The organism is Lagierella sp., assembly GCF_029983815.1.
In the GTDB taxonomy this organism is placed as follows: domain Bacteria; phylum Bacillota; class Clostridia; order Tissierellales; family Peptoniphilaceae; genus Mediannikoviicoccus.
In genome coordinates this window covers 57,672-115,342 of sequence record NZ_JASBYU010000004.1, presented here as the reverse complement: position 1 = coordinate 115,342, position 57,671 = coordinate 57,672, and the positions used below count along the sequence as shown (strand labels likewise).

At 34.1% G+C, this 57,671-nt stretch carries 55 protein-coding genes and 2 pseudogenes (2 of these 57 cut by a window edge); 34 read left to right on the top strand and 23 right to left on the bottom strand.

Going from position 1 to position 57,671, the window contains the following annotated elements:
• The 8 genes and pseudogenes from Q1K37_RS03360 to Q1K37_RS03325 all read right to left on the bottom strand — a co-directional run.
• On the bottom strand, positions 1–749 hold the 5' portion of the coding sequence (locus Q1K37_RS03360) for a BCCT family transporter (protein WP_300409355.1). The gene continues 727 nt to the left of window position 1, outside the view; 749 of the gene's 1,476 nt are visible here — the first part of the coding sequence; its start codon is at positions 747–749; its stop codon lies beyond the left edge, outside the window.
• 59 nt (positions 750–808) lie between these two features.
• On the bottom strand, positions 809–2,116 hold the full coding sequence (locus Q1K37_RS03355; protein WP_300409353.1) for a glycine/betaine/sarcosine/D-proline family reductase selenoprotein B: 1,308 nt from the start codon (positions 2,114–2,116) through the stop codon (positions 809–811).
• 8 nt (positions 2,117–2,124) lie between these two features.
• Positions 2,125–3,453 carry a glycine/sarcosine/betaine reductase component B subunit gene (locus tag Q1K37_RS03350; protein ID WP_300409351.1) on the bottom strand — a complete coding sequence of 443 codons (1,329 nt, stop codon included), beginning with the start codon at positions 3,451–3,453 and terminating at the stop codon, positions 2,125–2,127.
• Between the two features lie 1,146 nt (positions 3,454–4,599).
• Positions 4,600–5,447: pseudogene (locus Q1K37_RS03345) on the bottom strand (nucleotidyl transferase AbiEii/AbiGii toxin family protein).
• Complete coding sequence (locus Q1K37_RS03340; RefSeq protein WP_300409349.1) at positions 5,448–6,032, bottom strand: type IV toxin-antitoxin system AbiEi family antitoxin domain-containing protein; 585 nt, start codon at positions 6,030–6,032, stop codon at positions 5,448–5,450.
• A 455-nt stretch (positions 6,033–6,487) separates the two neighbouring features.
• Positions 6,488–7,165 carry a TetR/AcrR family transcriptional regulator gene (locus tag Q1K37_RS03335; RefSeq protein WP_300409347.1) on the bottom strand — a complete coding sequence of 226 codons (678 nt, stop codon included), beginning with the start codon at positions 7,163–7,165 and terminating at the stop codon, positions 6,488–6,490.
• Positions 7,166–7,266: 101 nt separating this feature from the next.
• Positions 7,267–7,782 carry a GNAT family N-acetyltransferase gene (locus Q1K37_RS03330; RefSeq protein WP_300409346.1) on the bottom strand — a complete coding sequence of 172 codons (516 nt, stop codon included), beginning with the start codon at positions 7,780–7,782 and terminating at the stop codon, positions 7,267–7,269.
• 137 nt (positions 7,783–7,919) lie between these two features.
• Positions 7,920–8,288, bottom strand: coding sequence for a hypothetical protein (locus Q1K37_RS03325; protein ID WP_300409344.1), 369 nt, complete (start codon positions 8,286–8,288; stop codon positions 7,920–7,922).
• 237 nt (positions 8,289–8,525) lie between these two features.
• On the opposite strand from Q1K37_RS03325, the gene Q1K37_RS03320 reads away from it, so the two are divergent.
• The 5 genes from Q1K37_RS03320 to Q1K37_RS03300 all read left to right on the top strand — a co-directional run bounded on the left by Q1K37_RS03320 (position 8,526) and on the right by Q1K37_RS03300 (position 12,942).
• Positions 8,526–9,002, top strand: coding sequence for a DUF2975 domain-containing protein (locus tag Q1K37_RS03320; protein ID WP_300409342.1), 477 nt, complete (start codon positions 8,526–8,528; stop codon positions 9,000–9,002).
• A gap of 32 nt (positions 9,003–9,034) precedes the next feature.
• Complete coding sequence (locus Q1K37_RS03315) at positions 9,035–9,214, top strand: helix-turn-helix transcriptional regulator (protein WP_366524084.1); 180 nt, start codon at positions 9,035–9,037, stop codon at positions 9,212–9,214.
• A gap of 1 nt (position 9,215) precedes the next feature.
• Positions 9,216–10,865 (top strand): DUF4153 domain-containing protein, encoded by a 1,650-nt coding sequence (locus tag Q1K37_RS03310; RefSeq protein WP_300409339.1) that lies wholly within the window; start codon positions 9,216–9,218, stop codon positions 10,863–10,865.
• Positions 10,866–10,928: 63 nt separating this feature from the next.
• A complete protein-coding gene (locus Q1K37_RS03305; RefSeq protein WP_300409337.1) occupies positions 10,929–12,407 on the top strand; it encodes a DUF1846 domain-containing protein in 1,479 nt (492 codons plus the stop codon).
• A 52-nt stretch (positions 12,408–12,459) separates the two neighbouring features.
• Positions 12,460–12,942 carry an LURP-one-related family protein gene (locus tag Q1K37_RS03300; protein ID WP_300409335.1) on the top strand — a complete coding sequence of 161 codons (483 nt, stop codon included), beginning with the start codon at positions 12,460–12,462 and terminating at the stop codon, positions 12,940–12,942.
• A gap of 69 nt (positions 12,943–13,011) precedes the next feature.
• On the opposite strand, the gene Q1K37_RS03295 is transcribed toward Q1K37_RS03300, so the two are convergent.
• The 3 genes from Q1K37_RS03295 to glpK form a co-directional block, all read right to left on the bottom strand.
• A complete protein-coding gene (locus Q1K37_RS03295; protein ID WP_300409333.1) occupies positions 13,012–13,197 on the bottom strand; it encodes a hypothetical protein in 186 nt (61 codons plus the stop codon).
• A 139-nt stretch (positions 13,198–13,336) separates the two neighbouring features.
• Positions 13,337–13,879 carry a hypothetical protein gene (locus Q1K37_RS03290; protein WP_300409331.1) on the bottom strand — a complete coding sequence of 181 codons (543 nt, stop codon included), beginning with the start codon at positions 13,877–13,879 and terminating at the stop codon, positions 13,337–13,339.
• Between the two features lie 58 nt (positions 13,880–13,937).
• Positions 13,938–15,431, bottom strand: coding sequence for a glycerol kinase GlpK (gene glpK, locus Q1K37_RS03285; RefSeq protein WP_300409329.1), 1,494 nt, complete (start codon positions 15,429–15,431; stop codon positions 13,938–13,940).
• A 187-nt stretch (positions 15,432–15,618) separates the two neighbouring features.
• On the opposite strand from glpK, the gene Q1K37_RS03280 reads away from it, so the two are divergent.
• The 8 genes from Q1K37_RS03280 to Q1K37_RS03245 all read left to right on the top strand — a co-directional run bounded on the left by Q1K37_RS03280 (position 15,619) and on the right by Q1K37_RS03245 (position 25,657).
• Positions 15,619–16,125: an NAD(P)H-dependent oxidoreductase subunit E gene (locus Q1K37_RS03280; RefSeq protein WP_300409327.1), complete on the top strand. Its 507-nt coding sequence runs from the start codon at positions 15,619–15,621 to the stop codon at positions 16,123–16,125.
• 86 nt (positions 16,126–16,211) lie between these two features.
• On the top strand, positions 16,212–17,996 hold the full coding sequence (nuoF, locus tag Q1K37_RS03275; RefSeq protein WP_366524082.1) for an NADH-quinone oxidoreductase subunit NuoF: 1,785 nt from the start codon (positions 16,212–16,214) through the stop codon (positions 17,994–17,996).
• A gap of 8 nt (positions 17,997–18,004) precedes the next feature.
• On the top strand, positions 18,005–18,973 hold the full coding sequence (locus tag Q1K37_RS03270; RefSeq protein WP_300409324.1) for a 2Fe-2S iron-sulfur cluster-binding protein: 969 nt from the start codon (positions 18,005–18,007) through the stop codon (positions 18,971–18,973).
• A complete protein-coding gene (locus Q1K37_RS03265; protein ID WP_300409322.1) occupies positions 18,966–19,421 on the top strand; it encodes a ferritin family protein in 456 nt (151 codons plus the stop codon). Before Q1K37_RS03270 ends, Q1K37_RS03265 begins: the two co-directional genes overlap by 8 nt.
• 9 nt (positions 19,422–19,430) lie before the next feature.
• The gene (gene fdhF / locus Q1K37_RS03260; protein ID WP_300409320.1) at positions 19,431–22,172 is read left to right on the top strand and encodes a formate dehydrogenase subunit alpha; all 2,742 of its coding nucleotides are present in this window, start codon (positions 19,431–19,433) and stop codon (positions 22,170–22,172) included.
• Positions 22,173–22,338: 166 nt separating this feature from the next.
• Positions 22,339–23,163 carry a hypothetical protein gene (locus Q1K37_RS03255; RefSeq protein WP_300409318.1) on the top strand — a complete coding sequence of 275 codons (825 nt, stop codon included), beginning with the start codon at positions 22,339–22,341 and terminating at the stop codon, positions 23,161–23,163.
• A 66-nt stretch (positions 23,164–23,229) separates the two neighbouring features.
• Complete coding sequence (locus Q1K37_RS03250) at positions 23,230–24,828, top strand: hypothetical protein (protein WP_300409316.1); 1,599 nt, start codon at positions 23,230–23,232, stop codon at positions 24,826–24,828.
• Entirely contained in the window at positions 24,821–25,657 is an 837-nt protein-coding gene (locus Q1K37_RS03245; protein WP_300409314.1) for an ABC transporter ATP-binding protein, read from the top strand. Before Q1K37_RS03250 ends, Q1K37_RS03245 begins: the two co-directional genes overlap by 8 nt.
• A 51-nt stretch (positions 25,658–25,708) precedes the next feature.
• On the opposite strand, the gene Q1K37_RS03240 is transcribed toward Q1K37_RS03245, so the two are convergent.
• The 4 genes from Q1K37_RS03240 to Q1K37_RS03225 all read right to left on the bottom strand — a co-directional run bounded on the left by Q1K37_RS03240 (position 25,709) and on the right by Q1K37_RS03225 (position 29,262).
• Positions 25,709–26,914 carry an FprA family A-type flavoprotein gene (locus tag Q1K37_RS03240; RefSeq protein WP_300409313.1) on the bottom strand — a complete coding sequence of 402 codons (1,206 nt, stop codon included), beginning with the start codon at positions 26,912–26,914 and terminating at the stop codon, positions 25,709–25,711.
• Positions 26,915–26,924: 10 nt separating this feature from the next.
• The gene (locus tag Q1K37_RS03235; RefSeq protein ID WP_300409361.1) at positions 26,925–27,752 is read right to left on the bottom strand and encodes an ATP-binding protein; all 828 of its coding nucleotides are present in this window, start codon (positions 27,750–27,752) and stop codon (positions 26,925–26,927) included.
• 241 nt (positions 27,753–27,993) lie between these two features.
• A complete protein-coding gene (gene rlmH, locus Q1K37_RS03230; RefSeq protein ID WP_300409312.1) occupies positions 27,994–28,470 on the bottom strand; it encodes a 23S rRNA (pseudouridine(1915)-N(3))-methyltransferase RlmH in 477 nt (158 codons plus the stop codon).
• Between the two features lie 3 nt (positions 28,471–28,473).
• Positions 28,474–29,262, bottom strand: a complete 789-nt coding sequence (locus Q1K37_RS03225; RefSeq protein ID WP_300409310.1) for an MBL fold metallo-hydrolase — start codon at positions 29,260–29,262, stop codon at positions 28,474–28,476.
• Positions 29,263–29,435: 173 nt separating this feature from the next.
• On the opposite strand from Q1K37_RS03225, the gene Q1K37_RS03220 reads away from it, so the two are divergent.
• Both Q1K37_RS03220 and Q1K37_RS03215 read left to right on the top strand, forming a co-directional pair.
• The gene (locus Q1K37_RS03220; protein WP_300409308.1) at positions 29,436–30,017 is read left to right on the top strand and encodes a CinA family protein; all 582 of its coding nucleotides are present in this window, start codon (positions 29,436–29,438) and stop codon (positions 30,015–30,017) included.
• Between the two features lie 584 nt (positions 30,018–30,601).
• Positions 30,602–31,702, top strand: coding sequence for a hypothetical protein (locus Q1K37_RS03215; RefSeq protein ID WP_300409306.1), 1,101 nt, complete (start codon positions 30,602–30,604; stop codon positions 31,700–31,702).
• Positions 31,703–31,777: 75 nt separating this feature from the next.
• Here Q1K37_RS03215 and rsmG read toward each other — a convergent pair whose 3' ends face one another.
• The 8 genes and pseudogenes from rsmG to rpmH all read right to left on the bottom strand — a co-directional run bounded on the left by rsmG (position 31,778) and on the right by rpmH (position 38,176).
• The gene (rsmG, locus tag Q1K37_RS03210; protein ID WP_300409305.1) at positions 31,778–32,485 is read right to left on the bottom strand and encodes a 16S rRNA (guanine(527)-N(7))-methyltransferase RsmG; all 708 of its coding nucleotides are present in this window, start codon (positions 32,483–32,485) and stop codon (positions 31,778–31,780) included.
• A complete protein-coding gene (gene mnmG / locus Q1K37_RS03205; protein WP_300409303.1) occupies positions 32,478–34,376 on the bottom strand; it encodes a tRNA uridine-5-carboxymethylaminomethyl(34) synthesis enzyme MnmG in 1,899 nt (632 codons plus the stop codon). The genes rsmG and mnmG overlap by 8 nt, the downstream gene beginning before the upstream one ends.
• A gap of 5 nt (positions 34,377–34,381) precedes the next feature.
• Positions 34,382–35,746: a tRNA uridine-5-carboxymethylaminomethyl(34) synthesis GTPase MnmE gene (gene mnmE / locus Q1K37_RS03200; protein ID WP_300409301.1), complete on the bottom strand. Its 1,365-nt coding sequence runs from the start codon at positions 35,744–35,746 to the stop codon at positions 34,382–34,384.
• Positions 35,747–35,852: 106 nt separating this feature from the next.
• Positions 35,853–36,695, bottom strand: a complete 843-nt coding sequence (jag, locus tag Q1K37_RS03195; protein WP_300409299.1) for an RNA-binding cell elongation regulator Jag/EloR — start codon at positions 36,693–36,695, stop codon at positions 35,853–35,855.
• Between the two features lie 12 nt (positions 36,696–36,707).
• A complete protein-coding gene (locus Q1K37_RS03190; protein WP_300409297.1) occupies positions 36,708–37,445 on the bottom strand; it encodes a YidC/Oxa1 family membrane protein insertase in 738 nt (245 codons plus the stop codon).
• A 14-nt stretch (positions 37,446–37,459) separates the two neighbouring features.
• Positions 37,460–37,672, bottom strand: a pseudogene (gene yidD / locus Q1K37_RS03185) (membrane protein insertion efficiency factor YidD).
• A 2-nt stretch (positions 37,673–37,674) separates the two neighbouring features.
• Positions 37,675–38,010 carry a ribonuclease P protein component gene (gene rnpA / locus Q1K37_RS03180; RefSeq protein ID WP_300409295.1) on the bottom strand — a complete coding sequence of 112 codons (336 nt, stop codon included), beginning with the start codon at positions 38,008–38,010 and terminating at the stop codon, positions 37,675–37,677.
• A 31-nt stretch (positions 38,011–38,041) separates the two neighbouring features.
• On the bottom strand, positions 38,042–38,176 hold the full coding sequence (gene rpmH / locus Q1K37_RS03175) for a 50S ribosomal protein L34 (protein WP_300409293.1): 135 nt from the start codon (positions 38,174–38,176) through the stop codon (positions 38,042–38,044).
• Between the two features lie 479 nt (positions 38,177–38,655).
• Between rpmH and dnaA the strand changes: the two genes are divergently transcribed.
• From dnaA to Q1K37_RS03085, 19 genes are all read left to right on the top strand, one after another.
• On the top strand, positions 38,656–40,047 hold the full coding sequence (dnaA, locus tag Q1K37_RS03170) for a chromosomal replication initiator protein DnaA (protein ID WP_300409291.1): 1,392 nt from the start codon (positions 38,656–38,658) through the stop codon (positions 40,045–40,047).
• Positions 40,048–40,280: 233 nt separating this feature from the next.
• The gene (gene dnaN, locus Q1K37_RS03165; RefSeq protein ID WP_300409289.1) at positions 40,281–41,381 is read left to right on the top strand and encodes a DNA polymerase III subunit beta; all 1,101 of its coding nucleotides are present in this window, start codon (positions 40,281–40,283) and stop codon (positions 41,379–41,381) included.
• The gene (gene yaaA / locus Q1K37_RS03160) at positions 41,381–41,587 is read left to right on the top strand and encodes a S4 domain-containing protein YaaA (RefSeq protein WP_300409287.1); all 207 of its coding nucleotides are present in this window, start codon (positions 41,381–41,383) and stop codon (positions 41,585–41,587) included. The genes dnaN and yaaA overlap by 1 nt, the downstream gene beginning before the upstream one ends.
• Before the next feature lie 9 nt (positions 41,588–41,596).
• Positions 41,597–42,712, top strand: coding sequence for a DNA replication/repair protein RecF (recF, locus tag Q1K37_RS03155; RefSeq protein WP_300409285.1), 1,116 nt, complete (start codon positions 41,597–41,599; stop codon positions 42,710–42,712).
• 11 nt (positions 42,713–42,723) lie between these two features.
• Positions 42,724–44,637, top strand: coding sequence for a DNA topoisomerase (ATP-hydrolyzing) subunit B (gyrB, locus tag Q1K37_RS03150; protein WP_300409283.1), 1,914 nt, complete (start codon positions 42,724–42,726; stop codon positions 44,635–44,637).
• Between the two features lie 11 nt (positions 44,638–44,648).
• Positions 44,649–47,084, top strand: coding sequence for a DNA gyrase subunit A (gene gyrA, locus Q1K37_RS03145; protein ID WP_300409282.1), 2,436 nt, complete (start codon positions 44,649–44,651; stop codon positions 47,082–47,084).
• 9 nt (positions 47,085–47,093) lie between these two features.
• A complete protein-coding gene (locus Q1K37_RS03140) occupies positions 47,094–47,402 on the top strand; it encodes an STAS domain-containing protein (protein WP_300409280.1) in 309 nt (102 codons plus the stop codon).
• Positions 47,403–47,407: 5 nt separating this feature from the next.
• Positions 47,408–47,755 carry an anti-sigma regulatory factor gene (locus tag Q1K37_RS03135; protein ID WP_300409278.1) on the top strand — a complete coding sequence of 116 codons (348 nt, stop codon included), beginning with the start codon at positions 47,408–47,410 and terminating at the stop codon, positions 47,753–47,755.
• Positions 47,756–47,760: 5 nt separating this feature from the next.
• Entirely contained in the window at positions 47,761–48,543 is a 783-nt protein-coding gene (locus tag Q1K37_RS03130) for a SigB/SigF/SigG family RNA polymerase sigma factor (protein WP_300409276.1), read from the top strand.
• Positions 48,533–49,564: a cell wall-binding repeat-containing protein gene (locus Q1K37_RS03125; protein WP_300409274.1), complete on the top strand. Its 1,032-nt coding sequence runs from the start codon at positions 48,533–48,535 to the stop codon at positions 49,562–49,564. Before Q1K37_RS03130 ends, Q1K37_RS03125 begins: the two co-directional genes overlap by 11 nt.
• A gap of 45 nt (positions 49,565–49,609) precedes the next feature.
• Positions 49,610–50,995: an aminopeptidase gene (locus Q1K37_RS03120; protein WP_300409272.1), complete on the top strand. Its 1,386-nt coding sequence runs from the start codon at positions 49,610–49,612 to the stop codon at positions 50,993–50,995.
• 188 nt (positions 50,996–51,183) lie between these two features.
• Positions 51,184–51,939: an acyl-CoA dehydratase activase gene (locus tag Q1K37_RS03115; protein ID WP_300409270.1), complete on the top strand. Its 756-nt coding sequence runs from the start codon at positions 51,184–51,186 to the stop codon at positions 51,937–51,939.
• Complete coding sequence (locus Q1K37_RS03110; RefSeq protein ID WP_300409268.1) at positions 51,939–52,733, top strand: 2-hydroxyacyl-CoA dehydratase; 795 nt, start codon at positions 51,939–51,941, stop codon at positions 52,731–52,733. The genes Q1K37_RS03115 and Q1K37_RS03110 overlap by 1 nt, the downstream gene beginning before the upstream one ends.
• An 11-nt stretch (positions 52,734–52,744) precedes the next feature.
• Positions 52,745–54,028 carry a double-cubane-cluster-containing anaerobic reductase gene (locus tag Q1K37_RS03105; RefSeq protein ID WP_300409266.1) on the top strand — a complete coding sequence of 428 codons (1,284 nt, stop codon included), beginning with the start codon at positions 52,745–52,747 and terminating at the stop codon, positions 54,026–54,028.
• Position 54,029: 1 nt separating this feature from the next.
• Entirely contained in the window at positions 54,030–54,281 is a 252-nt protein-coding gene (locus tag Q1K37_RS03100; RefSeq protein ID WP_300409264.1) for a DUF3343 domain-containing protein, read from the top strand.
• A gap of 857 nt (positions 54,282–55,138) precedes the next feature.
• A complete protein-coding gene (locus Q1K37_RS03095; RefSeq protein ID WP_300409263.1) occupies positions 55,139–55,957 on the top strand; it encodes a radical SAM protein in 819 nt (272 codons plus the stop codon).
• 105 nt (positions 55,958–56,062) lie between these two features.
• The gene (locus tag Q1K37_RS08315; RefSeq protein ID WP_366524079.1) at positions 56,063–56,449 is read left to right on the top strand and encodes an SPASM domain-containing protein; all 387 of its coding nucleotides are present in this window, start codon (positions 56,063–56,065) and stop codon (positions 56,447–56,449) included.
• A 1-nt stretch (position 56,450) separates the two neighbouring features.
• A complete protein-coding gene (locus tag Q1K37_RS03090; RefSeq protein ID WP_300409261.1) occupies positions 56,451–56,906 on the top strand; it encodes a hypothetical protein in 456 nt (151 codons plus the stop codon).
• Positions 56,887–57,671, top strand: partial view of an ABC transporter ATP-binding protein gene (locus tag Q1K37_RS03085; protein WP_300409259.1) — the 5' end (the start) only. It continues 850 nt past the right edge of the window; only the first 785 of its 1,635 coding nucleotides appear in the window; the start codon lies at positions 56,887–56,889; its stop codon lies off the right edge, out of view. Before Q1K37_RS03090 ends, Q1K37_RS03085 begins: the two co-directional genes overlap by 20 nt.

Here is a 57,671-nt window from a genome sequence, read left to right as displayed (position 1 = left end):
ATTCCCTTTTCAATACCTGCAACAGCTGTCCAAACAAAAATAACTGTAAGGATGACTATGGTCACAAGGGCAAAGATTTCATTGTTGGGAACTCCAAAGAGAAAATTAATTCCTGAATTTATTTGTAAAACTCCAAGTCCCAGTGAAGTTGCAACGCCTGCTACAGTAGCAAAAATTGCAAGGATGTCTACGACTTTCCCAATAGGACCCTTAGCCTTTTCTTCCCCTACTAAGGGAATAAGCAAAGATGAAATCAATCCAGGTTTATCTTTTCTAAACTGCATGTAGGCTAAAGGTAGCGCTATAATCGTATAACTTGCCCAAGGGTGAATTCCCCAATGCATAAAGGAGGAGAAAAGTGCAAAGTTTGCTGCTTCTGGACTACCTGGAACAATGCCCATATCCGGTTTCATAAAATGTGATATCGGTTCTGAAACGCCATAGAATACAAGTCCTATTCCCATTCCTGCCGAAAATAGCATTGCAAACCATGTTAAATTTGAGTATTCAGGCTTATCCGTGTCCTTTCCCAAAACTATCTTGCCATATTTACTAAAGGCCAAGGTAAACACAAATATTACAAAGGCAAACATAGCAAGTAAGTAAAACCAACCAAATTTTGTGGTTAAGAAGTTTAATACTGCAGAACCAACTTCTCCAAAGCCCTTGGGGAATACGATTCCAAAGAATGCTATAAGGGCTACTATTACCAAGGATATATAAAATACCATATTTTTATTCTTTTTCATTTTTATCCCACTTTCCTTGTTTAAATATGAGGCTAAGGTGCTTTAAAGCACCTATACCCCTATACTGAAAATACTGTTTGTTCATTTACATCTTCAGTTAAAGCATCTAAAGCGCGTTTAACCAATCTGTAACGTAATTTATATTGATCCTCTTTTGAAGTAGAAGGATCTCCAAAAGGATATGGTATTGAAATTGTTGGAACGATTTTATTAGCTCCAACAGTCTTTGCAACTGGAACCAAGTTGCACAACATCACCACAGGAAAACCAGCTTTTTCAAATTCTTTTACCATTGTTGCACCGCAACGTGTACAGGTTCCTCAGGTTGATACCATTAGAATTGCATCTACTTTGTCTTCCTGTAGTAGAGGTATCATCTCTTTTGCCATTCTACTAGCTTCTCCCTCAGTTGTTCCCGTACCTACTGTAGAGTAGAAATATGGATGTAAAGAACCATAAACTCCTTGCTTAAGCATATCTTTCATAACGTCAACAGGCATAATTACATCAGGATCTGCATCTGCTGCAGCTGGGTCAAATCCTGCGTGAGTTGTTTTAAACACGCCAGCTTTTAAATCATCAATTTCAGAAATATCATATCGTCCCCATCTTGTGGCAGATGCGGATTGAATCCTGTCGGGATTGTCTACTGGAATTATACCTCCTGTTGTAGTAAGGGCAATCCTCGCTTTAGTAAGATCCTTAATAGGCTTTGCAATTGGAACTCTCTCCTTCATCTCGATAGGAAGTTCTGTTTGGAAAGGCTTTCCATTTAGTTTACTTACTAACATTTCAACTCCCCTAACCGCAGCAGTAACAGGTTCTTCAAGCCAAATTTGATGTCTTACCCTATGTCTGAAGAATCCCTCTTCTTCATATCCGCCAAGCTTTTCTCCTCTAAGCAGTTTATTTGCATAATCAGTCATTGCCTTTACATCCTGTTTCATCTTACCAGCGGAGTTTCCCCCTGGAAATATTACTAGATGATTTCTAAACATTTCGACTCCAGGATTTTCTTCATGCATAGATGTTATAGTAGGTTTATGAAGTTGTTCTTCAACAGCCTTACAAACTCCTCCACAAGCAAATCCATATCTTCCAGCTTGAAATGCTGGTCCAGCTATAAGCAAATCAAAGTCTAGATTTTTTATTAAATCTATTATCTCGTTAAAGGCTTTTTCCTTATTTTCAGCTACATAGTTGTCCCCACAAATAATTGTATAAGAAACTTCTGCATCTTCTAAATTTTTATTTATGGCTAATCCTGGGCCTACTGCCCCTTCCACCAACTGAGGAGCTACTGATGCCGTATCTTCGCCACCAAGTCCACCAAAAAATTGATTGATATAGTGAATTACCTTTTTCATTTCCTCACCTAAAATCCTTTCATGGTCTTAGTTGACCAACCTGCAATTTGATCACCACAGAACATTGCATTGTTTTCCATAATTACTGAACCATCTTCTCTAACAGAAGGTCCAAGCTTTTCATCATCTGCCCAACCTCCAGAAAGACCATCTCTTCCCAGTGCTTCAAGCTCACCATATACCTCATCTGCAGGTTCTAACTCAATAAGTTCAGACACATTACCTGTTGATACAAGGGCATCTGCCTTTTCATCAAGTACCACAAGAGGCTGAGAAGCTCCATCCCTACCTGTTGCTTCATTGGATATGCCCACTGTTTTAACTCCAACATCTTCAAGACCAGCAATTACCCTTACATAGTCAGTGTCTGGGTTTCCATAACCTTCTTCTGTTACAATTGCCCCTTCAACACCTAAAGCTTGAGCTAGATTTGCAACAAAAATTGCAGATCTTTCCTTTTGCTCCAAGGAGACATTTAGATTTGACATGATTACCCCTAAGAAATTTATCGTTTTCCCGTGCTCTTTATAAAGTTCTTTTATAATTGGGAAATTTTGCATATCATAGGTCGCCCATTTAGATGAAGAAGGCATAAAGGATCCAGATATTATGGCTCCATCCAACACTTCATTTGGATTCATAAAAGTTGGAACAAAATGATTTAAATCCCATCCATATAGTAGATCATTGTATCCCATGGCTTCCATTTGGGATTGAGGCTGCATTACCAGGGCTACCCTTGGCAACTTATTGGTCTTTTCGTCCCTTTCAAAAACACCTTCAAAACAGTAGGTTTCAACATCCTCTGGTTTTTGCTCCAATACTGTTTTTCCAAGATATTCAGCAAATCTATGGGTCGCCCATCTAATTGCCCTATTCTTTTTTTGCTGTTCAAACCTTTCAAAGTCTTCATTGGTATCAGCTATGATACAGATATTAATCAACTCACCGAAAAGAGTATACTTTTGACCTTTGCCAAACATGTCCACAAGACCATCACCAAAGCTTCCCATATGCATGCCTACGCCTAGGACAGAGACACCCTTTAACGCATGCAATGTTCCTTCACCTGCATTCTTTACTTCACCAGTGACACCAGGGAAAACAGAGCGCCCATCTAGTCTTACCCTTGGTTCGCATGCCTCTTTAATTGGCACAATCCTAATTCTCTCTCCAGGTCGTGCAATCTTTAACTCAACTTCAGTTATGTTTTCATCTTCTCTAATAAAATTTTCCGCTTCCTCTTTATTAATTGAGAGGATACCGTTTTCAAATTTTGTAATATCTCCGAATACAACATCCTTAACATGGAAGTTGCCTATTTCAAGCTTTTTCACTAGAAACCTCCTATTTCGATTTACCACTCCGCCATCAGCGATTATTATATAATCATGATTATATTCTTACTATACCACCATTCTAATCAAAATGCAATACCGATTATATAATAATCATGATTATTGTTTAGCTAGATAAATTGCTAAAGGAGAAAATAAGTTAAAGATTACAAAAAGTCTTTGACAGTTGCAATTAGTAATATTTTTATTAAACGTTAGAAACAAGCCATTTAATTCGTTAAATTACTAGTTTAAAATTGCGTATTGTCCTGCGGAAATATTACTTTTATTATTTATATATTTATCCCCCTATCTGTATTGAATTCTAATTTTTTCATCACAATAAAAAAGCTCTAAAAAAACTTAGCATATGGAATAAATAGATTGAAATTCAAATCGAAGTAAACCGCAAGAAAATCACACTGTTTGAGCCTTGGCGAGTTTGTGATTTTCAGGTTTACAAGATTATGAATTTCACTATTTATGGAGTCAGGTAAGTTTTTTGAGCTTTATTCTGTTTTTCGAATGACCTGTAATAATCTCTATTTTCTATAAATTCTTATGTATTTTAGAAATTTCAATAAAGTTTACTGTAAAAGTCTTTGACAGTTGGCATGTTCCTAACCTCTATTAAATGTTGTAATCAAGCCTTTTTATCCATTAGATTTCCTATTCGAATTTGCGTATTGTTCTGCGGAAATATTACTTTTATGATTTATATATTTATTCCCCCTATCTGTATTGAATTCTAATTTCTCATCACAATAAAAAAGCTCTAAAAAAACTTAGCATATGGTATCAGCTAAGTTTTTTGAGCTTTGTTCTGTTTTTAGACTAAACTGTAATAATCTCTTTTTTTACAATTCGTGTTTATACCATAAATTTCAATAAAATTTCCTACAATAGTCTTTGACAGTTGGTATGGTCTTAACCTTTAATAAATGTTGGAAACAAGCCTTTTTATCCATTAGATTTTCCGTTTATTTTTGCGTACTATTCCGCTTAAATATCACTTGATTTTATATATATATTTCTTGTTCTTACCTTTTCCCAATTGTTCTTATTAGTTTAATTCTAAAATATTCTAAATTAATATTTCTCCTATGTAATAGAATTCATATACATATGCACTAATTGGGGGAATTTTCATATTTCCTCGATTGTTATTTGTTCAGAAATTACTTCAATAACTTTTACAACGTCAAAATAATCAAGGTTTTCGATATAAGAATTGTCTTGTAGATAAACTTTCCATAATTCTTGCAAATAAGAGTCTTCTCTAATATCTTTTATGATTTCTTTAGCTTCATTCAATAAAGATATACTTTTTCTTTTTTCTCCAGTTGAGATAACTGCCTGTTTCAAAATAGAAAAATCAATCTCATCTTTTCTAAAACAATATAGGCTATATAAGTCATAGAAATCTCTCATTCTTGTTGTAGCTATATTCCTTCTTATAATGGTCTCGTATTTTCAGAAAGTATAGTTTCGATTGGGTATGCCATTACTTTAATCCCTTTTTCATTAAACATACAAGGGTAGATATATTCTATTTCCTTTGGCGTAATTATATCTCCAGTTGTAATGTCTATTTTCATTACATTTCTTATCTTTCCAAAGATAGCAATTAAATGTACCCTAAAATTTTCATACTCATCATTTTCTCTAATATGAGTTATATCGGTAATTTCATATATTATTCCATCATCTACTTTTATTTCTCCAATCTCAGAAATAATTTTACTAATAATTTCTTCTCTTAAAGGAATCCCTTTCACAGTGGTATCCATATCCATTGTAGTCCTATTATCTATCCCTATTATTGAAGATATTAAGAGTCCTCCTTTAATAATAAAATTATTTTTGTATTTTGAGAGAGATAGCCTCTCTAAAAATCGTTCAAAGAAAAACATCTGTAAAACTTCTTGTGAACTAAGATTATTGTTTTTAGATATATTTCTTATCTTTCCTTTTAAACTTTCTGGGCCTATCATTTACAATACCTCTATATATTTTCTGATTTCATTTTCAATTCCTAGTTTTCTACTATATTTAATAAGATTTCTCAAGTTTTTCTCTTTATTATTAAAGTATCTGGTAATAGCATCCGTAAAGACTTGTTTATCTATGGTATCTCTTTCCAAAACAATATCACAGATACTTCTTTCCATATCATAGCATTGTACTTCATTTCCTATAGGAGTTATTACTAGAGTAACACCTATATCAAAATTTTCAATTTTTATATAGTGCACCCTGATCTTTTTCTTAAGCTTTTTTAGATGACTTACATTATACCCTTGAGGAACACTGATATGAAAAACATTTGGACTTCTATCGCTAAGCCCTAACAGAAATAAAGCTGTATGAAAGGAAAAGATAACTTTCTCATTATTAAGTGATATTAATGCAAAATCATCATTTATATCACCTTTTTTCTTATATACTCCATTTTTTACCCTTTCGAGTTTTCCTTTCTTAGTAAGCTGAGCAAGCTTACTCCTATTAATACCAATTTTTTCTGCTTGTTTATTTGTAATCAAACTTTGATTTTTGAAATATTCATTTAAGCATTCCATTACTGTCACCTCTAACATTTACTCTTTTATTATAAGATATTAACGAGTATTTGTAAACATCTAGAAAAAAGAAGAAAAAAATCAAGATGTTTTACAGTCAAAAAATAATATGTCTTTAGCTTTAAATGCAGGTCTATTTCCTTTCAAAAATATTTTAATTCCTTTAGTTTTACTGTTTAATCTCTTTGAGAAAACTACTGTAAATTTCTTTGACAGTTGTCATATTCTTAACCTCTAACAAATGTTGTATCAAGCCATTTATCATATTAAATTTCCTATTCGAATTTGCGTATTGTTCTGCAGAAATATTACTTTTATGATTTATATATTTATTCCCCCTATCTGTATTGAATTCTAATTTCTCATCACAATAAAAAAGCTCTAAAAAACTTAGCATATGGTATCAGCTAAGTTTTTTGAGCTTCGTTTTACTTTTTTTCATAAAATATTTATTTTTAATTTTCTAACATTTCATCTGGTATTAACATATCCAGGTAGGTTTTAAATTCTTTTATATATTTATCCTTTAATGATGGATTTTGTTCCACTTCATCTAGTAGACTTTTAAATAGACGTATCACCATTGAATCTATTATTTCTCCTTCTTCTTGAGATATAAATTCTTTTTTTATTATCTCCTCCATAAGTACCATAGACCTTGATGAAATGTCTCCTTTTCTTAACATATCTTCAATAACATCTTTTGAAATATTGATTTCTCCTGGAATAGACTCAGGAAAGAGTTCATAGTACTGTTGTAGTACAGGTTCAATATCGTCATAAATTTGCTTAAAGAAAATAATTTTAAAATACGTTGGATATTTGAAGGCTTGTGCTGCAAAGACCTCCCAAACATATTTATACTTACTAATGGGATCTTTAAACTCCTCATGTGTGTAGGATAGGGCTTCTAGATACTTTTGCATGTAGGACATAACACTAAAGAATTTTAATTCGTCTAGGTTTTTAAAGTAATTGTAGATAGTTGCACTATTGTACCCTGCTCTGTCAGCAACTTTTCTAATTGTAACGCTATCAATTCCCTCTTGGTCAATGATATCTGTAGTTGCGTCTATAAAAATCTGATACATCCGTCTCTTTTGTATCATACGATTGCTAAGTTTTCTATTCAATCCATCACGTCCTTATCTTTCTCATTATATCATTAATTTAATAAATGAAAAACTTAAGGATTATTTTATTTTTATGCTTTATCTTGTGAAATAAGATATTGTTATAGATATAGTGCCATTAAAATGGCGTCCTCATAGCTGCCATCCCCGTCTTTAAAATAGTCCCTATACCCTCCTATGGTTTCAAAACCAAATCTTTCGTAAAGACCAATGGCGGCATAGTTGTCTGCCCTAACGTCTAAGTCGACTATTTCAATGTAGGGGTTTCCTACGCAGTAGTCTAAAAGTGCCGTTATCATCTGACGGCCAATGCCCATGTTCCAATAGTCTTTTAGGACAAATACTCCTAAAGTCACCCTATGACCTGCCTTTGATTCAAGAGAATTACCTTGCAGTGTTCCAAGGGATACAATCTTTTCATCTACTATACCTACCAACATCAGTCCTGTTTTTGATTTTCTATATCCATCAATTAAAAATTTTTCTTCAGTTACAGTATAGTTTTTAAGATTTTCAGTTGTTACTATAAGGTTGTTACTTTCTTCAGCCGCTTGTCTTATACATTTTAAGACTTCTTCTGCTTGAGATACCCTTGCCTTTTCTATTATCAGTTCCATATCATCACCTATGTAAAAGAATACCATAATTTTGGGCTTTAATCTAAGACAATTTTTGAAATAAAAAAACTGTAAAGGTCCGTTTCCCTAAACAGTTATGTCACATCATTTCAATTAACAAAAAGATTCCACTATTTTTAAATTGGGAATCCTTCTGCCTGAAATCTTATTTTGTATAAAAAGGAAAGTAGATTATTTCCTTTGTTGAACTGATGTTGGGCATTTTTCAAATCCTTTAAATCTAGTCTTTCGTCTAGTAATGCCATTGCTATTTTTACAGGGCTATTGGAGTAAAGCGCATCAGTTACATCTAGATTTTCTATTTCTTTTAAATCCTCCAACAAATCCTCTCTCTTATAATCCTTTTTTACCTTCCTACACTCCTGTAATAGTTCGTGAAAATAGAGCTCTTCGCCATCAACGGTAATAAATACTTCCTTTTTATCCCTTGGGCCATAGTAGACTCTACCTCTAAGACTATTACATAAAAAGTCCGTGTTTTCCATTATTTAACTCCTTAATAAAATATTTCTAAAATTAAGTCCAACATTATCAAGTAGACCATAATTTTAGATGTTAGAATGAATGTTTTCATTTAGTCTTCCTCCTTGTATTAATTATGGTATAGGAATGTAAAGGTTTGCTAAAATCCTTGTTAATTTTGGGATTTATCCTATTGCAATAACTGTTTATTGACTTTCGATAAATTATTGTTATAATTTAATAAAAGGGAGTGGTGCGAAATGGAAAAAACTTATTCCAGAATTCTACAGTTAATATCAATTTTACTTATGATGGGGATTTTATTTCTTTTATTTAAATATTTGCCCTATCAAGGACAGATGATTTTACAAATTCATCCAGATTATAGGGAATTTTATTTGCCGTGGCTAGTTATTTTTTATCTAGAGGCTGCCCCTATATTCTACTGTGGATTCAAATGCCTAGGTTTGTATGAAAATATTTATAACCAGAAAATCTTTACACTAGAAAGTCTAAACACCATGAAGAAGATTAGATATGCAGTGGGATTTGCCATAGCTTTAGTTGTTTTTTTAAACTTTCTTGCATTTATCTTTCTAGTTCAGAATAGGTATTTAATTCTTTTACACCTAATCTATGTGTTGGTTTTGGCAATAGTCTACATCCTATTGTCTCTAGTTGAATATCTGTTAAATAAAGCTGTCAACCTTCAACAGGACAGCGACTTAACTATATAGGTGATTTTATGATACGAGTTAATATTGATGTGATGTTGGCAAAGAGAAAGATGTCTGTAACAGAGCTTTCCAATCGTGTTGGTATAACCATGGCCAATATTTCAATTTTGAAAAATAATCGGGCAAAGGCAATCCGTTTTGAGACTTTGAATAAGATCTGTGAGGTTTTACAATGTCAACCTGGGGATATTTTAGAGTATGTGGAGGAATAATATGAAAAATTTTATAAATCGGAATCTAAAAAACTTCAAATCAACCTTTATTAGATTTCCCATAACTTGTGTATTGGGTTTAATCCTTGGGTTACTACTATGTTTTATTGTGGATGATGTACCATATCAACAGGTGATTGCTCCCTATGCTGTAACTCTATTTGTTTCAATCTTTATATTTATTTTTATAGAGCTTTTAAATGAAACTTTACAGGTACAGTTTTCCTCAAAGTTATATCGAATATTTACCTATGGGTTAGGACTTCTTTTTGCTTTTGTAATCTATTCAATCATGGGAAGATATTGGAATGACATAAGCCCTAGAATAGTCATCTACTTTTTTGGCTTTGTCCTATTCTTTATCTCCCTTTCCCTTTACATTGAAAAGATTGGAAACCCTGAAGGTCACGAGTTTTATGTCTATAGGATTTTACGGGGACTATTTGTAAGTAGTTTTCTATCTTTTATAACTTTTTTGGGGCTTTCCCTTGTACTATTTTCCATAACAAGCCTCTTTGGGTTTGTGTTTATGGGAAACTATATATTGAAGGCCTTTGTTCTAACTATGGGAACTTTGAATTTGTGGTTATTTTTAAATAATTTCCCAAGGGCTTTTGTATATGAGGAGTGGTTGGAGCCTACTATTGCAAAGAAGATTTTAAAAAATATACTTATACCAATAGAGATAGTTATGAGTCTAATCCTATATGCCTACTTTATACAGATACTCATAAAGGCAGTTTTGCCTTTACGCATCATCTCCTATTTGGCAATTGTATATGGGATTTTGGCAAGTGTCATCATCTTCTTTAGCTATAGGGAAAAAGTGGCATCAAATTTATTGATCAGCTATTATTTTCCGATTTCTTCTTTACCCCTACTAGGACTTATGTTCTATACCATGGCCAATAGAATTATAGAGTATGGTCTTACGGAAAACAGATACTATGTAATACTCATAGGTCTCTTTCTTACCTTTTTCATGCTATACAATATCCTAGGTAGAAAGAAGCACAATATTTTTACTTTAAAAATTTTGTCCCTACTCATCTTGATTTCAACTTTAGGGCCTCTTAGTAGCTACAACCTTTCCCTCTATAGTCAAAAAAATAGGCTTTCTTCTATTTTGACTAAAAACAATGTGAATATGTCTACAGGAAAGCTTAACCTTTCAAAGATAAAGGGGAAAGATCGTAGAAATATCAGTTCCATAGTCTCCTATTTTTCACAGAGAAGTGAAATGAAAAGGCTTAAAGACTTAGGAGATTTTGATCTGGCTACACTAGAAAATAGTTCTGCAGATGAAAATATAAGTGGATATCCTGGAGTAAGTTTTTCTGCAAGTTTTGATAGTATGGACATCTCAAATTTTAATAATCTAACCTTTATAAATCAGTCAAATAGCGACAAATTTTCCATAATCCTAAACGATGAAAAGGTGATTTTTAAGCTTGATTCGAAAGAAGTAAAGTACAGTCTAGATGAATTGAGAGAGTTTGTAGAAAAGTCCAATTTTAAAAGTCCTCTAGTCTTAGACTATGATATGGATGGAGATAAAACTAGGGTTATCTTAAAGGATTTGGAAATCCAACATAATTTTGAAGAGGATAGATATGATATTATATTTTTTGAGGGTTATCTGCTACAATAGCGACTTTTAGAGTTTTGTAGTAGACTATAACTATGTACTTTTAGATTTCTTAAGGGGGAAATGATGGACATAGGTTTTGATAAGGAAAAATATATAAAGCTTCAATCAAAGAATATAAGAAAACGAATTGAACAATTTGACAATAAGTTATATCTGGAATTTGGCGGTAAGCTCTTTGACGACTTCCACGCTTCTAGAGTTTTGCCAGGGTTTGAGCCGGATATTAAATTGAGATTGTTAAAGGAACTATCTAATGAAATTGAAATTATTATTACAATAAATGCAAAGGACATTGAAAAGAACAAAATCCGAGGAGACCTGGGAATCACTTATGATGTAGAACTTCTAAGGCTTATTGACGCCTTTAGGGGGTATGGTCTCTTTGTCGGTTCGGTGGTTATAACCCAGTATACTGGCCAACACGGTGCGGATTTGTTCAAGGAAAGGCTTACAAATTTGGGAATTGACGTCTACACCCACTATATTATAGATGACTATCCTGCAGATATTTCTAATATTGTAAGTGAAAAGGGCTTTGGGAAAAATGAATATATTAAAACCAGCAAGCCCCTTGTGGTACTTACTGCTCCAGGACCGGGAAGCGGAAAGATGGCCACTTGTCTCTCTCAGCTTTATCATGACCAAAAACGTGGGATCAGATCGGGCTATGCAAAGTTTGAAACTTTCCCAATTTGGAATCTATCTTTGAAACATCCTGTAAATCTTGCCTACGAAGCTGCCACTGCAGACTTAAATGATATCAATATGATTGACCCTTATCATTTGGAACACTATGGGGAAACTGTGGTTTCCTATAACCGAGATGTGGAGATTTTCCCTGTGGTTAAAGCGATGTTTGAAATGATATATGGCAGTTCTCCCTACAACTCCCCTACGGATATGGGTGTTAATATGGCAGGTTTTTGTATAGCTGATGACGAAGTTTGTAGAAATGCATCTAAACAGGAGATTATAAAAAGGTACTATGATGCCTTAAACGAATATTCCAAGGGTCGAATTAGCCATTCTGTCGTTTATAGAATAGAACTTCTTATGAAACAGCTACAATTAAAGCCAGAGGATCGCCCTGTAGTAAATCCAGCCATTAAAAGGGCAGAGGAAACAGGTTTTGCTGCAGCTGCCATGGAACTTTCCGACGGACATATCATCACTGGAAAGACTTCGGACCTTCTAGGACCTTCTGCAGCGCTAATCTTAAACGCCCTAAAATACTTGGCAAAGATAGAAGACCCTGTCCATTTAATTGCACCTTCTGCCATAGAGCCTATTCAAAAGTTAAAGACAAAGTATTTGGGAAGCAAAAACCCAAGGCTTCATATTGACGAGACCCTTACAGCCTTGTCCATTTCTGCAGCAAATGATGAAAGGGCGCAACTTGCCCTTGACCAAATCCCTAAACTAAAGGGGGCTCAAGTCCACTGCTCTGCAATGCTTGGTTCTGTAGATAAAAAGCTTTTTAAAAAATTAGGTGTAGAAGCCACCTGTGAAGCCGTCTTTGAAGATAAGCCTATCTATATTTAAATTTGGTGAATATTTTTCCCATTTTCAGGGTATATTTAAGTAGGAGGCTATCATGAAAAAACTATATATTGAACAGGAGTTTTTTAAGATTGAGGACCACTACCCAATCGTAGATGAAAATGGCGAAACGGTTTATTTTGTAGATGAAGATTTTAAATTCTTTGAGAAACATCTAGAGATTACCAATGTTAAAACCAATGAAAAGATATTGATAGATAAGCAATTCCCTACTTTGCTACCTAAATTTGACATAACTTTTCCCAACGGAAAAGTGTTGACGTTGAAAAGCGAGTTCTCCATCTTTTCAAAATATATTACAGTTCTTCCTGAAAAGGAGTATATCACCATAGAAGGCAATTTCTTTGACTATGAATTTAGAGTCTTAAAGGGTGAAGAGTTGATAGGATATATTGAAAAGGAAGTTTTCAGACTGAGGGACTGTTTTATCATAAATGTCATAAATGAAGAATATGAGGAACTCTTTATTGCCATAATGATTGCAATTGACAATATTCAAGATTCCCAGGCAAATTAGTAAAAAATTTGCTCCCTTCTTACGTCCAATGTAAGAGGGAGCTTTTGTTTTACTCCTATCGTTAAATTATTATCCAATGAAAAAACCGATATAGTAGGTTAGACCAAGTAACCCTACTCCCATTAAAATAAAGTTAAGTAGGAATAAAACCTTTTGTTCAAATGTTTCTGCCGCTTTGTTTTGAAATAGATTTTTAGCACTTAGCCCCAGACAAAGAACTGAAAACAAGATGCCTATTACAATTAAAATCCCCATTTTTTCCTCCTAGAAAACTTTGTTACAAATATTTTACTATATTCTATTTTTTTTTTCAAAATATTGTTATTCTAGGCTCGAGTAAATAAAAAAACTCCCAGATAGGATTTTAACTCTCATCTCCTACCTGGAAGTTTATTTAAGCTTCTAAAAGTTCTATCAATTTTTCTTCGATATATTCATCCATTGGCTTTTCTGCAATGGTAATCTTCTCAGGATCGAATATGTCCACCATTATCTTAAAGAAGTTGATTATTAGACGGTTTTCGTCTAAATAGTATTCATCCAGGTGGCCTGGTACAAATACTATTTCAATGGTTTCGTATCTGTCCTTATTTGGATGGTTGTTTACAACTTCTAAAAACTTGTCTGAATGCAGTTGTTTCACAGGAGTTACCATAAGATCTGTAAAGCCTAAGTCCTCCATCATCCACATATTGTTGTTCCAAAACTTTCTTTCTGGTTTTGTAGTGTCACTTAGAAGTTCTCTATTGGAAATAGAAGAAAGAACTCTTCTAGCTTCTTCTTCAGAAAACTCATCGTTATAGACATATTTCATGTCATCCATATCAGCTACGGATCTGATGTAGTCTTCTCCTACTTTTTCCCCTTCACTACTTGCTTGCCAAAAATATAATAGGGACTCTATTATATCTAAATTTGTCTTGATATTATTTGCCATTTCTCTCTCCTTATTAAATCAAAATGTTACTCCATCATCTATTATACTACTAATTTTCCTATTTTTTAGCCCAACTTAAAGAATAGGTTACGGCCTTTCTCCACCTTTCGATTTTTTCCTTCCTAATACACTCCTCCATTGTAGGATAAAATACGGTTTCTTCCAAGTCCGCCTTCTTTATTTCATTTAAATCCCTGTAGTAACCACAGCCAAGTGCTGAAATCAAAGTTGCCCCTAAAGCGGTGGTTTCAGTGATTTGAGGTCTTATTACATCAACTCCTAGAATATCCGATTGAAATTGCATTAGAAAATTGTTGTTGCTTGCTCCCCCATCTACTTTTAGTAAGTGCAATTTGTCCTTTAAATCTTTTTCCATTACCTCTATGACATCTGAAGAAAGATAGGCTATGGATTCCAAAGTAGCCCTTATAATATGGTATTTATTTACACCTCTTGTTATCCCAACTATTGCCCCCCTTGCATATTGGTCCCAGTAAGGTGCACCTAGTCCAGTAAATGCAGGAACTACATAGCAGTCATTTGTATCTTCTACTTTACTTGCCATATATTCCGAATCTTCAGAAGAGTCAAGTATCCTAAGTTCATCCCTTAGCCACTGGACCGCAGACCCTGCCACGAATATGGAACCTTCCAAGGCGTAGTCCACCTGGTCTTTTAGTCCCCAGGCAATGGTTGTAACTAGACCGTGGTTTGAATATACGGGAACTTTTCCTGTGTTCATAAGTAAAAAAGCTCCTGTGCCGTAGGTGTTTTTACAATCCCCTTTTTGAAAGCATAGTTGCCCAAAAAGTGAAGCTTGTTGGTCCCCTAAAACTCCAGTAATGGGTATTTCTCCTCCAAGGTAAGACTTGTCACTATATCCAAAATCTCCAGCAGAAGATTTTACTTGGGGAAGGATTTCTCTTGGAATGTCCAATAGCTTTAATATGTCTTCGTCCCATTTAAGTTCCTTTATATTGTATAGCATGGTCCTTGATGCATTTGACTTTTCTGTGGCGTGAACTCTACCTCCTGTAAGTTTCCAAATCAAGTAAGAGTCCACAGTTCCAAATAAAATTTCTCCTCTTTTAGCCCTCTCTCTAGCTCCACTGACATTGTCTAGTATCCACTTTATCTTAGTTGCCGAAAAGTAGGCGTCGGGAACAAGCCCTGTCTTTTCCTTAATCATGTCGCCGTAGCCCTTGTTTTTTAGCTCATCACAGTAGTCTGCAGTCCTTCGACACTGCCAAACTATTGCATTATAAACTGGTTCTCCAGTCTTTTTATCCCATAGGATTGTGGTTTCTCGTTGATTTGCAACGCCTATGGAGATTATGTCCTTCCATGTAATTCCCACCTTGGACATTGCCTCTACACAACATCCGACTTGGGTAGACCATATGTCTACAGGGTCCTGTTCTACATATCCAGGTTTTGGAAAAATCTGTCTAATCTCCCTTTGTGCTATGGACTTTATCTGTCCATCTTCTGTAAATAAGATGCATCTACTGCTGGTGGTTCCTGCATCTATTGCCATAAAGTACTTTGCCATAATTCACCTCTTAATCCATTATACAAGAAATACTTAAATAATAAATATCGTTAAAACTTTATCACTTTAAAGGTGGTTGATAAGTTTGGTAATTTGTGGAATAATATAAGTAGTGAGTAGAGTGTCTAAACAAAGGTTTAAGGACCTTTCGCTTGAAAACATTTTCATCAATTTAGGAGGGGTGTATATGAGTTTCGCATTTGATTTTGAAGCAAATGCTGAAAAACTGGTAGAGTTTGAAAACTTTATCGATATAGAGAAAAGGAAGAAGGGCTCTCTTATGTCCATTCTACATAAGGGCCAACACTTGTTTGGTTATTTACCAATAGAGATTCAACAGATTATTTCTAAAAAAACCAATATCCCTATTGCTGAGATATATGGTGTGGTTACTTTCTATTCTCAATTTTCTTTAATTCCAAAGGGAAAACACGAAATTGGTGTTTGCCTAGGTACTGCCTGCTATGTTAGAGGGGCTCAAAAGATTTTAGATGAGGTTACTGAAAATCTTGGTATTGAGGTTGGAGGAACGACTCCAGACTTAAACTTTTCTATCCAGGCTACTAGATGTATCGGAGCTTGTGGTTTAGCACCGGTTATGACGATTTCTGGTGATGTTTACGGAAAGTTAAAGAGTTCTGACATAAAGGGAATTTTAGATAGTTATAGAGAAAGGGAAGAGGTGAATAATTAATGGATTTAAAAGAACTTATAAGTATTAAGGATAGAACTCTTCCTCAAATGGCTTTAAGATCTAATCTTTTTGAAGAGGTTGACAGCATCTATGAAAAGCAAGTCCTAATCTGTGGTGACACTGGATGTAGATCTTCTCATTCCGATATTATTGAAGAAGAGATTAGACAGACTATTAAGGAAGCGGGTAAGGAAAAGTCCATTGACGTTGTTAGGGTAGGATGTTTTGGACTTTGTGAGGCAGGTCCTATTGCAATTGTGTATCCTGGTGGTAAGTTCTATGCTTATTTAAAGGAAGGCGACGGCATTAGAATTGCTAAAGAGGATTTGATTGGAAATGACACCATTGAAGAGTTGCTATATCAAGAAACTTTGACCGATGATGTTTTAAAGTCTATTTATGAAACTACTTTTTATAAAAAGCAAAAGAAAATCGCCCATAAGAACTGTGGTTTAGTAAATCCTAATTCTATTGAGGAATACATAGCTCTAGACGGTTACAGAGGCTTAGAAAAGGCTTTGACAAAGATGAATCCTCAAGAGGTTATTGACGTTATAAAGGAAAGTGGTCTTCGTGGTCGTGGTGGTGGAGGTTTCCCTACTGGTATGAAGTGGCAATTTACTAAAGATGCTACTGGAAGTCCTAAATATGTTATTTGTAATGCAGACGAAGGAGACCCTGGTGCATTTATGGATAGGTCCATTCTTGAAGGTGACCCATATGCGGTTATTGAGGCCATGACTATAGCTGCTTATGCAATTGGTGCAAGTCAAGGTTATATCTATATTAGAGCGGAATATCCTTCTGCTGTTGCTCTACTTGAAAGAAGTATTGCTAAGGCTAAGGAGTTAAATCTTCTTGGTAACAATATAATGGGTAGTGGTTTCTCCTTTGACTTGGAACTTAGACTTGGTGCGGGAGCTTTTGTATGTGGTGAGGAGATGGCCCTTATTGAATCTATAGAAGGTAAGAGGGGTATTCCTAGAAATAAACCTCCTTTCCCAGCAAATGAAGGTCTATGGGGTAAGCCTACTTTAATCAACAATGTTGAAACCTACGCTAATGTGGCACAGATTATATTTAGAGGTGCTAGTTGGTTTAACAGTATTGGTACTGAAAAATCTAAGGGTACTAAGGTGTTCACCCTTGGTGGAAATATTAAGAGAACTGGTATTATAGAGGTTCCTATGGGAACTACTCTTAGGGAGATAATCTACGATATCGGTGGTGGAATTATAGATGACAAGGAGTTTAAGGCGGTTCAAACCGGAGGTCCTTCTGGAGGTTGTATCACCAAGGACTATCTTGATACTCCTATTGACTATGACAACTTAACTGCTTTGGGATCCATGATGGGTTCTGGTGGAATGATTGTTATGGACGAGGACACTTGTATGGTGGACATTGCAAGGTTCTTCCTTGAATTTACCGTAGATGAATCCTGTGGTAAATGTACTCCTTGTAGAGAGGGAACTAAGAGAATGTTGGAAATCTTAGAGAGGATTACTGAAGGTAATGGAACCATGGAGGATATTGACACTCTTGAAGAGTTAGGAAACACCATTAAGATCTCTTCTCTATGCGGTCTTGGTCAATCTGCTCCAAACCCTGTTTTATCTACTTTAAGGTATTTTAGAGATGAGTATGAGGCCCATGTTAAGGAAAAGAGATGTCCTGCTCATCACTGTAAAAACCTATTATCCTACTTTATTTCCGACACTTGCATCGGTTGTACTAGATGTAAGAGGGAATGCCCTGTTAATTGTATTGAAGGAGAAGTTAAAAAACTTCATGTTATCAATCAAGATGCTTGTATTAAATGTGGTAACTGTATGGAAGTTTGTCCAACCAATTCAGTTGTGTTCAAGTAGGTGATAGAATGAAATTTATTAGTTTAACTATTGACGGTAAAAAGGTAAGGGTACCTGAGGGAATGAATTTAGTTGAGGCTGCAAAAAGGGCAGGTATTGAAATTCCTACTCTATGCTATAGTAAGGAACTTCCTGTAGTGTCCTCCTGCCGTATGTGTGTAGTTGAAATTGACGGATTTAATAAGCCTGTTACAGCTTGTTCTACCACTGCAACTGAGGGTATGGCGGTTCATACTGAAAGTCCTTTGGTTGTTAGTATTAGAAAGACATTGCTTAGATTATATTTAGACAATCACCCTTCTGATTGTTTGACTTGTTCAAGTAATGGTAAGTGTAAGCTTCAGGACTATGCCTATAGATATGATGTAAAGTTTAGAGAACATGATGGTGCAAGAAGGGGTTCTGAAGAGGCTGGGTTTACTGACAGCTCCAGTCCTTACATCCTTAGGGATGAATCAAAGTGTATTCTTTGCGGTAAGTGTGTTAGAACCTGTGCTGTAGTTCCTGACAGAAATATCTTACAGTTTGGTAATCGAGGTTTTGAAACTAAGATAATTGCAGATTATGATACTGCAATGGAAAAATCCGGTTGTGTATCTTGTAATAGATGTGTTGTAGAATGTCCTGTTGGAGCCCTTGTAGATAGAAGATCCTATAGGGAGGGAAGGACTTGGGAAAGAACTGTTAAAGAGGTTAAGTGTAAGTCCTGTGACTATGGTTGCAATATGAACCTTATTATGAACAGAGGTAAGGTTGTGGCCGTTGAGGCAGGTAGCCCACAAAATGGCAGACCTTTGTGTTTAAGGGGAAGACTTTTAACAGAGCTTGAATATGTGGATGTTCCACATAAGCCATATAAGAAGTTCTACAATGATGATGAAGGTAATGAATTTGTTGAGGTTAAGTGGTCACAAGCTTTAAACCTAGACAATGTCTATGAAAAAATGGAAAGACTTGACGAGGGTGAAAATGAATAAAGAAGATTTTAAAAAAGTAATAGATTTTGCTATTGAAGAAGAGGAAGCTTCCTACACTTTCTATCTGGAAGCAGCAAATAAACTTGAAGATAAGACCCTTAAGAAGACTTTTACAGATCTTGCTAATGAGGAATTGGACCATAAGAAATTCTTAATCAGCTATAGAGAGGCTGAGGGAAAGAACATGAGCATCAATCAACCTGTAGACTATGAGATTGCAGAGACCTTAGATGCGCCTAAACTCAGTACGGATATGAGTTTTCCCGACGCCATCGCCTTGGCAATAAAAAGGGAAGAAGATGCCATGTTGATGTATCAGTCCCTAGCGGATGCTTCTGCTGAGGCTGATAAAAAAGAGGTTTTTACAAATCTTAAAAATATGGAAAAGCTTCATAAGACAAGACTTGAAGAAATGTATCTTAATGTAGGATATAGAGAGATTTGGTAAGGTGAGATTATGATAAAACTCAATATAGATGGAGTGGACATAGAGGTCGAAGAAGGCACTTTGCTCTTAGATGCCTGTAGGCAAGCCGGCGCAAGGATTCCTACTCTATGCCACGACGACAACCTATCCCACTTCGGTGGTTGTAGGATGTGTGTTGTGGAGGTTGAAGGGTTTAGAAACCTTGTAGCAACTTGCTGTACTAAAGCTACGGATGGTATGGTAGTTAGAACAAATACGGAAACTGTTCAAAAGACCAGAAGAACTGTTTTGGATTTACTTCTTTCAAACCATCCCGTTGAAGACTGTTTGACCTGTGGTAAAACAGGTGAATGTGAGCTTCAAGACCTAGCCTATGAATATAATGTAAGACCTAGTTTCCACGGTGAAAAGAAAAATTATGAAGTAGAGGCTCGAAACCCTGTACTACTCAGGGACCAATCAAAGTGTATTCTTTGTGGTAAATGTGTTAGGGTTTGTAAAGAGGTACAAGTTACCACTGCAATCGACTTTGTTTCAAGGGGCTTTGAATCCAAGATTGCAGCAGGTTTTGACCTACCTCTTTCAGACGAAAACTGTAGACTTTGTGGACAATGTATTTCCGTATGTCCTACTGGTGCCATCTTAAACAAACACTTTATTGGTACTAGACCTTGGGAGATTGATAAAAAGGTAAGAACAACTTGTCCTTTCTGTGGAACCGGTTGTACCTTTGATTTAAATGTTAAAGATGGAAAGGTAATCGGAGTTACCCCTACTGAAGATGCCGTTGTAAATGGAACTTCTCTATGTGTTAAGGGTAGAAGTCATATCGACTTGATAAATAGTCCTGATAGACTGAAGACTCCACTAAAGAAGGTAGATGGAGAATTTGTACCTATCTCTTGGAATGAAGCTCTAAAGACAGTAGCAGAAAACTTTACAAGAATTAAAGAAGAGTATGGTTCTGACGCCTTGGCTGGTTTGAGTTCTGCAAGAACTACCAACGAAGACAACTATACCTTCCAGAAGTTTATGAGGGTTGCCCTTGGAACCAACAACGTAGATCACTGCGCAAGGACCTGACATGCTCCTACAGTTGCAGGTCTTGCAACAACACTTGGAAGTGGAGCTATGACAAACTCCATTGGCGAAATTGAAGATGCGGATGTGCTTTTCATAATAGGTTCTAACGCTACAGAGGCTCACCCAATCATAGGTAATAAGATGAAAAGGGCTGTTAAATACAACGGTACTAAGCTTATAGTTATAGACCCAAGAAGAACAGAACTTGCAGCCATGGCTGACGTTTGGCTACCTTTAAACTCTGGCTCCGATGTGGCTTTAATCAACGGTCTTATGAAGATAATCATAGACGAAGACCTAATTGACCACGAGTACATTGAAGAGAGAGTGGAAGGTTTTGATGAACTTAAAAAAGTAGTTTCCAAATATGACAGGGAAATGGTAGAAAAGATTACTGGAATAGACTATGATAAACTTGTTGAAGTTGCCCATATCTATACTTCTTCTAAGAAGGCAGGAATCTTCTACACATTGGGTATTACAGAGCATACTACGGGAACAGAAAATGTTATGACCCTTTCAAACCTTGCCCTGATTACAGGACATGTAGGTTTTGAATCTGCAGGGGTTAACCCTATAAGGGGTCAAAATAATGTACAAGGGGCCTGTGATATGGCGGCTCTTCCAAACAACTTCCCTGGATATGCCAATTCCTATGATGAAAAGACAATTCAAAAGTACGAAAAGATTTGGAATGCAAAATTAAGTAGAAACAAGGGCTATAGAATTCCTGAAATGTTTGCAAATGCCCACGAAGGCAATCTAAAGGCTATGTATATCATGGGAGAAGATCCCGTTCTTACAGATCCTAATGCAAACCATGTTAAAGAATCCTTAGAAAACCTTGATTTTCTAGTAGTTCAAGATATATTTATGACACCAACTGCTAAGTTTGCAGATATAATTCTTCCTGCAACCTGCTATGCAGAAAAGGACGGTACCTTTACTAACACCGAAAGAAGAGTTCAAAGGGTTAGAAAGGCTGTAGAAGCTCCAGGACAAGCTAGACTTGACTGGAAGATCATCTCCGATATTGCAAAGGAAATGGGAGTTAATGGCTTTGACTTTAAAAACTCAGAAGAAGTATTTGAGGATATAAGAAAGTCCGCCGCTTCCTACGCAGGTATGACCTACGAGAGAATGGATGAGAAGGGACTTCAATGGCCATGTCCTACTGAAAAACATCCAGGTACTAAATACTTACACAAGGGAATCTTTGCTAGGGGTATGGGACGCCTAGTGCCAGCTGAATACAAGGCACCTGGTGAATTGACCTGTGAAGAATATCCAATAGTTCTTTCTACAGGTAGAATGTTATATCATTATAATGTTATGACCAGAAAGTCCGATACTTTAAATGATATTAGACCTTGCGAACTTGCGGAGATAAACCCTATAACCGCCATGGAGTATGGCCTTGAAGAGCACGATGTAATCGAAGTGACTTCAAGAAGAGGTAAAATTTGGACGAGGGTAACCATTACAGACAGAGTTAAACCTAATATGCTTTGGATGACCTTCCACTATTGGGAGTCTCCAGTCAATGAAGTTACCAACGACGCCTACGACCCTATGACCATGACGGCAGAATATAAGGTGGCAGCGGTAAATATTAAGAAATCCGACCATGAACCGGATAACCTAAGATTGCCAGACTACCTAGATGACAAAGCAGTTATAACAAAGTAAACAAAATGGGCTGGGAAACCGGCCCTTTTTTGTGTACGGATTTCAATTTGGTGAGGATAGGTTTGGGATGGATTTTTTTAATAATTTTATGATTTCAACCTATGGTGTGTTATAATATAGTAAATATTAAATGGTTTGGACTTTTAAATAATTCTGAGGAGTAATTATGACTATTAAAAGATTTTTACAAAATAAGATACATATCTGTCTGCTAATAATTTCTTTAATTTTGAGTATTATTGTCTTCACTGGAGAAAAGTATAGTCTGGAGGACAAAGAAATAGACTTATATGTTGGAATTGAAGATAATTTGAATAAAGTTTTAAGTAAAAGTCTTTCTTTAAGGGATTATAATGCCCTTATATACGGTGAAAATACTGATAATGACTTTGATTATTTAAAAGAAGACGAGAATACAATTGAGGAAATAGAGTACTATTTAACATTAAATAATATAATTTCAGAAATTATACAATCCTTTTCTCAAGAAGAAATCCCCGCATCAGGATTTATAGAAAAAGTGCCTGCAAAGAAAATGAACAAACCTGCATTTATGAAAGGACAAAAGGAGCTAATCGACTTTTATAAAAGTACCAGGGACAAGTCCTATAGCCTACTTGAACCAGGGGATATGACTTTTTTAGCTAAGCGATATGATTATTTAAGTAATAGCAAGGTAGAAGTACTGGACGAAAATGGCAAAGTATATTTAAATTCCATAATTGCAAGAAAGTCTGATTATCTCTTTTCTGCCCCAATACTCATCATTGTCTCTTTAATTGGGGCATTTGTCTTAAAACAGGACAAAATCGCTTTAAAGCTAAAGGAAAATCTATTTGTTTTAAAACTTAAGGCTTCGCTCTTTTACGCTACTATTGTTTTAATTTTCTGTACAAGTATTTTTTTATTCCTTGGCCTACTCTCATGGATATTTGGCTCTGGAATTGGACCTTTTGACTATATATACTTTAATCCACAGATCATCGATTGATTAACCACTTATATTACTGAAAAACCTATAGGAATCTTTATATACAAGGGAACTATATTTATTATATTGACAACCATATTTTCAGCCGTGTTCAATCTATTATCAAATCTATTTAATAGGTTTTACTTTAAGGTTCTAATTTTTATTCTAGCGGCTATGTTATTCATTTCTCAACTTATTAATTTTAATATAATGAAAGGGTTAGTTAATCATCCAATGGGCCTTGTAAATATAATAAAAAAGCTAAATTTTTCAGACCTTGTGGCTATAGATTGGCTAAAACTTTTATTTGGTATTATCCTGGCAATTTTATGCTTAAAACTTTCCATATTTATAGAAATTAAGGAATCAAAGTCCAGGTGGTCTGAACTAATAATAAGAAAACCTTTTACTATTTCCTTTTATACTAAGTATTACTTTGTAAAGTACTGCCCCTATATACTCCTAATTCCACTACTTTTCACAAGTGTCCTTTCGTCAATGAATAATGAGCACTTAGCGTTTTTCAATAATAATTTTGAAATAAATCTCAAATCCTATAAAAAGGACTATGACTATCAAAGTAAAGTCTTAGAAAATCATCATGAAACCTTCAACAGTGTTAGAGGACTAACCGATGAAAAAAGGGCTCATCTGGATGAAGATGAAAAAATGGAATTGGATTATTATGAAGAAACAGAACTAGAAGAACAAAAAAATATATTAGATGAATCAAGAATTAGATATGAACACTTGTTAGCCTTTTCAAATAGAGATAAAGATCCTAAAAAATATTATAATTTGGAGAAGGAGGCTATAAAAAATCATCCCCTACTCCTATATAATACAATGCTAAGGGACATGGAACTGTCAGATAAGACCATACCGTTAAATATAGACTATGTTAGTGAATATGAGAAGAGAAACCTTCCAACACCTAAAACTTTCCTAGGTCCTATTTTCTCAAATTTTGATTCAAATAACTACATTAAATTAGACTACCTTATTATGGAGTACTTCTATACTGGCCTTATTAAAAATAATGATGCCTTTGCTTTTTTGTATAATTTCTTTCATATTAAGCTAGGTTTGCTCTTAATGGTAATAATTTCACTTATTACAAATGTATTTTTGTGGAAAAGGAATCATATAAAATTTAAGCTCTCTCTAAAAGAAAAGTTGGGCAAGGTGTATATAAAATCTTTCATTGGAAGTTTTGTGCCTAGTCTCGTCATATTTCTTTCTATAATTGGCATTATCTTCCTATTTTCTGGACTATTTTATGGCTTTGGTAATGCAAATCATCCTGTAGCCATTACATTTAAAAATAGTTATAAATTTATATCCCTAGGAAAGTACCTACTATTAAATGTCCTTTTATCCAGCTTAGGTATATCATTTATCACTTCCTTATTGGTCTTTTTAAGTCTAATTTTTAAAAATAAGACTCTAATAGGATTATATTTTGTAATAATGGTCATTGGAATAATTCTAGCATATTTTTCAAAATATTCTTTTATCTCTCCAATGACATATTTGGATAGCGATGGTATATTATCTGGATTTTTAAGAAATTATCATGGAAGAGATTCCTTTAATTTAATATTGGGTTTAATACTGCTTGCTATTTGTGCATTAATTTTGAATATTTTTAGCTTAAAAAATTTGAGGAGGACCTATGCTTAAAATTACAAATCTTAATTTTAAATATAATAAAAATCCAGTTTTAAAGGGTGTTTCCTTTGGCTTGGAGAAGGGAATAAAAGCTTTAGTAGCACCAAATGGTGCAGGTAAAACAACTCTATTAAATTGTATTTCCCAACAGCTTAAAGCCGATGGTTCCATTATTATAGATGACAAGGAAATCAACAATAGGAAAATTCTAGAAAATCTAACATTCTTAGGAGACTCCTCTATTTTAGACCCTGAAATAGCTGCTATAGACTATATGAAATATGTCGCAAAAACTTATAATATCAACTATGAAAAAATTGATAAAGTCGCAAATTTAACGGAAATATCTCACTTCTATAAGAATAAAATTGGAACTTATAGTCTTGGAATGAAAAATAGAACCATGATAGCACTCTCAATACTTCCAGATACTGAATATATACTTTTGGATGAGCCTCTTTCTGGACTTGATCCTAGTTCAGTTAAAAAGATGAAAGAACTTTTACTAAATTTGAGTAAAACCAAGGGAATTCTTTTATCCTCCCATATATTAGATGACATAAATGATTTAACCGATGATATCTTATTTTTAAAAGATGGCAAAATAATCGAATTTAAGTCCTATTCATCCCAACTATTGAAGATTGAATCCAGTGATGATAGTAAATCCTTCGATATTTTGAATAAAAATCATTTCCTACATTCCAAAGATAAGCTCATAATAGATCAAAAAGACCTTAATGGGGTTTTAAAAATCCTTTTTGTTAATGACATAGAAATAATAAACATTCAAAATTTAAAAGACTCCTTAAAAGAGATATATTTTGAAATTTTCACTTAAAAAGCGCTCAATCTAGAGCGCTTACTGTTTTTTATAATCCTTTTGTAATATTTACTTTTCTTTAAGTTTTTCGGCCATTTCCTTTGCCATTTTTCTTAGTCCTTCTAAATCCTCATCATGCATTGTACCCCTTGCTTCTACAGTGGTTTCTATTGGATCAAATTTACTATCTTCTCTAAATTCCAGTAGGGATTTGACTCCTCCACCGCTCCAGCCATAGGATCCAAAAATTCCTAGAACATGATTTTTAATCTTGTTATGCTTTAGGATATTTAATAGGCTGTACATATTTGGATACACTGAGCTGTCATAGGTCGCCGAGCCTAGGATAAGTCCCTTATACTTCCATACTTCTGATAGAATATATGAAAAATGGGTCTTAGAAACATCATACACCTTTATGTTTTTTACCCCTTCTTCTGCAAGGAATTGGGCAAGGTGGTCCGCCATGGATTCAGTGTTACCATACATTGAGCCATATGCAATTACAACTCCATCTTCCACTTCATAGTTGGCCCATCTTCTATAGTCCTCAATTATTATTTCAGGATTCTTTCTCCATACAAAACCATGGACAGGACAAATTATATCAATATCCAATTTTTTTACCTTATCCACAGCCTTTGCTGCCATCATGGAATATTTTCCAACTATATTTGAATAGTAGCGTCTAGTTTCCGATTGGAAGACAGAATAATCAGCTTGATCATCAAAAATTGCACCATCTAATGTTCCAAAGCCTCCAAATATATCCTGGGAGAACAGAACCTTGTCATGGGGTTCATAGCTAACCATGGACTCAGGCCAGTGAACCATTGGTGTCATTACAAAGTGTAGCTCTCTTTCGCCAAGTTTAAGTACATCTCCTTCAGAAACTTCAATAAACTTATCCTCTTCTGGCTCAAGTTCTAACAGGTCATATAACATTCCCTTAGTCTTTTTATTACCGACAAAAATTACATCTGGATAGCATTCTAAAATATCGTTAATACATCCAGAATGATCCGGTTCCATATGTTGAATCACAAGATAGTCTAAATTTCTACCATCTAAAATCTTTCTAACATTTGGTAAAAATCCCCCTGACTTATTGATTCTGATGGTGTCTAATAGACAGGTTTTTTCATCCTTAATCAAATAAGCATTATAGGAAACACCCCTAGGAATAGGCAACATATTTTCAAATAGTTCAGTTTCCCTGTCATTTGCTCCAATATAGTACATATTCGGTAAAATTTCTTTGTATAGACAGTTCATAAGTACCCCCTTAATAATTATCTAAAAATGAATGTTTTTCATCATCTTCTACATAACCTAGTATTCTATTTATATCCACATTTTCACAAGCTCTGAATATATTTATTGCAACATTTGTAAAACCCTGTTTATCCAAAGTCTTTATTAAATCTTTAATCTTATGTCTAGTAGAGCCTATTTTCTTTGCCGCCACCATACATGCACAATTTAAAGGCATCAACCCAGTATAGTTTATCCATCGAATTATACTATCTTCCTCAATAAGATACATAGGCCTGATTATTTCCATATTATCGAAGTTCATAGCCTTTAATTTTGGCATCATAGTCTTGAAATTTCCTGCACAGAGGATATTCATCAAATTTGTCTCAATAACATCGTCAAAATGATGGCCTAGGGCAAGCTTATTACATCCAAGTTCCTGGGCCTTTGCATAAAGAGAACCCCTTCTCATCCTTGCACACATGTAGCATGGATAGTCTGAAGAAATCTTATCTGCAACTTGAAAGATATCTGAATTATATATATGGACTGGAATATTCAAATATTCACAGTTTTCTTCTAACAAGACCCTAATATCATCATGATACCCGGGATCCATGGCAATAAACTCAAGTTCAAAGTTGTTTCTGCCGTTTTTCTTCAACTCCTGAAATAATTTGGCAAGTAAAAGACTGTCCTTTCCTCCAGAAATTGCAACGGCAATCTTATCATTATCCTGAATTAAATCGTATTCCTTAATGGCCTTGATAAACTTAGACCATATTTTTTTTCTATATCTTTTGATGATAGCCTTTTCAATCTCCTTTAAGGACTTTAGCTCCTCAGTAACTATCATCTGTGGACAAAAACCACTCTTTAAACCATTGTCACTCAATTTATCTCTCCTTATCTACTTTAATTATACCACGAAAACAGTCGGCAATTAAGGCTGCCCTATACTTATAACATTATTATGTGGTAAGTCAAAAAGAAGTAAATATCATAAAAATTTCCAATCCATAAAATTTAATAACCCTTGAGTATGAAATTTCACAAAAAATAAGCCCTATGATTAGTAGGGCAAAATAAAAATAAATCTACTTATGATAGGGCTCATGTTTAGCAATTTTAATCCATCTATACAATTGTTCAAATAAAATTAACTTCATAAGTTGATGAGGAAAAGTCATCTTAGAAAAAGATAGCTTTAAATTGGCTCTGTTTTTGATTTCAGAACTCAGTCCATAGGATGAACCGATTATAAAGGCAAAGTCGTTATAGCCGCTAATTTTTAAGTCCTCAAGGATATTTGAAAATTCCTCACTTGAGTACCGCTTTCCTTTAATATCTAGGACTATAACATAGTCCTTAGGACTAAGTTTATCTAAAATTCTCCTCCCTTCATCATTTAATGCCTTTTGAATATTCGAGGGAGTATCAGACTTAATTAAAGTCTCCTTTAGTTCTATCTCCTGTATACTTGCATAGGGCTTAAGTCTTTTATCGAACTCTTTAATCCCCTCTCTTAAAAATGATTCCTTAATATTGCCGATAGTTAATATTTTAACATTCATATTCTATAACTCAATTCTATTACTAATGATACTTCTATCTGCCACAGTCAGACTTATATCCCTATTAATATCAAGTCCTAAGTCTATGAGATGATCAGAAACAGTTTCTAAAGCTAGTTCAGCAGTATTGTTTTCATTACTCAAATGGGCCAAAATCACCTTTTCGTTATTACCAGATAAAACCTCTTCTAAAGTAGATGCACAGTCTAAATTTGATAAATGTCCCTTTGTAGAAGCAACCCTTCTCTTCAATGCAGGAGAATAAGGGCCATTCATAAGCATTATAGGGTCGTGATTAGATTCTATAAATAGAATATCAGAACCTACAATCTGTCTTTTTATACGTTCGTTTACAGCACCGGTGTCCGTTAGAATGGATAACTTAGATTTTCCATTATATACGGCAAACCCACAGCTATTTGCTGCATCGTGGAATGTGCTAAAGGGATGGATATCTAAATCTCTTAAGGTAAAGTCATAATCATTTTTAAAGATGAGGATATTTTCATCTCTGATTGGTCCGATTTTCTTTATCATTGCTAACCAAGTTTCTTCGTTGGCAATGACCGGTATATTATACCTTCTACTCATAACACCTACGCCTTTTACATGGTCAGTATGTTCATGAGTAACTAATATTGCATCTATAGTTTCAGGAAGAACAGAAGCATCATTTAATAAATATTCCAATCTCTTTCCTGAAAATCCAGCATCTATTAAAATTTTTGTCTTATTTGTTTCCACTAATAAGGAATTCCCAGAAGATCCACTAGAAAGTGAAATAAACTTCATTTTATCAACTCCAATAAATTACGTAGTTCGGCATTTTTAAAAATGCATCAATAAAAAAAGTATTCAATTTAATGAACACCAAAATCTACAGCTAACATTATATACTATGAATACCCAGAGAACAAAAGATTTATACAATTTAAGTCGAATATCTACTTTTTAAGTTTGGAGAGATGAAAAATAATAGTATAATCATATTAGGTGATGAAATGGAATATGTAATTTTAGAAGAAAAAGTGAAATCCCAATTGGATGCACAAACTTTAGAAGAAAACTTTGTGCCTTTTTTAATAGATAATAATTTTACAGTATCTACCGCAGAATCTTTAACAGCAGGACTTATAAGTGGAACAGTTGCTAACATTCCTGGATCTAGCGCTGTCTTAGAACTCGGACTTATAACTTATAATGAAGGATATAAAAATATTGTCTTAAATGTTTCACGTGAAACATTATCGAAACATAGTGCAGTTAGCTTTGAAACATGTACCGAAATGTTGGATGGACTTTCAAAATTATCGAATTCTAATTTGTTAATAGCAGCGACAGGATATGCAGGACCTGGGGAAAATGCAGGACTTGTTTATCTTGGAATCGACTTTAAGGGAAATAGAAAAATATATAGACTTAATTTACAAGGTGAAAGAAATCAAGTTAGAAAAAAAGTAGTAAACTTAGCATTCTCAAATTCAATGAAACTTATTCGAGAAGTAGAAGGCTATAAACTCAACGTTAATAAAATCTTTACAGTTTAGTAATGTTTCACGTGAAACATTACTTTTTTTATTTTGAAACATGGGTATGATATTGAACTGCCTTCACCTTTACACTTCAACTAAATACGTAATTTAGAGTTTAATGTAGAGTACATTAGGATAAATCGTTCGTTAAAAAAGATATATATAGGGAAGTAAGTTTCTCTATCCCATCTGGATAATCAAACTTATCCCCAATGTTCACTTAAGTTATCCACAGTTCTGAAATATCAATTTATCAAGACTTATCCACATATCAAAGTTAATTAATCATATGTTTCACGTGAAACATCATTAATATTTTTATCCAAGAATTTTATGTTCAGGATAAAGCCCTATATCAAGCCATTTACTGGCCTTTAGTTTACTAAGTTTTATTATTAGGTCATTTTATTTTAATTCAAAAGTTATCAACAATTGTCTATAGACTTATCCACAAAATAATCCACAAGCTTATCCACAGGGTTTTCCACAGACTTATCCACAATTAAGTTCCCTTATTTTTTATTACAATTAAAATGTAATAATTTTGTAAGAACTTTTTCCTAACCTTTATGATATTCTACTTAGGGGAGATGTTATATATGAAAAAGTTATTTAAATTTACTCTAGGTTTTATTTCCATTTTAATAATAGGATCCTGCTACATTTTAAATGGATATCATATGCCTATTAATAGATCTTTGTTAATTGCAGATATTGACACTAAGCCTATTTTTAAAAATAGGGTTATCAATAATCCAGTTAGTAAAAAACTAAGCCTTTTTGGAGATAGGACAATAAATAAGGGTCTGTTACTCAATGCTCCAAATCACCTTAAAATAGGTACTTATATAAAAACTGATGACCAAGCTATCCATCCTTCAATTGTCTATGACCCACAGGCAAGGTTTGGATATCGCTATATAATGGCATTTACACCTTATAGTTTTCTAAATGATCAAACAGAAAATCCAAGTATTGTCGTTTCCCATGATGGAATCCACTTTGAAGATTTTCCTGGACTTACTAATCCCATATCATTACCAGAAAAACACTGTCATCTCTCCGATGTATCTCTTTTCTTCAGGGATGATACGCTTGAGTTGTGGTATAGGGTTTCCAATAAGAAAACTAGACTTTCAAAGTTGGTTAGAAAAACATCTAAAAATTTAAAGGATTTCTCACCTGAAGAAACAATTTTTGATTTTGGTACTGGCGGTTATGGCTATGGTGCTCCAACCATACTATATGAAGACGGATGGTATAAGATTTACTATCGTAAAAACATGAATATTGGAGAGGACGCCTATGTTTTTACTCAGTCTAAAGACTTAAAGGAGTTTACTCCACCTATTCCTTTGGAAATGACTAAAGGGGAGTGGTCTAATTACAATCCTTGGCATTTGGAAATAAAAAAGGTAGAGGATAGGTACTACTGCTTAAGTATGGACTGTCCCGACGGTAAGATGGAAAGTTCCGCACTTTTTGTTTCAGAGTCCAGTGATGGTATTCACTTTGAAAACCCAATAGAAGTCCTATGTCCCTGTGATAAGGGATATGACGACTGGCTTATATATAAATCCACATTCATTGTTAAGGACAATAGAGTTTTACTTTACTACTCTTCCATCGATAAGTTAAAACGATCTTATATATCACTTTTAACAGGTCCGGATTTCTTGAATCTTTCTCCTGTAAATTAAAAAATAGAAGGCATGTCAACCTATAAAAGCAAATAGGTTACATGCCTTTTATTTTATCTATGATTTACTTTTTCATTAAAGTGGCTTATTCTTTGGCTTTCCGCCACCCCTTGGGTATTTTCGAGGAGTAGGGGAGGTCTTTTTGATTACTATCAAAGTTCTATCAGAATTTTCATAGTCCAAATTATAGCTTATTATATCAGCTATTTCACCACCTAAAATCTTTATGGCATTTTTAGCCTCTTCAGCTTCTTCAATCCCTGACGGTCCCTTCATGGAGATAAAAGTTCCTCCAACCTTAATAAAAGGTAAACTATACTCTACCAAAGTGTTTAATCTGGAAACAGCCCTAGAAATTCCATAGTCGTACTGCTCTCTATAGGATTTTGTTCTTCCCAATTCTTCAGCTCTACCATGAACTGCCTCTATATCCTTTATATCCATATCTGATATAGTTTTTTTAAGAAACTTTATTCTTTTATTTAGAGAGTCCAACAATGTAATCTTTAAATCGTCTCTGAAAAACTTTATAGGCATTCCAGGAAACCCTCCACCGGTTCCTATGTCTATAAGGGTTGCACCTTTTTCCATTTCCACCTTCTTTAATGGAAGTATGGAGTCTAAAAAATGCTTATAATTAACTTCTTCTTCCTCTGTAATACTGGTAAGATTTAAAAATTTATTGGTTTCCAACATATGATTTCTAAATTCTTCAAACTTTTTTAAAACTTCCTCAGATAATACTATATCCTCTGAATTAAACACCTTTTCTAAATTACTCATCTTTATTCCTCTTTCTAGTCTCAAGATAGATTAGAATTACATTTATATCCGCCGGACTAACTCCGGAAATTCTGCTTGCCTGTCCAAGGGAGTCTGGTTTTATCTTATTTAGCTTTTGTACAGCCTCATTTGACAATCCCTTTATTTCGCTATAGTCGTAGATAAAGCTGATGTCCCTTCTCTCAAGTTTCTTAAATCTTTCAATTTGCTGTTTTTGCTTTGCAATATATCCTTCGTACTTGATATGGGTTTGCACCTGAATTCTGATCTCCCTATCCAATTGTGGAGCAAGGCTATCGAATACCCTTAATTTTTCATAGTCAAGCTCTGGCCTCTTTATCAATTCTAATAGGGTTAAGGACTTTTGAAGTTCTGTAGTTCCCAATTCTTTCAATATCTTATTGTTTTCAGCAGTTGGATTTATCCTAATTTTACTTAGCCTATCCAATTCCTCTTCCACGAGTCTTTTTCTTATATTAGTCTTTTCCATTCTTTCTTTACTAACCAGACCAATATCATAGCCAAGTTTTGTTAACCTAAAGTCCGCATTGTCCTGACGAAGGGTAAGGCGATACTCAGCTCTAGAAGTCATCATCCTATAGGGTTCGTTTGTTCCCTTTGTCACAAGATCATCGATTAATACGCCAATATAGGCATCGGATCTGTCCAATATAAAGGGTTCTTTACCTTCTAATTTCAAATAGGCATTTATTCCAGCCATAAGGCCTTGGGCAGCAGCCTCTTCATATCCTGAAGATCCATTGATTTGTCCTGCAAAGAATAGACCGTCTATATCCATATGTTCCAAAGTTCTCTTTAGAATAGTAGGGTCAATACAGTCGTATTCTATTCCATAGGCTGATCGCATAAACTTCATGTTTTCAAAGCCTATTATAGTTTTGTACATCTGTTTTTGTACATCTTCAGGAAGGGTAGAGGACACTCCTTGTATATACATTTCCTTGGTGTCAAGTCCCTCTGGTTCCACAAAAACTTGGTGTTCATCTCTTTCGGTAAATCTTACCACTTTATCTTCAATGGAAGGGCAATACCTTGGTCCAACCCCCTTGACTATACCGGCATACATAGGACTTCTATGCAAATTGTCTTCAATTATCCTCTTAGTCTCTTTAGTAGTGTAGGTCAAGTAACAATTTTCCTGTTTCCTATTTAAATCTTTTCCAAAATTCATAAAGGAAAAAGGTATTATCTCCTCATCTCCTGGCTGAACTTCCATAACTGAAAAATCCAAAGTATCTCTATGGACTCTAGCAGGAGTTCCCGTTTTAAATCTTCTAAGTTCAATTCCTAGTTCCTTTAAGGAATTTGATAGTTCTTTTGAAGATTTTAATCCATGTGGGCCTGACTCTATTTGAAGTTCGCCTTGTAAAACCAAACCCTTTAAATAGGTTCCCGTTGCAATTATAACCGCCTTTGTTTCGTATATTGCACCATTTATGGTTTCAATGGAGACAACTTTATTGCCTTCAACATTTATCTTAGTAACTTCTCCTTCAACCAAGTCTAAATTTTTAGTATTTTCTAAAACTTTTTTCATTTCCATGTGATAAGCAGGCTTATCCGCTTGAACCCTTAATGAGTGTACAGCTGGTCCCTTTGAGGTGTTTAACATCCTAGATTGGATGAAGGTCTTATCGATTATAAGTGCCATTTCACCACCTAGGGCATCTATCTCCCTAACCAAATGTCCCTTTCCAGTACCCCCAATATTAGGGTTACATGGAAGATCGGCAACAGAGTCCAAACTCATGGTCAAAATAACCGTCTTCAGACCCAATCTTGCTGTGGCAAGGCCAGCCTCTGTTCCTGCATGACCTGCGCCTATAACCACAACATCAACAGGGTCTTCTCTATATTTTTTTATTTCCATAACTCCTATTTCCCAATACAAAAATCTCTAAATATCTTGTCCAATACATCATCTTCAATGGATTCTCCAGTTATCTGACCTAAGATCTCCCAGGAAGATCTCAAATCAAGCTCTATACAATCTATTGGAACATCCATTTCCAAGTCCCCTAGGGAAGACTTTAAATAATCTATAGCTTTTTTAATTACATCCCTATGTCTAACATTTGTAACTAAAAGATCCGACTCCAACTTGATGTCTCCACCATAGAACATGTCTGCAATCTGTCTTTCAAGTTTTTCAATTCCTATATTTTCCTTCACTGAAACCTTGATTACAGGAATTTCACTATCGATAAAGAGTTTTTCCCTCTCCAACTTTTGCGGTAAATCCTCTTTATTTAGTAGGATAATTGCCTTTCTATCCTTTAATAGCTCGACAACTTCCAAGTCCTCTTTTTCTAGCGGTTTAGACAAGTCGAAGATTGCAATTATTAAGTCTGCATTCTTAGCATAGTCCAAGGAACGATCCACGCCAATCTGCTCCACCAAATCCTCACTTTGTCTAATGCCTGCAGTATCACTTATCATTAGTACAATACCGTCTAGGTCGATATATTCTTCGATTACATCCCTAGTAGTTCCAGGAATGTCCGTTACAATTGCCTTATTGACCTTTGCCAAGGCATTTAATAAAGAGGACTTTCCAACATTTGGCTTACCTATAATGGTTGTGTTGATACCATCTCTAATAATCTTTCCTCTATTAGAGGAATTGTACAATTTTTCAAGCCTTTCCAAAAGCTTTTTACCATCTTTTAAAATAATACCCGTGTCAGGTTCTTCCTGGCCATCTTCTGTAAAATTGATGGTATATTCAACTCTGGCAAGTAAATCAAGCATCTTATCCCTTATTGCCTTAATCTCATTTTTAAGAGAACCTTCTAACTGATTCATAGAAGCTTCATAGGACTTGTCCGTCTTTGCCTTTATCAAGTCTATTACCGCCTCCGCTTGAGAAAGATCCAACCTACCATTTAAAAATGCCCTCTTGGTAAATTCGCCTCTTTCGGCAATCCTTGCACCTTTTTTAATGGTCAAGTCCAGTACCTTTCTAACGGCAATTATTCCTCCATGGGTGTAAATTTCCACCATATCCTCCCTAGTGTAGGTGGAAGGACCCTTCATAAAGGCTATAAGGACTTCATCTATAAGCTCCTCATCGTCATATATATGACCATAGATCAATTTTCTATTATTAAAATCACTACTTTTTGCTGCAGGTTTAAAAATTTCTTTTCCTATTTCTATGGCATTTAAACCGCTTAGTCTTACGATTCCAATGCCGGCTTCACCTGTAGCCGTTGAAATAGCAGTAATTGTATCTTCCATAAAACCACATCCTCATTTTTGATTATACCATATGAAAAAGTCTATCAAGTAGATAAAACTAAAGTCTTATTCGATAAAGAAAAGCCTGCATATAGCAGACTTATCATTAATGTTTCTTTAATTTTATTACCACTCTTCTATAGGGTTCGTTGCCCTCACTTGAAGTGTAAATCCCGGAAACAGATTGAAGACAGGAGTGGATAATTCTTCTTTCATATGGATTCATTGGTTCCAATCTCATATTTTTATTGTATTTCTTTGCCTTATTTGCCATTCTCATAGCAAGGGATTGTAATGACCTATTTCTCTTTTCTCTATAGTTGTTACAATCGATAGAAATCCTAATGTACTTTTCAGCATTTCTATTGGCAACCAAATTTACAATATATTGGATTGCATCTAAAGTTTCGCCTCTTTTACCGATAACTATCCCAATATCATTTTCATTTACAGGGATTATATTGAATTTTATTCCATAATCATCAGTAAAGGTTTCAATATTCGATTCAATTCCCATTTTGGAAACAACAGAATTCAAAAAATCTCTAATCTTAGATTTCAATTCATCGTCAATTTCAACAACATCATCTTCTCTTTTATCTTCAAAGTCTTCGTTGAAAGATTCTTCTTTAGTTGTCTTTTTATAAGATGACTTTTCATCATAATCTTTTTTTCCCTTGGAGACCTTGGTCTCTTTTTGGACAGTCTTCTTTTTATCTGTTTTTATTCCGGAGCTATTACTGGAAATTACGTCATTTAAAAGCTGTTCGATATCTTCCTCACAGGAAACCTTGACTACGGCATCCTTGGCGCCAAATAGTCCAAATATCCCATTTTTTGGTTCTTCCAATACTTCAATAACAGCTTCATCCTTCGAACAATTTAACTCTTCAATAGCAAGTGACACCGCTTCTTCAACGGTCTTTGCCACCTTAACTGTTGACTTCATGTAAGCTCCTTCCTACTTTTTGTCTATTTTTTCCTTATCTTTTTTAGTTATAACAACTTCTTCCTCTTGACTTTTCCCAATGAAAAATCTAAATATCATTTCGATAATATTACCAAATATCCAGTAAATAGATAGGGCAGGTTGATAACTTCTAGCAAAGAAGAAGAACATTATAGGCATTGCATATTGCATAGTAAAGTTCATTCCCTGCATAGGGTTATTTTCTTCCCCTGGAGTAGTTTTTGGCATATTCATCTTAGTAAATAAAAACTGAGTAAGGGCCAAAAGTGTAGGCAATATCAGATCGCCTGAGTTTTTAACCGTAATATCCTTTATCCAAAAGAAATTTAAATTAATGTCCTTACTTAGCTCAAGATATTTTAGAGGTTCTCTCATAACAGGGAACAAAGCCCAGATTATAAGTAGTTGTATAAGCATAGGTAAACATGAAGCTAGGGGATTGTATCCCATTTCCCTTTGAAACTCCATAACCTTTTGTTGGTAGAGTTGAGGGTCGTGTTTATATTTCGCTTCAAGTTTTTTCAATTCCGGTTGAAATTTAGCATTAAGCTTTTGCATCTTAATATTTGAAAGGGTAACCGGTAACATAGCCAATTTATAGATCAATGTCAGTATCAAAATGGACATTGCAAAATATGAAATCGACTCTGGCTCACTTCCAATTTTCGATATGGTAAGATAGATAACTTCAAGTATCTTACCAATTATCGAGCTCAATAATTTTGTCATAAACTCTCCTAATCTTATTTTAATGGATCATAGCCGCCCTTGCTAAAGGGATTACATCTTAAAATTCTCCATATAGTAAGAAAAGTACCTTTAAATACACCGTATTTATCATAAGCCTGTAAGGCATAGGAAGATCAGGTAGGATAGTACTTGCACTTTCCTTGACCTAAATAGGGTGAAATCACCATTTGGTAAACTTTAATTAAAAACATGGGAATAAATTTCACGTCTACACCTTCTTTGACAGTCTTCTTATTAAATGCATACAAGATTTTTCCAACTGTTGATATGTTAACTCTTTAGTGTTTTGTTTTGGGATGACTACAATATCGTAGCCCTGAATCAAAGAGTTCCAATTTAAACGAAAAATTTCTTTTAGTCTTCTCTTTATCTTGTTTCTGGTAACGGCATTTCCAAATTTTTTAGTAATAGAGAAACCAACACGAGATCCAGGTAAATTATTTTTCTTTACTACAAAGGTGAAGTTTCTATTAAAATATCCACTACCTTTCTTGTAAACTATTCTAAAATCTCTATTACTTCTTAATCTTTTTTCTTTTTCCATAAATAAAAATTAAAAGACCATAGAATATGGCCTAAGCTGAAATAACTTTTCTACCTCTTTTTCTTCTTCTCTTTAACACTCTTCTACCGGATTTAGTAGACATTCTCTTTCTAAAACCGTGATCTTTACTTCTTCTTCTTCTATTTGGTTGATATGTTCTCTTCAACTTGTTTCACCTCCGTGGAAATAATGTTACAAAACACTAGATAGATTATATAAATGGGAAGGCAAACTGTCAAGAAATATCATTAAAATCAATGACTTTAGAAGATAATTTTAAATTTTCTTAAAATATTGTGGATAAATGGACAAAACTTTACTTAATAAAGCTTAAAATCATTGAAAAATCAATATTTCAAGCCTTCTATTTATTTGAAGTAAAGGGCTATATTTGGTATAATATTGGCAGTAAGTAAATTTAATTGTAATTCACAATTTATGGATAATTTGTGGATAAGTCCATTGTAAAAAGAGAATTTGTTTAATTTAAATGGCTAATTCTCTATTTTTTTAGGTTAATTTGGATTTTGGATAAGTTTTTGTGGATAAGTCATCTAATTTGTGGAAAACTCCTTGGAAAGTTTATTTATCACAAAAGTCTATCGAATATTTTGTGGATTACTTTGTTGATAACGGAGGTATAAAATGGACCTAAATGTACTATGGTCTGAATTACTGTCTGTTCTTGAAGTAAATATGGATACAGTTGCCTTTGATACTTGGATAATGGCTTTAAAACCCATTAAATTGACTTCCTCGGAATTGATATTGTCAGCGCCAAACGGCTTTACAAAAAAGATGATAGAAAAGAGGTATATTGACGATATCATCGAAATACTCAATTTCATCTTGAAGACCGAAAGTTCTATAAAGATTATCTTGCCGACAGATTCCACCTACAAACAGTATCAAGTCAAGGTAAAACCTGGAGGGCAACAATATTTTTCTGAAAGTACCCAAGAAGTTAAAGCGTCAAAAGAGGATATTGAAAAGTTAAAAGCAGAACAAATGTTAAATCCAAAGTATACATTTGAATCCTTTGTAAAGGGAAAGTCCAACGAATTTGCCCTTTCTGCATCCATGGCCGTGGCAAAGAATCCTGCTACCGCCTATAATCCACTATTTATCTACGGTGGACCAGGTCTTGGAAAGACCCACTTGATGCAGGCTTTGGCCCATGAGATTATGGACAATTTCCCACACCTTAAGGTGATGTATATAAGTAGTGAGAAATTTACAAATGAACTAATCTCCTCCATAGGAGATAAGTCAAGCAAGAAGAATAGTCAGTTCAGAAACAAATATAGGAATATCGATGTTCTATTGATAGACGACATACAATTTATTGCAGGTAAGGTGGGAACACAGTTAGAGTTCTTCCACACCTTTAACGATTTATATGCTCAAAACAAACAGATAATAATATCTTCAGATAAACCTCCTAAGGAGATAGAAACCTTAGAGGAAAGGCTTGTTTCAAGGTTTGAGTGGGGTTTAATGGCGGATATTCAAATGCCGGATTATGAAACGAGAGTGGCCATTTTAAAAGCCAAGCTAAAGTTAGAAAATGCAGTTATTTCCGATGAAATTCTAGAATATATCGCAATGAATATAAAGTCCAATATTAGAGAGCTGGAAGGTGCTTTGATGACGGTACTGGCCCACGCACAGCTTCTAGAAGGTAGACAAATAGATTTGGATAGGGCGAAGATTGCCTTAAACAAGGTGATTGAAGAAAATGAAAAGAAACCTATAACCCTGGACTCTATACAAGAGGTAGTATGCGAAAAATATAACCTGGATATGAAAGATATGTCTTCAAAGACCAGGGCAAAACAGATTGCATATCCAAGGCAGATTGCCATGTATCTATGTAGACAGCTTACAGACCTATCTTTAATCAAGATTGCAGACTCCTTTAACAGAGACCACTCAACGATTATGCATGGAGTTGACAAGATAACAAAGGACATAGATGAGGATCTGGATTTTGCTGAAGAAATAAATAGTTTAATTCAAATAATCAAGGGTGATTAATCCACAATTATCTGTTGATATAGCTGTGGATTAAATGTGGATAAGTTGGAAAATAATTATTTATTAATTTTTTTGTGGATAGTGTTGATAATTCAAGATTTATCAATAATCTATGCACAGGGATGTCAATAGGACAAAGGGCAATATTATGCTAATTACATTAGTTATCCACACTATTCACACCCCCTACTACGACTACTACTAATCTTTTACTATTATTGTTAGGAGAAAAAATGAAATTTGAAATCAACCAAAAAGAATTATTAAAACATATCAACATTGCCCAAAAGGCAATTTCTTCCAGAACTACATTACCTATATTGGAAGGAATATTATTTGAAGTTGAAGATAATAAATTGACTTTAAAGGCTACGGATTTGGAACTGGGAATTAAGACCAGTACAGGCTGTATGATGGAAGAAGAGGGAAAGATTGTTATAAATTCTTCAATGATTGGAAATATTGTAAGAAAACTACCGGATTCCACTATAAAGTTCAATATTACAGGTGAAAACATACAAATTAGATGTGCAAATTCAGAATTCAACCTTATAGGCTTTGATTCCTATGACTATCCGCCACTTCCTAAGGTGGATGTGGAAAAAAGCATCAAAATATCATCTGAGATAATGAAGGAAGCTATAAAAAATACGTCTTTTGCAGCTTCACTAGACGAATCTAGATCCTACTTGATGGGAGTTATGATAGAACTTGAAAAAGACTATTTAAACTTTGTGGCCCTAGATGGATTTAGAATTGCACTGATGAGATATAAAAGCGATAAGACTGAAGAGATAAAGGAAATTGTACCTTCAAGGTCTTTAAATGAATTGCAAAAGATTATGGAAGAGGATTCAGAAATCACTTTAAGTTTTGTAAAGAACAATATAGTCTTTGACCTAGGAGATACATTACTCTATTCAAGACTACTGGAAAGAAATTTCTTTGACTATAAAGATATCATCTTCACACCTTCAACTTCTAAGGTAAAGGTGGTAAAGAAAGAGTTTCAAGATGCTTTAGAGAGAGCTTCACTACTGGCTAGGGAAGAAAAGGCAAATTTAGTTAAAATTTCTATAACAGAAAACAATATCCATATCAGTTCAAATTCTGAGTTTGGAAATGTTTCTGAAAATATATTTTGTGAAAAAGAAGGAAATGATTTGGACATAGCCTTTAATGCAAAGTATTTATTAGATGGCTTAAAGGTTATTGAATCCGATGAGTGTGAACTAAACTTAACAGACAGTTTAAAACCTTGTATTATCCATCCTATAGATGAGGAAACGGACTATTCTTACTTGGTTTTACCTGTTAGATTGGGGAGACAATAATGGAAGTAATTGAGATAAGGACTGAATTTATTAAACTTGAACAATTGTTAAAGTTAGTCAACATAGCTTCTTCTGGCGGAATGGCCAAGGAGATAATCCAAAGTGAAGAGGTCTATGTAAACGGTGAAATAGAGACAAGACGTGGTAAAAAATTAAGACCTGGAGATAGGGTGACCTTTCAAGATATGACTTTTGAAATAAAATAGGTGGAAGTTTTGAAGATAAATAATTGTTATCTTTTGAATTTTAGAAATTTCAATAATTTGAATATAAGGTTTTTCGATAAAATCAATGTTATTACCGGAGGAAATGCTCAAGGTAAGACCAATATTCTAGAAGGTGTGTACTTTAGTGCCAAGGGAAAATCCTTCAAGTCCGTTAAAGAGTCGGATTTGATAAAGATAGATAAGAGGGAAAGTTTTATAAGAACAGATGTGGAATCAGATGGTCTGGAAGAAAAGATAGAACTAAAGCTTTCTAAGGATTCTTCAAAGGTAATTAGAATAAATGAAAATAAAGTTGATACTATGCAGGAGCTTAGAACTTTCTTTGACATAGTTACATTTATTCCCGAGGACATTAAGATAATCAAGGAGTCTAAAAGTTATAGACGAGATTTTATCGACGAAGTCATTATAGGACTTCTACCTGGTTACAATTCTCTTTTAATAAAATACAATAACATTCTCAACCAAAGAAATTATATTCTTAAGTATAAGAAACAGGGAAGGTATTTTAAGGAACAGATAAGAGCCTCAACTAAACAGCTAGCTCAAGAGGGAGCTAAGATAATGAGGATGAGGTCTAAATATATAGGCATAATAGAAGAATATGCAATAGAGATTCACAAGAGATTGACTAGTGAAAAAGAGATTATCTCCTTGGACTACAATGGTAAATCCAAGGATTATGACTATGATATAATAAAGAATTCACAGGTTTTATATTCCCAATTGGAAGAAAATTTAGATAGGGATTTAAACCTTGGTTTTACTTCTGTAGGCCCCCATAGAGATGATATCTCTATATTTGTAAACGATATGGATTCCAGGATTTTTCTATCCCAGGGCCAACAGAGAACTTTGACTTTATCATTGAAGTTATCTCAAATAAAGTTATATGACGATTTTAAGGAAGTTAGTCCAGTTATTTTATTGGATGATGTTTTTTCGGAACTGGACAGAGAAAGGACTAACTATCTATTGAATTCAATTAAAGACTATCAAAGTATTATCACTTCTACAGATGAATCCTTTTTACAGGATTATACTGATGAATATAGAGTTTTTGAGTTGATGGACAATGAATTAAAAGTAAAGAAATTTAGATGAGAGGAAAATATATGAGTCAAAATAGAAGTTATGGTGCAAGTAATATTAAGGTCTTGGAAGGACTTGAACCCGTAAGGTTAAGACCTGGGATGTACATTGGTTCTACAGGGCCTAAGGGCTTACACCACTTAGTTTACGAAGTTGTAGACAACAGTATTGACGAGGCTTTAGCAGGTGTCGCCGATACTATAAGCGTAATAATTTATGAGGACGGTTCAATTTCCGTAGAGGACAATGGTTCTGGTATTCCAGTAGAAAAACATCCTCAAACGGGAAAATCTACTTTGGAAACTGTACTTACAATACTTCATGCCGGTGGTAAATTTGACAATGGTGCCTATAAGGTGTCAGGAGGTTTACACGGTGTTGGGGTCTCTGTAGTAAATGCTCTTTCTACTTGGTTAAAGGCTACTGTAAAGAGAGAAGGTTATGTCTTTACTCAAGAGTTTAGCCGAGGAAAGGTAGAGTCTGAGATAAAAAAGGGCGAAAAGACGAAGGAGACAGGTACAAAGATACACTTTATGCCTGATGATGAAGTGTTTGAGACCGTAGTTTTCGAAAAGGAAGTCCTAATCAATAGATTTAGGGAGATGGCTTTTCTAAACAAGGGCATAAGGATAACCCTAGAGGACAGGAGAGATGGTACAAGTGTAGAATTTCACTATGAAGGTGGAATAAATTCCTTTGTGGAATATTTAAATAGAAATAAAAATGTACTACATGAAAAACCTATCTATATAACTGGAGAAAGGGAAAAGAGTTCTGTTGAAATTTCAATGCAGTACACGGATTCCTACTCTGAAAATGTTCTTCCCTTTGCAAATAACATCCATACTACAGAAGGTGGAACCCACTTAATAGGTTTTAGGACTGCTTTGACCAGGTCATTAAACGACTATGGAAGAAAGTATAATATAATAAAGGAAAAGGACAACAACCTTCAAGGTGACGATACTAGAGAGGGACTTACTGCCATAGTATCTATAAAACTTGCAAGTCCTCAGTTTGAAGGACAAACCAAGTCTAAGCTTGGTAACTCTGAATCCAGAGGAGATGTGGAGTCTACTCTATATGAGGGACTTTCCATATTTTTGGAAGAAAACCCATCTGTTGCAAAAATCATCATAGAAAAGGCACAGTCCTCTGCAAGGGCAAGGGAAGCTGCGAGAAAAGCAAGGGATTTGACTAGAAAGAAATCCATCTTAGACAATACTCCTCTTCCTGGTAAATTGGCGGACTGTATTGAAGGAGATATTTCAGTAAATGAAATATATCTTGTGGAGGGAGACTCAGCTGGTGGTTCTGCAAAGGGCGGTAGAGATAACAAATTTCAAGCCATACTTCCTTTGAGAGGTAAGATACTAAATGTGGAGAAGGCAAGACTTGACAGAGCTCTTAACTCCAATGAAATAAAGGCCATGATTACAGCATTTGGTACAGGTATTGGAGAGGAATTTGACATTTCTAAGCTTCGCTATGGAAAGATAATCATCATGACGGATGCGGATGTAGACGGTTCCCATATTAGAACCCTTCTACTAACCTTCTTCTTCAGATATATGAAGGATCTTATTCAACAGGGACATGTTTATATTGCACAACCTCCTCTATATGGAATCATAAGGGGAACCAAGGTCATAAGATATTGTTACACTGAACAGGAGCTTGAAACTTCCTTAGATGAACTGGGAAGGGGATCAAACTTAAAGGTTCAAAGGTACAAGGGTCTTGGAGAGATGAACGCGGAACAACTTTGGGAAACCACTATGAATCCTGAAAATAGGGTTTTACTAAAGGTCAACATTGACCAAGAGGATCTTCCAGAGGTTGATGAAACCTTTAACATACTTATGGGAGACAAGGTTCAACCTAGGAGAGAGTTCATTGAAGAAAATGCAGTTTATGCTGAAAACATTGACGCCTAGGAGGTGGTAGAATGAGTGAATTAATAAAAGATCATGATAATGTTATAGATGTTAATATAGATAAAGAAATGCGTAAATCCTACTTGGACTATTCCATGAGTGTAATAGTTTCAAGGGCTTTGCCAGATGTTAGGGACGGTTTAAAACCTGTTCATAGAAGGATTATATACTCCATGCAACAGCAGGGACTTTTTCCCGACAGAGGCTACACTAAGTCTGCAAGACTTGTTGGGGATGTTATGGGTAAATTTCACCCCCATGGAGACTCTGCAATCTATGATGCGGTTGTAAGACTTGCCCAGGATTTTAATATGAGATATCCTCTTGTTCAAGGTCAAGGTAACTTTGGTTCAATTGACGGAGACGGTGCAGCTGCCCCAAGGTATACCGAGCTTAGAATGAACAAGCTATGTCTTGAAATGTTAAGGGATATAAATAAGGAAACCGTAGATTTCAAAGAAAACTATGATGGTAGAGAACTGGAACCAGTGGTTTTACCATCTCGATTTCCAAACCTACTTGTAAATGGATCTTCAGGTATTGCAGTAGGTATGGCTACGAATATGGCTCCTCATAATCTAAGAGAGGTAATCGATGGAATAGTTGCCTATGTGGACAATAGGGACATTTCAGTTGAGGAACTTAGGGAGCATATAAAGGGACCAGACTTTCCTACCGGTGGTCATATTATGGGTAAACAGGGAATTTCCGACGCCTATAATACCGGAAGGGGTAAGGTGATTTTAAGGGCAGTAGCTGAAATACAGGAGTATAAGAAAAAAGAGAGAATCGTAATCACCGAAATTCCTTATCAGGTAAACAAGTCCAATTTGATTATTAAGATTGCAGAACTGGTTAAGGAAAAGAGAATTGAAGGCATTTCCGATTTAAGGGACGAATCCGATAGAAAAGGTCTTAGAATCGTAATAGAATTAAAGAGGGATGCAAACGCTCAAATTGTCCTTAATAACCTCTATAAATATACTCAGATGCAGGTAACTTTTGGTATCATCAACCTTGCTTTAGTTAAGGGAGTACCAAGGGTTTTAAATTTAAAACAGCTTATTAAATACTATGTTGAACATCAAGAAGAAGTAATTACTAGAAGAACTCAGTTCGACTTGAAGAAGGCAAAGGACAGAGCTCATATTGTGGAAGGGCTTTTAAAAGCAATTGACAATATTGACGAAATCATAAAGATAATCAGGGAATCCTATTCTGATGCTTTAGAAAGACTTATGGAGAGATTTGGATTTTCTGAAGTTCAAGCCCAATCTATTTTGGATATGAGACTTAGAAGGCTTCAAGGTTTGGAAAGGGAAAAGCTTCAAAATGAGTATAAGGACCTAATCCAAGAAATTGCAAGACTTGAAGAGATTTTAGCAAATAGAAACCTACTTCTTGATATAATAAAGACAGAACTAAATGAAATAAAAGATAGATATGATGACAAGAGAAGAACTAAGATAAAGGCAAGCTATGACGAAATCGACATAGAAGAGCTTATAGAAGAGGAAGATGTTCTAATCACTGTAACCAAACATGGATATGTAAAGAGGACTCCTACAGATACCTACAGGGTTCAAAATCGTGGAGGAAAGGGAGTTTTAGGTCTTAACTTAAAGGACGGAGACTATGTGGATTCGCTATTTGTAACATCAACTCATAGCAGTATTGCATTCTTTACAAATAGGGGAAGGGTCTACACTCTTAAGGCCTACGAAATACCTGAGGGCAGTAGACAGGCACGTGGTCAGGCTCTTGTAAACCTAATTCAAATATCCAAGGGCGAAATCGTCCAAGCCGCCATACCTTTTGAAGAGGGAGAGGACAACCACTATCTTTTAATGGCGACAAAATCAGGTATAATTAAAAAGACGAAGGTTAGTCTATTTAAGAACTTGAGAAAGTCTGGACTTATAGCTATAGTCTTAAAAGATGATGATGAACTCATCTCTGTAAGATATGTTGGAAAAGAAGAAGAGGCTATGATCATTACTAAGAAAGGTCTAAGTATAAGGTTCAGTGTTAAAAATATTAGACCGATTGGTAGATCAGCTCAAGGTGTAAAGGGAATTTCCTTAAATAAAGACGATGAAGCTGTGGCTATGGATATCGTCGAAGACAATAACTATCTACTTGTAGTATCTGAAAATGGATATGGTAAAAAGACCCTTATTGAAAAATACAAGGTTCAAAACCGTGGTGGTAAGGGTGTTAAGACCTATAAGATCTCCAAGAGAACCGGTGATATAGTTTCTGGTAAACTGGTTAAGATGGACGATGAAATCATTCTGATGTCAGCAAAGGGAGATGTTATAAGGCTTTCTGTAAGACAGGTATCCACCAAGGGTAGAGATACTATGGGTGTAAAGATAAGAGAAGTTAACAATGATGGTGATAAAATAGTTGCAGCAGCAAAATATATTGAAGAGATACAAGCATAGGAGGTACTTATGGGTTTAAATTACAATATAGTTGATGAACAAGATGTCATAAAAATTTCCCTAGAGGGGGATTTGGACGCTTATTCAAGTGATGACTTTAAAGAAGCGGTTTTAAACGCTTTATCAGATCCTAAGGATATTGAACTTAATGCAACAAAGTTAGACTTTATAGACTCTACAGGTCTAGGAAGTCTAATCAGTATCTATAATAGTATCAAGGAACAAAATAAGAATATCAGTATCGAAGGTATTAAACCTAATGTTAAACAGATATTTGAAATTACTGAACTAAATAAGCTGTTTAACATCAAGGAGTAGATAGTATGAAAAAGTATTATTTATCTTTTGAGAATACACCAGAAAACTTTTCTTTGGCAAGACTGACTGTTTCCTTTATTGCAAATAGTATAGGTTTTAATATAGAAGAGGTTGAAGATATTAAAGTTTCCATAAGTGAGGCTTTGAATCTTCAACTTGGAATTTCAAAGGAAGTTAAGATAGTATTTTATTCAATGGAAAACAGACTTGAAATTGATGTAATCGCCTTAGATCCTCATTTAGATAGAGAAGGAGAATCAAATAAATTTGCAAAGATTATTTTAGAAACTCTTATGGATGAAGTTAAAATCGAGGAAGGTATAATTAAAATTAGTAAAACACTTAAGGATTAGATACTATGACCATGAATAAGAACCAACTGAAAAATTCTGATACAAAGGAGTTATTCGAAGAATACGATAAAACCAGGGATATGGATATAAGAGAAGAGCTGATTAAAAGGCATCTCTACATTGCTGAAATACTTGCAAAAAAATATACCAATAGGGGTATAGAATTTGACGACCTTATGCAGGTAGCAAGCCTTGGTTTGATTTTGGCTATAGACCGTTTTGACGTTTCCAAAGGATTTGAGTTTTCAAGCTATGTTACTCCTACAATCGTAGGGGAAATAAAGAAGTACTTTAGAGACAAGGGCTGGGTTATTCGAGTTCCTAGAAGAATACAGGAGATGTCCAAGAAGGTTAACACCGCCAAAGTACAATTGTCCCAAAATCTTCAAAAGACTCCTACTATTGGAGACATTGCAGACTATTTAGCGGTGACAGAAGAAGAAGTTATCGAAGCGATTGAGGGAAGTAAGGTCTACTCTCCATCCTCATTAGAAATAACCTATGACTCTCAAAATGAAGACAAAGAGGTAAATCTGCAAGATTTAATTGGAGTAATTGACGAGGACTATGAAAAAGTTGAGTTAAAAGATTTAATCGATAGGGTAATGCAAAGATTAAATAAACTGGAAAGACAGATAATTATAGAAAGATATTTTGAAAAGAAAACCCAAATTTCCATAGCTAAATCTTTAAATATTAGTCAAATGTCAGTATCTCGTGTAGAGAAAAAGGCTTTGGAAAAGTTTAGAGAAGAATTCGAAAAGGATGGAAGGTTAGATGAAGAATAAAATCATTGGTCTTTTAACTATTTTTTGTTTGTTGATTTTGCCAAGCACTTCCTTGGCTAAAGGAAAGGTATATCTCTATAGGATTTCTGAAAAGAGTAGATTTGGAACTTCTGTAGAGACCAGTAAGGTAGCCTATAAAAAGACAATTAATGCAGTTTTAGTAAGTGGAGACAACTTTGCAGATGGTTTGGCAGGAGGAGTTTTAGGTTCAGTTTTAAATGGACCAGTTCTCTTGACCAATAAGGACAAAGTTCCCCAAGTGGTATTGGATGAATTGAAGAGATTGCAGGTTAAAAATGTCTATATAGTTGGAGGTAACAGTTCTGTTTCAGACAAGGTAATAAAGGAATTATCGAATTATAAGGTTAAGAGAATAAAGGGTAAAAACCGTATAGAGACTGCATCAAATGTTGCAATTTACATTAAAAACTCTGGTTTACCATATGATAAGAGATACTTTGCCCTTGCAAATGGAAATGTCTTTGCAGACTCCCTTTCTGTAAGTGGGTACTTAGCAACCACAAGAATACCTTTATTGTTGACAAATGGAAAGGACATGGAAAAGAGTAACCTGGACTATGTTTCATTAGCAAAGAGTACCAAGGCGATTTTAGTTGGAGGTAATTCATCTGTCAACCCATCCATCCTTTCAAATAACGACCTTTTGAAGAATATAGATAAAACCATTTTTTCAGGAAGGGACAGATATCTAACATCTTTAGAGGTTGCAAAAAAAGGATTTAACGATGTTCGAACCGTTATACTGGTAAGTGGAGAAGATTTTCCCGATGCCCTTTCAGCATCAAATGTGGCCAAGTATGTAAGTGGTCCAATTTTACTTACTTCTTCCACCGGTATAAACAAGGATATCGTAGACTATATAAAAGGTGGAGACATCACTAGACTTATAGTGGTGGGAGGTAGTAATAGAGTACCTAATAAATTGTTAGAAGTAATCAATAAGGATCAGATAAGGGGACCAGAAGAAATTGGTAATCCAAATGAAGATCCTGTAGGTTAAAGGATAATTTATAAAAGCAGAGAATTTATAGAAAGAGGGATAGCGATGGAATTAAAATATGAAAGAAAAAATATTTGGACAAATTCATCCAAAGAAGAAATCGACAAGATTTTTGAATATTCAGAAAGGTATAAAGCTTTCTTAGACAATGCTAAAATTGAAAGGGAAGCAACTGCTACAATTATAAAAAAAGCAGAAGAAAATGGATATATCAGCTTAGAAGAAGCGCTTAAAAATAAGATAAAAAAAGGCGACAAAATCTATTTAAACAATAAAAACAAATCCGTCGTTATGATGGTAATGGGAAATGATATCACTGAAGGAATGAATATATTAGGATCTCACTTGGATTCACCAAGACTTGATTTAAAACAAAATCCTATATTTGAAGAGGGCCATTTAGGCTATTTCAAAACCCATTACTATGGTGGAGTAAAGAAATATCAATGGACTACAATACCACTGGCATTACATGGAATTATTATCACTAGAGATGGTAAGACCTTGAACTTGGCAATAGGCGAAAAGGAAGATGATCCAATCTTCTACATTACAGACCTTCTAATCCACTTGGCTAAAGACCAAAGAAAGAAGAGTATGGACGATGGTGTTACCGGTGAACAATTAAATATTATTATCGGACACAACTCCTATAGTGCTAAAGACGATGCTAAAAATCCAATTAAAGACAATATATTAGAATATTTGAATAAGGAATATGGAATAAAAGAAGAGGACTTCCTTGTTGCAGAACTTACAGCAGTACCTGCAGGTAAGGCTAGAGATGTTGGATTTGACAGATCCCTTATAGCTTCCTACGGACATGATGACAAAGTTTGTGCCTATGCATCTTTAGAAGCTATTTTAAAGGTTGAAAATCCTGAAAAGACTGCAGTTTCATTATTTGTAGACAAGGAAGAAATAGGCTCAGTGGGTAATGCGTCCATGGGGGCAAACTTCTTCCACAATATGGTTGCTGAAATTCTAAACAATCAAGTAGATAACTATTCAGACCTTTTGGTAAGAAGAGCTTTTGCAAACTCAAAAGTACTTTCAGCAGACGTTTCCCCTGCCTTTGATCCAAGTTTCCCAGAGGTTACAGAAAAGAACAATGTGGCCCTAGTAGGACATGGAGTTAACCTTTCAAAGTATACAGGTGCCGGCGGAAAATTTGGTTCAAATGATGCAAACTCAGAATTTTTACAAGAACTTAGAGTTTTATTTGATGAAAATGAAGTGGTTTGGCAAACAGGAGAACTTGGAAAGGTTGACCAAGGTGGCGGTGGAACAATCGCATTTATATTGGCAGCATTTGGAGCTGAAGTTGTAGACATAGGAACAGCAATGCTTTCAATGCACGCACCAATAGAACTACTTTCCAAGGCCGATGCTTATATGACTTCAAAAGCATATGAAGTATTTGTAAAATAGAATAAGACATAGTTCAAGCACTCTTAAAGAGTGCTTGAATACTGTTTAATTTTATAGATGTTGAGAGTAAAATTTTGATAATCTAGAAGGATAAATTTAATAAAAGTAAAATTAGGCACTATTTATATAGTAAACTAATAAATTGGTAATTAAATCTTTTTAATGATATAATTTGAAGGGTGATAGAAATGTACAATGTGGGAATCGATATAGGTTCAACTGCATCAAAAGTAGTTGTAATGGATGATTCTAAGGAGAAAATAATCTACAAAAAGGTTATGCCTACAGGTTGGAGTTCTGTAGAGACCAGTAAGAATATAAAAGAGTGGCTTGAGTCAAAGGGAATTGACGAAGACAATAGTAAAGTTGTAGCCACAGGATATGGTAGGGTTTCCGTACCCTTTAGTGACAAAGTGATTACGGAGATTACATGTCATGGAAAAGGTGCAAGTTACTTTCATGACGGGGACATGACCGTAATAGATATTGGAGGACAGGACACCAAGGTTATAAGATTTAAAGATAATTTGGTAGATGACTTCATCATGAATGACAAATGTTCCGCTGGAACCGGTAAGTTTTTGGAGGTTATGGCAAGTAGACTGGGAGTGGATTTGGATGAGATGTTCGAACTTGCAAAAAAGGGCAAGGACATTAAGATATCCTCCATGTGTACCGTATTTGCAGAAACTGAAATAATCTCATTGATTGGTAAAGGAACTCCAAAGGAAGACATTGCCTGTGGTGTAATTCATTCTATAATCAACAAAGTACTCACCTTGGTAAATAGAGTACCAAAATCCGACTATTACTTTTTAACTGGAGGTTTTTCAGGAAATTCCTATATGGTGGAAAAACTGTCACAGCTACTGGGAGTAAAGGTGGAAACTGACGAAGATGCCAGATTTGCAGGGGCAATTGGCGCTGCCATGTTAGCAAAATAATGGATTACTTAGACATTAGAAAAAACGCCTATATTGACGCAATCACTTTAAGTGAAACTGGTAAAGTTGTTTCACTATGGGGGAGGGTGCCCTGGGAGATTGTTGAAAGTTTTGGATTTAAAGCAATTTACTCCTATGGGATTGATAAAGATGTAACAATAGATTATGATGATAACAATTACTGTGACATGTTAAACTCATCCTTTGCCTATTTGGAACTGGGGAAATGTCCTTTTATGTTCTCTTCTAAGTTTTTCATAGTGGATGACTATTGTAAAGTACGTTATGAAAAATTAAAAGAAAAGACGGAAAAAGAAGTCTATATATATAAAGAAAATGATTATAAGTCTTTGATAAAATTTTTAGAAGAAAAGTCAGGGAAGGCTTTTAATAGGGAATTGTTTGATGAATTGGTGGAAAAATCCAAAGAGATTTCTAAACTCATATGCAAGCTTAGAAAATGTGATGTAGACGAAAAAAGAATCTATGAAGTGGAGTACTTTTCAAAGTTTATTTTTGATATAAATAAGAGAATTGACTTTATTAAAAGTCATATAGATGACACCCAAAGGGATAAAGATACGGTTAAAATCCAGGCGGGGGCTGGAATCTATAAAAAAATTAGTGGTTTAGTCAAAGAAGGCTATTTTTGTGAAGGGGAATACCAGGATATTTTTACAAAAGAGGGGTTTGAATTCATTGAAGAAAAATACAAGGAATTTGAACTTATACCGGATTTGGTAATAAACAATTGTAGCCTATTTGATATGAAAAATAAATACATAAGTTATTAAGGGGGATTAAAATGGCAGATTACAGAGAAATGTGGGACGAACTTGGAATGGATGTTGAAGAACATGACGTTTTATGCGAAGTTTTACCACAAGCCTTTGGAGATGTTTACTTATCACAGGAAAATAGACCTGAAAAAATGGACTATTTCAACATGGTTGTTGCAGAAATTCATGGAATTAGACCTGCAGAACTTATCGAATTTCAAAAAAAGGGTGGAAAGGTAGTAGGAACTTTCTGTATCCACGTTCCAGACGAAGTGGTTTTTGGATGTGGCGCAATTAACACAGGACTATGTTCCGGATCCCAATTCTGGGTACCAGGAGGAGAAAAATACCTTCCTACAGCAACTTGTCCACTTATAAAGGCATCATTAGGTGCGAGATTTGAAAAAACTTGCCCATTCTTTAGAATTGCGGACCTATTTGTAGGAGAAACTACCTGCGATGGAAAGAAAAAGGCATGGGAAATCCTATCTCAAGATGCACCAATGTACATCTTTGACCTACCTCAAATGAAGAGGGATAAGGACGTGGAATTTTTCAAGGACGAAGTTTATAGATATATTGACAGAATCGAAGAATTAACTGGAAATAAGTTGACTGCAGAATCACTTCATGATGCCATCGTTCTACTTAACAATAAGAGAAAGGCGATGCAAAGACTTTGGGAATTCCGTAAATTAGATAATGTACCTATAAGTGGTAAGGACTGTCTACTTATTTCACAAATTGCATTCTATGACGACCCTACAAGATTTGCACAAAAAGTAAACGAACTTTGTGATGAATTGGATAAGAGAAAAGAAGAAAATGTAAGTGTATATCAAAAGGGCGCTACAAGACTTATGCTTACAGGAACACCACTTTCAATACCTAACTGGAAATTACATCATATTATTGAATCCAGTGGAGCTGCAGTGGTTTGTGAAGAGATGTGCACAGGTTCAAGATACTTCGAACTTACAGTAGATGAATCAGGAGAAACCATTGACGAAATGGTTGACCACTTAACCGATAGATATATGAAGGGAATCAACTGTGCTTGTTATACACCAAATAAAGAAAGAGTTGACGATATCATAAGACTTGCAAAAGAATATAATGTCGATGGGGTAATTGATGTTAACCTTAAATTCTGCAATATCTATGATACCGAAGGTCATATTGTAGAAAAAGAACTAAAAGAACACAATATACCAGTTCTTGGAATTGAAACTGACTACACAGACGAAGACAGTGAACAATTAAAGACTAGAATAGAAGCCTTCGTAGAAATGATTGAAAATGGAAAATAAAATGAACTACATCTTATTTGAAGATGTAGAAAATGGAAAAAAACTCTATGACTTAATAAAAGAAAATTCTATTAAGGCCACCATAGCGCCTACACCAAGAGTTTTGGACAAATGCTGTGGTATCTCAATTCTCTATGACAATATTGAAGATAAAGAAAAAATTGAAGATATAATTAGAGAAAATGACATTGTAATTAAAGGATTTCACCAAATAGAAAGAGATATCAATCCTAATAGAATGAAATTTTTATAAGTTTGTAAATGGCTTTAGTTTATTTAATATGGCTCTACAGAATCCATTGGGGGATGCTAACATCTATAGTTGGCATCTCCTCTTAATTATACATCATTATTCACTACCTCCTTTTTAGTTGTGATGACTATATTTTAGGTGATTTGTAGAGTAAGTGCAATTTTTTTGTGATTAAAAACTGTTGAGGTCGCATGATTATTCATACCCAACAGATTCTGTTGTACCTTTAATATTTATACTAAAGCCTTTTTAAATCAGTTTATTAATCAATAATCTTCCATTTATTATACTAAACAAATTAAGTCCAGTACATAGTTATACATCTTATTATTAAATAAAAACACTTTATAAATATACTTATTAACTGCGTTCGTTTTCAGATCTTAATTTCAATAAACATTTATTTATAATTCTACATTAGAATGATAAAATTCTTATTCAATAATTTTTCAGCAGTAAGTGATTAAACTAAAAAAAGCTTGACATATTTAAATAAATGTGTTAATATATCAAAAAATATAAAAGGAGGAAAAAAAAATAGCAAAAAAAGCAAAGAAGAAAAAAAGGTTTTCCGTAATTAGAATTTTGGGAGAACATGGACATGGTCATTGGCACTCCTCACCAGTAAAAACAACACCATATTAATTTACAGTATATTTGCTCTATGAGCACATGAAGGCTCAATAATAATAGATTATGTTCAGAATGAAAGAAACAGACAAATATCAAGTTGTGTAGTATAAGATATAAGAGGACTAACTAAATAAAAGTAATTATATTGAGCCTTTCATGTTACTGAATATATTAAAACAATTTAATAGTGATAAAAATAAAATGTTAAAGAGGAGACGATTAACTTGAACAAAACAAAAATAGAAGGAATATACTATAAAATAAAAGATGATAAAATACTTATTGTTGATTCTTTGAAAGGCAAATGGAAAATTGAAAGGATTAATTCAAAATACGACAATGCTATTGACGAAATCTTGACAAATAGCTTCATAAACTCTGTTGGAAATATTGAAAAGCCAAGTCTAAATAATTTTAATTTGCTTATAGTTGATACAACTGATTTATGTAATTTAAGGTGCAAATACTGTTCTATGAATGCAACTAATACTGGTAGAAGACTTAAAGAAAATGAATTCTATATTGCTTTTGATGAGTTTTTGAAACTTCCAAATATTTCCGAATTTTTAACAATTGAATTTTCTGGAGGGGAACCTCTTATGAATTTTAAATTTATTCATAATGTAGTTCCTATAATTTTATCAAAAGCGGGGAAACATAATATAAATATAAATTTTTCGATACAAACTAATGGGACTTTATTTAATGATAATATATTAGACTTCATAAAAAAATATAATTTTTCTGTTGGAATTAGTATTGATGGGTTCAAGAAATGGAATAATCATAGAGTGTTTGGAAACAATGTTGAAGCTTACGACAAAATAATGAACGGTATAAATTCATTAAAAAATAAATCAATACCATTTAGTGTTTTAGGTGTAATTACAAATTATGAGCAATATGATAGTTATTTACAATTTGTTTATGAGAATGATATAAATTATTTCAGATTAAACACATTAGCAAATATTGGAAGAAGTGAGAATCTTAATCTTTCAAAGAACAATATTCAAAAATTATATGATAAATATGCGAAATAGTATTTAAAATTAGCAAAAAATCTAATATTAAACTCAAAATATAAAAACTTTAAAGAAGCTAATTTAACAAACTTTTTATGGAGTTTACTAGAATGGCAACCACATATGTGTTTCAGAAATCCTTGTGGTGCTGGGAAAAATCAATTACATTTATCTGCTTATGGTGAATTTTTTCCATGTCAAGATTGGAAATCAATCAATGATTATAAAATATGCGATATCTTTAACATTAAACATTCATTAAATTCACATATCAAAAATCATTATAGGTGTCAATTATTAACTAAAAAGAATTATGAAAATAATAAGGAAATGTGCAAGGATTGTGAATGGATTGCATATTGTGGAACATGTCCAAGAGAAATATATACTCATAAAAAGAATGAAAAAAAAATTGGATTATGTTTATTTAATAATCTAGTATACGAGGAATTATGTTGGTTGATTTATAAAAATGAAAATGATGTCTTGAAATATTTAGAGGTTAATTAAATTGATTAAATGCTTTAAAAATAAAAGATTTGAAAATAGTATTAATAGCAATACAAAATCTAATGAATGTTACTATATTATACGAAAATATACACGATATTTTAACAACTCTCTTGCTATAAAAAATAATAAAATAAACAAACTAATATACAAACTAATAAATAAAATAAGAGTATATCATAAAGTGAAATTGCCAAACATTAATATAACATTAACTGATTCCATATTAGGAAAAGCTAAAAATAATAAGCCATTAACAGGAATTTCATTTTTAAAAAGTGGAGAGTTACATATTATATTGAATAAAAACATAAATCTAGAGCAAGATTTAATTCATGAAGTATTACATTATTACGTATATGTCAATAAAGCCGAATTATCATTTAAACAACAAGAAAAATTGGTTTGCAAATTAACTAAAGATTTTTTAAAAACAGGTGATATTAAAATTGATTAGAATTGAACAAACATGTAAAAAATGGATAAAAAATAATGGATTCTCGTACTTTTTATTAACTTTGGTTTGTGTGCTAAGTGAATGTTCCTTTGTTTTGTTTATGTGGATTTTGGGGAAATATTTTGAATTTTTACAGACCAATTCAAAAATTATTTTATTTAGTTATAGGATAACGATATCAGGATTATATATGATAATATGCTTGCTACTTATAACTTATATTGCTTCATCCATTATTTTCAAACACTTAAATTTTAAGCTGTCTAATAAAAATATGATTTTTCTGGAGTCGCAAGTACTTGAACGGTTATTAGACAAAAAATATGAGAGCATATGTTATAGAAATAAAATTGAATTAGCTCAACAGATAAATAATGACTGTGTCATAGTTTCAGACTTTATCATCGAAAAAATACCTACTTTATTAGTAAAAACTTTTAAATTGATTTTATTACTTGTTTTACTAAGTACAATATCCTTTGAAATATTTGTTACGGTACTTTTAACCAATTTACTTTTTGTAATCCTATACTTGATTACAAGAAAAAGGTATAAAGAATTAAATATCATCTTAAATGAAAAGCGTATGAATTATTTTGGAGTACTTGGTGGGGAATTATTAAATATTTTTCTTGTAAAAGTTAATGTGTGGAATAAAAAAACTATTTCAAAGTTTGATAAAGTAGGGGATGAATTTGTAGAATCATCAGTGAAGTTTTTAAATATCGACAATATCATAAACAACATGTTTTTTATGATCTCTAC

Excerpts from the sequence above, each read along its gene's own strand:
- Q1K37_RS03330 (WP_300409346.1), bottom strand. The coding sequence starts at position 7,782 with ATGGAACTGATAATAGAAAAGGCAAGGGTATCTCAAGCAGAAGAAGTC.
- Q1K37_RS03130 (WP_300409276.1), top strand. The coding sequence starts at position 47,761 with ATGACCATGAATAAGAACCAACTGAAAAATTCTGATACAAAGGAGTTA.
- Q1K37_RS03240 (WP_300409313.1), bottom strand. The coding sequence starts at position 26,914 with ATGAACTGTCTATACAAAGAAATTTTACCGAATATGTACTATATTGGA.
- Q1K37_RS03290 (WP_300409331.1), bottom strand. The coding sequence starts at position 13,879 with ATGGCAAATAATATCAAGACAAATTTAGATATAATAGAGTCCCTATTA.
- gyrA (WP_300409282.1), top strand. The coding sequence starts at position 44,649 with ATGAGTGAATTAATAAAAGATCATGATAATGTTATAGATGTTAATATA.
- Q1K37_RS03265 (WP_300409322.1), top strand. The coding sequence starts at position 18,966 with ATGAATAAAGAAGATTTTAAAAAAGTAATAGATTTTGCTATTGAAGAA.
- gyrB (WP_300409283.1), top strand. The coding sequence starts at position 42,724 with ATGAGTCAAAATAGAAGTTATGGTGCAAGTAATATTAAGGTCTTGGAA.
- Q1K37_RS03295 (WP_300409333.1), bottom strand. The coding sequence starts at position 13,197 with ATGGGGATTTTAATTGTAATAGGCATCTTGTTTTCAGTTCTTTGTCTG.
- jag (WP_300409299.1), bottom strand. The coding sequence starts at position 36,695 with ATGAAGTCAACAGTTAAGGTGGCAAAGACCGTTGAAGAAGCGGTGTCA.
- Q1K37_RS03215 (WP_300409306.1), top strand. The coding sequence starts at position 30,602 with ATGAAAAAGTTATTTAAATTTACTCTAGGTTTTATTTCCATTTTAATA.
- mnmG (WP_300409303.1), bottom strand. The coding sequence starts at position 34,376 with ATGGAAATAAAAAAATATAGAGAAGACCCTGTTGATGTTGTGGTTATA.
- Q1K37_RS03320 (WP_300409342.1), top strand. The coding sequence starts at position 8,526 with ATGGAAAAAACTTATTCCAGAATTCTACAGTTAATATCAATTTTACTT.
- Q1K37_RS03100 (WP_300409264.1), top strand. The coding sequence starts at position 54,030 with ATGAACTACATCTTATTTGAAGATGTAGAAAATGGAAAAAAACTCTAT.
- Q1K37_RS03235 (WP_300409361.1), bottom strand. The coding sequence starts at position 27,752 with ATGATAGTTACTGAGGAGCTAAAGTCCTTAAAGGAGATTGAAAAGGCT.
- Q1K37_RS08315 (WP_366524079.1), top strand. The coding sequence starts at position 56,063 with ATGTGTTTCAGAAATCCTTGTGGTGCTGGGAAAAATCAATTACATTTA.
- Q1K37_RS03115 (WP_300409270.1), top strand. The coding sequence starts at position 51,184 with ATGTACAATGTGGGAATCGATATAGGTTCAACTGCATCAAAAGTAGTT.
- Q1K37_RS03140 (WP_300409280.1), top strand. The coding sequence starts at position 47,094 with ATGGGTTTAAATTACAATATAGTTGATGAACAAGATGTCATAAAAATT.
- Q1K37_RS03105 (WP_300409266.1), top strand. The coding sequence starts at position 52,745 with ATGGCAGATTACAGAGAAATGTGGGACGAACTTGGAATGGATGTTGAA.
- Q1K37_RS03190 (WP_300409297.1), bottom strand. The coding sequence starts at position 37,445 with ATGACAAAATTATTGAGCTCGATAATTGGTAAGATACTTGAAGTTATC.
- rsmG (WP_300409305.1), bottom strand. The coding sequence starts at position 32,485 with ATGAGTAATTTAGAAAAGGTGTTTAATTCAGAGGATATAGTATTATCT.
- yaaA (WP_300409287.1), top strand. The coding sequence starts at position 41,381 with ATGGAAGTAATTGAGATAAGGACTGAATTTATTAAACTTGAACAATTG.
- Q1K37_RS03125 (WP_300409274.1), top strand. The coding sequence starts at position 48,533 with ATGAAGAATAAAATCATTGGTCTTTTAACTATTTTTTGTTTGTTGATT.
- Q1K37_RS03310 (WP_300409339.1), top strand. The coding sequence starts at position 9,216 with ATGAAAAATTTTATAAATCGGAATCTAAAAAACTTCAAATCAACCTTT.
- Q1K37_RS03120 (WP_300409272.1), top strand. The coding sequence starts at position 49,610 with ATGGAATTAAAATATGAAAGAAAAAATATTTGGACAAATTCATCCAAA.
- Q1K37_RS03340 (WP_300409349.1), bottom strand. The coding sequence starts at position 6,032 with ATGGAATGCTTAAATGAATATTTCAAAAATCAAAGTTTGATTACAAAT.
- Q1K37_RS03225 (WP_300409310.1), bottom strand. The coding sequence starts at position 29,262 with ATGAAGTTTATTTCACTTTCTAGTGGATCTTCTGGGAATTCCTTATTA.
- Q1K37_RS03110 (WP_300409268.1), top strand. The coding sequence starts at position 51,939 with ATGGATTACTTAGACATTAGAAAAAACGCCTATATTGACGCAATCACT.
- mnmE (WP_300409301.1), bottom strand. The coding sequence starts at position 35,746 with ATGGAAGATACAATTACTGCTATTTCAACGGCTACAGGTGAAGCCGGC.
- Q1K37_RS03255 (WP_300409318.1), top strand. The coding sequence starts at position 22,339 with ATGACTATTAAAAGATTTTTACAAAATAAGATACATATCTGTCTGCTA.
- Q1K37_RS03220 (WP_300409308.1), top strand. The coding sequence starts at position 29,436 with ATGAAAAATAATAGTATAATCATATTAGGTGATGAAATGGAATATGTA.
- Q1K37_RS03270 (WP_300409324.1), top strand. The coding sequence starts at position 18,005 with ATGAAATTTATTAGTTTAACTATTGACGGTAAAAAGGTAAGGGTACCT.
- glpK (WP_300409329.1), bottom strand. The coding sequence starts at position 15,431 with ATGGCAAAGTACTTTATGGCAATAGATGCAGGAACCACCAGCAGTAGA.
- rnpA (WP_300409295.1), bottom strand. The coding sequence starts at position 38,010 with ATGGAAAAAGAAAAAAGATTAAGAAGTAATAGAGATTTTAGAATAGTT.
- Q1K37_RS03135 (WP_300409278.1), top strand. The coding sequence starts at position 47,408 with ATGAAAAAGTATTATTTATCTTTTGAGAATACACCAGAAAACTTTTCT.
- Q1K37_RS03325 (WP_300409344.1), bottom strand. The coding sequence starts at position 8,288 with ATGGAAAACACGGACTTTTTATGTAATAGTCTTAGAGGTAGAGTCTAC.
- dnaN (WP_300409289.1), top strand. The coding sequence starts at position 40,281 with ATGAAATTTGAAATCAACCAAAAAGAATTATTAAAACATATCAACATT.
- Q1K37_RS03305 (WP_300409337.1), top strand. The coding sequence starts at position 10,929 with ATGGACATAGGTTTTGATAAGGAAAAATATATAAAGCTTCAATCAAAG.
- Q1K37_RS03245 (WP_300409314.1), top strand. The coding sequence starts at position 24,821 with ATGCTTAAAATTACAAATCTTAATTTTAAATATAATAAAAATCCAGTT.
- dnaA (WP_300409291.1), top strand. The coding sequence starts at position 38,656 with ATGGACCTAAATGTACTATGGTCTGAATTACTGTCTGTTCTTGAAGTA.
- rlmH (WP_300409312.1), bottom strand. The coding sequence starts at position 28,470 with ATGAATGTTAAAATATTAACTATCGGCAATATTAAGGAATCATTTTTA.
- Q1K37_RS03300 (WP_300409335.1), top strand. The coding sequence starts at position 12,460 with ATGAAAAAACTATATATTGAACAGGAGTTTTTTAAGATTGAGGACCAC.
- Q1K37_RS03280 (WP_300409327.1), top strand. The coding sequence starts at position 15,619 with ATGAGTTTCGCATTTGATTTTGAAGCAAATGCTGAAAAACTGGTAGAG.
- Q1K37_RS03315 (WP_366524084.1), top strand. The coding sequence starts at position 9,035 with ATGTTGGCAAAGAGAAAGATGTCTGTAACAGAGCTTTCCAATCGTGTT.